This window comes from Pseudogulbenkiania sp. FW507-F1 (assembly GCF_058781125.1).
Genome location: NZ_JBYSWM010000024.1, coordinates 1 through 56,190, shown reverse-complemented (window position 1 = coordinate 56,190; position 56,190 = coordinate 1). Strand labels below are relative to the sequence as shown.

47 protein-coding genes and 1 riboswitch are annotated in these 56,190 nt (G+C 68.5%); of the genes, 28 read left to right on the top strand and 19 right to left on the bottom strand.

All coding sequences use genetic code 11. The annotated features are described in order from the left end of the window. The first annotated feature begins 31 nt into the window (after positions 1–31). The 8 genes from AC3WG5_RS14960 to alaC all read left to right on the top strand — a co-directional run bounded on the left by AC3WG5_RS14960 (position 32) and on the right by alaC (position 9,191). The gene (locus AC3WG5_RS14960) at positions 32–715 is read left to right on the top strand and encodes a response regulator transcription factor (RefSeq protein ID WP_492569305.1); all 684 of its coding nucleotides are present in this window, start codon (positions 32–34) and stop codon (positions 713–715) included. Between the two features lie 33 nt (positions 716–748). After that, complete coding sequence (locus AC3WG5_RS14955) at positions 749–2,185, top strand: sensor histidine kinase (protein WP_492569303.1); 1,437 nt, start codon at positions 749–751, stop codon at positions 2,183–2,185. A gap of 331 nt (positions 2,186–2,516) precedes the next feature. Then, positions 2,517–3,761 (top strand): ABC transporter substrate-binding protein, encoded by a 1,245-nt coding sequence (locus tag AC3WG5_RS14950; RefSeq protein ID WP_008954638.1) that lies wholly within the window; start codon positions 2,517–2,519, stop codon positions 3,759–3,761. A gap of 208 nt (positions 3,762–3,969) precedes the next feature. Beyond that, positions 3,970–4,911, top strand: a complete 942-nt coding sequence (locus tag AC3WG5_RS14945; protein WP_008954637.1) for a carbohydrate ABC transporter permease — start codon at positions 3,970–3,972, stop codon at positions 4,909–4,911. Then, complete coding sequence (locus tag AC3WG5_RS14940) at positions 4,904–5,761, top strand: carbohydrate ABC transporter permease (protein WP_492569302.1); 858 nt, start codon at positions 4,904–4,906, stop codon at positions 5,759–5,761. Before AC3WG5_RS14945 ends, AC3WG5_RS14940 begins: the two co-directional genes overlap by 8 nt. A 4-nt stretch (positions 5,762–5,765) precedes the next feature. Further along, positions 5,766–6,875 carry an ABC transporter ATP-binding protein gene (locus tag AC3WG5_RS14935; RefSeq protein WP_492569300.1) on the top strand — a complete coding sequence of 370 codons (1,110 nt, stop codon included), beginning with the start codon at positions 5,766–5,768 and terminating at the stop codon, positions 6,873–6,875. Continuing rightward, on the top strand, positions 6,872–7,771 hold the full coding sequence (locus tag AC3WG5_RS14930; RefSeq protein ID WP_492569299.1) for an aldo/keto reductase: 900 nt from the start codon (positions 6,872–6,874) through the stop codon (positions 7,769–7,771). Before AC3WG5_RS14935 ends, AC3WG5_RS14930 begins: the two co-directional genes overlap by 4 nt. A gap of 205 nt (positions 7,772–7,976) precedes the next feature. Then, positions 7,977–9,191: an alanine transaminase gene (alaC, locus tag AC3WG5_RS14925; protein WP_492569297.1), complete on the top strand. Its 1,215-nt coding sequence runs from the start codon at positions 7,977–7,979 to the stop codon at positions 9,189–9,191. 37 nt (positions 9,192–9,228) lie between these two features. Here alaC and AC3WG5_RS14920 read toward each other — a convergent pair whose 3' ends face one another. Further along, positions 9,229–9,804, bottom strand: coding sequence for a TetR/AcrR family transcriptional regulator (locus AC3WG5_RS14920; RefSeq protein WP_492569295.1), 576 nt, complete (start codon positions 9,802–9,804; stop codon positions 9,229–9,231). Positions 9,805–9,830: 26 nt separating this feature from the next. Here AC3WG5_RS14920 and AC3WG5_RS14915 point away from each other — a divergent pair, with 26 nt between their 5' ends. Genes AC3WG5_RS14915 through AC3WG5_RS14905 form a run of 3 tightly spaced genes read left to right on the top strand, consistent with a single transcriptional unit; the run spans position 9,831 to position 12,806 of the window. Beyond that, positions 9,831–10,061: a hypothetical protein gene (locus AC3WG5_RS14915; protein WP_482583567.1), complete on the top strand. Its 231-nt coding sequence runs from the start codon at positions 9,831–9,833 to the stop codon at positions 10,059–10,061. 47 nt (positions 10,062–10,108) lie between these two features. After that, on the top strand, positions 10,109–12,061 hold the full coding sequence (locus AC3WG5_RS14910) for a sensor domain-containing diguanylate cyclase (protein ID WP_492569293.1): 1,953 nt from the start codon (positions 10,109–10,111) through the stop codon (positions 12,059–12,061). A 34-nt stretch (positions 12,062–12,095) separates the two neighbouring features. Beyond that, entirely contained in the window at positions 12,096–12,806 is a 711-nt protein-coding gene (locus tag AC3WG5_RS14905; protein WP_008954630.1) for a pseudouridine synthase, read from the top strand. Positions 12,807–13,072: 266 nt separating this feature from the next. Here the strand turns inward: AC3WG5_RS14905 and AC3WG5_RS14900 are convergent, their stop codons facing one another. From AC3WG5_RS14900 to hemC, 4 genes are read right to left on the bottom strand one after another with little or no spacing between them, the layout of a single operon-like run. Beyond that, the gene (locus AC3WG5_RS14900; RefSeq protein ID WP_492569290.1) at positions 13,073–14,281 is read right to left on the bottom strand and encodes a heme biosynthesis HemY N-terminal domain-containing protein; all 1,209 of its coding nucleotides are present in this window, start codon (positions 14,279–14,281) and stop codon (positions 13,073–13,075) included. Further along, complete coding sequence (locus tag AC3WG5_RS14895; protein ID WP_008954628.1) at positions 14,278–15,318, bottom strand: uroporphyrinogen-III C-methyltransferase; 1,041 nt, start codon at positions 15,316–15,318, stop codon at positions 14,278–14,280. The genes AC3WG5_RS14900 and AC3WG5_RS14895 overlap by 4 nt, the downstream gene beginning before the upstream one ends. Continuing rightward, positions 15,315–16,052, bottom strand: a complete 738-nt coding sequence (locus AC3WG5_RS14890; protein WP_492569288.1) for a uroporphyrinogen-III synthase — start codon at positions 16,050–16,052, stop codon at positions 15,315–15,317. The genes AC3WG5_RS14895 and AC3WG5_RS14890 overlap by 4 nt, the downstream gene beginning before the upstream one ends. Then, the gene (gene hemC / locus AC3WG5_RS14885; RefSeq protein WP_492569286.1) at positions 16,049–16,984 is read right to left on the bottom strand and encodes a hydroxymethylbilane synthase; all 936 of its coding nucleotides are present in this window, start codon (positions 16,982–16,984) and stop codon (positions 16,049–16,051) included. Before hemC ends, AC3WG5_RS14890 begins: the two co-directional genes overlap by 4 nt. A gap of 247 nt (positions 16,985–17,231) precedes the next feature. On the opposite strand from hemC, the gene ppc reads away from it, so the two are divergent. The 3 genes from ppc (at position 17,232) to AC3WG5_RS14870 (ending at position 22,864) form a co-directional block, all read left to right on the top strand. After that, the gene (gene ppc, locus AC3WG5_RS14880; protein ID WP_492569284.1) at positions 17,232–19,937 is read left to right on the top strand and encodes a phosphoenolpyruvate carboxylase; all 2,706 of its coding nucleotides are present in this window, start codon (positions 17,232–17,234) and stop codon (positions 19,935–19,937) included. Between the two features lie 248 nt (positions 19,938–20,185). Then, complete coding sequence (gene argH, locus AC3WG5_RS14875; protein WP_492569282.1) at positions 20,186–21,568, top strand: argininosuccinate lyase; 1,383 nt, start codon at positions 20,186–20,188, stop codon at positions 21,566–21,568. A gap of 189 nt (positions 21,569–21,757) precedes the next feature. Further along, positions 21,758–22,864, top strand: coding sequence for a methyl-accepting chemotaxis protein (locus tag AC3WG5_RS14870; protein WP_294867965.1), 1,107 nt, complete (start codon positions 21,758–21,760; stop codon positions 22,862–22,864). A 232-nt stretch (positions 22,865–23,096) separates the two neighbouring features. Here AC3WG5_RS14870 and glpK read toward each other — a convergent pair whose 3' ends face one another. Then, positions 23,097–24,581 carry a glycerol kinase GlpK gene (glpK, locus tag AC3WG5_RS14865; protein WP_492569280.1) on the bottom strand — a complete coding sequence of 495 codons (1,485 nt, stop codon included), beginning with the start codon at positions 24,579–24,581 and terminating at the stop codon, positions 23,097–23,099. Positions 24,582–24,694: 113 nt separating this feature from the next. On the opposite strand from glpK, the gene AC3WG5_RS14860 reads away from it, so the two are divergent. Both AC3WG5_RS14860 and AC3WG5_RS14855 read left to right on the top strand, forming a co-directional pair. Then, on the top strand, positions 24,695–25,459 hold the full coding sequence (locus AC3WG5_RS14860; protein WP_008954616.1) for a DeoR/GlpR family DNA-binding transcription regulator: 765 nt from the start codon (positions 24,695–24,697) through the stop codon (positions 25,457–25,459). 120 nt (positions 25,460–25,579) lie between these two features. Next, complete coding sequence (locus AC3WG5_RS14855; RefSeq protein WP_492569278.1) at positions 25,580–27,466, top strand: ribonuclease catalytic domain-containing protein; 1,887 nt, start codon at positions 25,580–25,582, stop codon at positions 27,464–27,466. A gap of 85 nt (positions 27,467–27,551) precedes the next feature. Here the strand turns inward: AC3WG5_RS14855 and AC3WG5_RS14850 are convergent, their stop codons facing one another. From AC3WG5_RS14850 to AC3WG5_RS14830, 5 genes are all read right to left on the bottom strand, one after another. Further along, on the bottom strand, positions 27,552–28,283 hold the full coding sequence (locus AC3WG5_RS14850; RefSeq protein WP_492569276.1) for a CbtA family protein: 732 nt from the start codon (positions 28,281–28,283) through the stop codon (positions 27,552–27,554). 16 nt (positions 28,284–28,299) lie between these two features. Continuing rightward, the gene (locus AC3WG5_RS14845; protein WP_492569274.1) at positions 28,300–28,497 is read right to left on the bottom strand and encodes a CbtB domain-containing protein; all 198 of its coding nucleotides are present in this window, start codon (positions 28,495–28,497) and stop codon (positions 28,300–28,302) included. Between the two features lie 148 nt (positions 28,498–28,645). Then, positions 28,646–28,852, bottom strand: a riboswitch (cobalamin riboswitch). Positions 28,853–29,003: 151 nt separating this feature from the next. Further along, on the bottom strand, positions 29,004–30,692 hold the full coding sequence (locus AC3WG5_RS14840; protein ID WP_492569272.1) for a DEAD/DEAH box helicase: 1,689 nt from the start codon (positions 30,690–30,692) through the stop codon (positions 29,004–29,006). A 401-nt stretch (positions 30,693–31,093) separates the two neighbouring features. Then, a complete protein-coding gene (locus AC3WG5_RS14835) occupies positions 31,094–31,876 on the bottom strand; it encodes a DODA-type extradiol aromatic ring-opening family dioxygenase (protein WP_492569271.1) in 783 nt (260 codons plus the stop codon). A 38-nt stretch (positions 31,877–31,914) separates the two neighbouring features. Further along, entirely contained in the window at positions 31,915–32,322 is a 408-nt protein-coding gene (locus tag AC3WG5_RS14830; RefSeq protein WP_014085549.1) for a DoxX family protein, read from the bottom strand. 103 nt (positions 32,323–32,425) lie between these two features. On the opposite strand from AC3WG5_RS14830, the gene AC3WG5_RS14825 reads away from it, so the two are divergent. Both AC3WG5_RS14825 and AC3WG5_RS14820 read left to right on the top strand, forming a co-directional pair. Next, positions 32,426–33,337 carry a LysR family transcriptional regulator gene (locus AC3WG5_RS14825; protein WP_014085548.1) on the top strand — a complete coding sequence of 304 codons (912 nt, stop codon included), beginning with the start codon at positions 32,426–32,428 and terminating at the stop codon, positions 33,335–33,337. A 115-nt stretch (positions 33,338–33,452) separates the two neighbouring features. Next, a complete protein-coding gene (locus tag AC3WG5_RS14820; RefSeq protein ID WP_492569269.1) occupies positions 33,453–33,998 on the top strand; it encodes a YaeQ family protein in 546 nt (181 codons plus the stop codon). Positions 33,999–34,094: 96 nt separating this feature from the next. Here AC3WG5_RS14820 and AC3WG5_RS14815 read toward each other — a convergent pair whose 3' ends face one another. Then, a complete protein-coding gene (locus AC3WG5_RS14815) occupies positions 34,095–35,567 on the bottom strand; it encodes an NCS1 family nucleobase:cation symporter-1 (protein ID WP_008954607.1) in 1,473 nt (490 codons plus the stop codon). A 332-nt stretch (positions 35,568–35,899) separates the two neighbouring features. On the opposite strand from AC3WG5_RS14815, the gene AC3WG5_RS14810 reads away from it, so the two are divergent. Together AC3WG5_RS14810 and ccoG are read left to right on the top strand one after the other, a co-directional pair. After that, positions 35,900–36,619 (top strand): GntR family transcriptional regulator, encoded by a 720-nt coding sequence (locus tag AC3WG5_RS14810; RefSeq protein ID WP_008954606.1) that lies wholly within the window; start codon positions 35,900–35,902, stop codon positions 36,617–36,619. Between the two features lie 167 nt (positions 36,620–36,786). Then, a complete protein-coding gene (gene ccoG, locus AC3WG5_RS14805) occupies positions 36,787–38,148 on the top strand; it encodes a cytochrome c oxidase accessory protein CcoG (RefSeq protein ID WP_492569267.1) in 1,362 nt (453 codons plus the stop codon). Here the strand turns inward: ccoG and AC3WG5_RS14800 are convergent. Then, positions 38,135–39,469 (bottom strand): aminotransferase-like domain-containing protein, encoded by a 1,335-nt coding sequence (locus AC3WG5_RS14800; RefSeq protein ID WP_492569265.1) that lies wholly within the window; start codon positions 39,467–39,469, stop codon positions 38,135–38,137. The genes ccoG and AC3WG5_RS14800 overlap by 14 nt on opposite strands. A 145-nt stretch (positions 39,470–39,614) precedes the next feature. Here AC3WG5_RS14800 and AC3WG5_RS14795 point away from each other — a divergent pair, with 145 nt between their 5' ends. Further along, positions 39,615–40,598 (top strand): serine/threonine protein kinase, encoded by a 984-nt coding sequence (locus AC3WG5_RS14795; RefSeq protein WP_492569264.1) that lies wholly within the window; start codon positions 39,615–39,617, stop codon positions 40,596–40,598. Positions 40,599–40,690: 92 nt separating this feature from the next. Here the strand turns inward: AC3WG5_RS14795 and AC3WG5_RS14790 are convergent, their stop codons facing one another. Next, positions 40,691–41,947 (bottom strand): MFS transporter, encoded by a 1,257-nt coding sequence (locus AC3WG5_RS14790; protein ID WP_492569263.1) that lies wholly within the window; start codon positions 41,945–41,947, stop codon positions 40,691–40,693. A 336-nt stretch (positions 41,948–42,283) separates the two neighbouring features. Here AC3WG5_RS14790 and AC3WG5_RS14785 point away from each other — a divergent pair, with 336 nt between their 5' ends. Next, the gene (locus tag AC3WG5_RS14785; RefSeq protein ID WP_014085541.1) at positions 42,284–43,414 is read left to right on the top strand and encodes a porin; all 1,131 of its coding nucleotides are present in this window, start codon (positions 42,284–42,286) and stop codon (positions 43,412–43,414) included. A 109-nt stretch (positions 43,415–43,523) separates the two neighbouring features. Here AC3WG5_RS14785 and AC3WG5_RS14780 read toward each other — a convergent pair whose 3' ends face one another. Then, complete coding sequence (locus AC3WG5_RS14780; protein ID WP_008954600.1) at positions 43,524–44,573, bottom strand: sigma-54-dependent Fis family transcriptional regulator; 1,050 nt, start codon at positions 44,571–44,573, stop codon at positions 43,524–43,526. Here AC3WG5_RS14780 and AC3WG5_RS14775 point away from each other — a divergent pair. Next, positions 44,572–45,213 (top strand): M48 metallopeptidase family protein, encoded by a 642-nt coding sequence (locus tag AC3WG5_RS14775; RefSeq protein WP_492569260.1) that lies wholly within the window; start codon positions 44,572–44,574, stop codon positions 45,211–45,213. The genes AC3WG5_RS14780 and AC3WG5_RS14775 overlap by 2 nt on opposite strands. Positions 45,214–45,362: 149 nt before the next feature. On the opposite strand, the gene AC3WG5_RS14770 is transcribed toward AC3WG5_RS14775, so the two are convergent. Both AC3WG5_RS14770 and AC3WG5_RS14765 read right to left on the bottom strand, forming a co-directional pair. Next, positions 45,363–45,899 carry a glycine zipper 2TM domain-containing protein gene (locus tag AC3WG5_RS14770; protein WP_008954598.1) on the bottom strand — a complete coding sequence of 179 codons (537 nt, stop codon included), beginning with the start codon at positions 45,897–45,899 and terminating at the stop codon, positions 45,363–45,365. 102 nt (positions 45,900–46,001) lie between these two features. Beyond that, complete coding sequence (locus tag AC3WG5_RS14765; RefSeq protein WP_008954597.1) at positions 46,002–46,898, bottom strand: DMT family transporter; 897 nt, start codon at positions 46,896–46,898, stop codon at positions 46,002–46,004. Between the two features lie 101 nt (positions 46,899–46,999). On the opposite strand from AC3WG5_RS14765, the gene AC3WG5_RS14760 reads away from it, so the two are divergent. Next, positions 47,000–47,566: a helix-turn-helix domain-containing protein gene (locus tag AC3WG5_RS14760; protein WP_492569258.1), complete on the top strand. Its 567-nt coding sequence runs from the start codon at positions 47,000–47,002 to the stop codon at positions 47,564–47,566. Between the two features lie 191 nt (positions 47,567–47,757). Here AC3WG5_RS14760 and ggt read toward each other — a convergent pair whose 3' ends face one another. Further along, positions 47,758–49,518, bottom strand: coding sequence for a gamma-glutamyltransferase (ggt, locus tag AC3WG5_RS14755; protein ID WP_492569257.1), 1,761 nt, complete (start codon positions 49,516–49,518; stop codon positions 47,758–47,760). Between the two features lie 410 nt (positions 49,519–49,928). Between ggt and AC3WG5_RS14750 the strand changes: the two genes are divergently transcribed. Continuing rightward, complete coding sequence (locus AC3WG5_RS14750) at positions 49,929–51,545, top strand: NAD(P)/FAD-dependent oxidoreductase (RefSeq protein WP_492569256.1); 1,617 nt, start codon at positions 49,929–49,931, stop codon at positions 51,543–51,545. A 76-nt stretch (positions 51,546–51,621) separates the two neighbouring features. Here AC3WG5_RS14750 and AC3WG5_RS14745 read toward each other — a convergent pair whose 3' ends face one another. Continuing rightward, entirely contained in the window at positions 51,622–51,744 is a 123-nt protein-coding gene (locus tag AC3WG5_RS14745; RefSeq protein ID WP_008954593.1) for a hypothetical protein, read from the bottom strand. A 254-nt stretch (positions 51,745–51,998) separates the two neighbouring features. Here AC3WG5_RS14745 and AC3WG5_RS14740 point away from each other — a divergent pair, with 254 nt between their 5' ends. The 3 genes from AC3WG5_RS14740 (at position 51,999) to AC3WG5_RS14730 (ending at position 56,140) form a co-directional block, all read left to right on the top strand. Next, positions 51,999–52,190 carry a Lar family restriction alleviation protein gene (locus AC3WG5_RS14740; RefSeq protein WP_008954592.1) on the top strand — a complete coding sequence of 64 codons (192 nt, stop codon included), beginning with the start codon at positions 51,999–52,001 and terminating at the stop codon, positions 52,188–52,190. A gap of 241 nt (positions 52,191–52,431) precedes the next feature. Then, positions 52,432–54,288 carry an ABC transporter ATP-binding protein gene (locus tag AC3WG5_RS14735; protein ID WP_492569255.1) on the top strand — a complete coding sequence of 619 codons (1,857 nt, stop codon included), beginning with the start codon at positions 52,432–52,434 and terminating at the stop codon, positions 54,286–54,288. 523 nt (positions 54,289–54,811) lie between these two features. Beyond that, positions 54,812–56,140, top strand: a complete 1,329-nt coding sequence (locus AC3WG5_RS14730) for an MFS transporter (RefSeq protein WP_008954590.1) — start codon at positions 54,812–54,814, stop codon at positions 56,138–56,140. The last annotated feature ends 50 nt before the right edge of the window (positions 56,141–56,190 follow it).

Genomic DNA, 56,190 nt, shown 5'->3' with positions numbered 1-56,190 from the left:
CCGTAGCCAGCCCGCGAGGCTTTAACTCCCCATGAAACTGTTTCTGGCCGAAGACGACGCCGTCCTGGCGGACGCCCTGCTCACCCGCCTCACCCAGCTCGGCTTCGACACCACGCACGCCGCCGACGGCCTCGACGCGCAGCAGCGCCTGCTCGCCGAGGACTTCGACGCCGTGGTGCTCGACATCGGGCTGCCCGGGCAGGACGGCCTGGCCGTGCTGCGCAACGTGCGCGTGCACAAGCCGGCGCTGCCGATCCTGCTCTTGACCGCGCTCGACAGCATGGAAGACCGCGTCGCCGGGCTCGACGCTGGCGCCGACGACTACTTGGTCAAGCCGTTCGACTTCCCCGAGCTGGAAGCGCGCCTGCGCGCCCTGCTGCGCCGCCAGCGCGTCGCCGACAGCCCGCGCGACGAGCCGCGCTTCGGCCGCCTGCGCTTGGACCGCATCGGTCAACGCGCCTGGGCCGACAACGTGGCGCTGGAGCTGTCGGCGCGCGAGCTGCAGCTGCTCGACATCCTGATGAGCCACGCCGAGCGCGTCGTCACCAAGGAACAGATCGCCGCCGAGCTGTCCGGCACCGGGGAAGAAGTGGGCGCCAACGCGGTCGAAGTCTACGTGCACCGCCTGCGCAAGAAGCTCGACGGCAGCGGCGTCGGCGTGCGCGCGGTGCGCGGCCTGGGCTATCTGCTGGCCAGCACCGACGCGCCCCGCTAAAGGTTGGCCGAAGCCCGATTTCAAGGAGCCCCGATGTCCCCTCCCCGCCAGTTGTCGCTGCGCCGCCAGCTGCTGCTGTGGCTGCTGCTGCCGCAGCTGGTGCTGTGGCTCGCCGCCGCCTACCTCGCGTACGCCATGGCGCTGGGCTACAGCAACGAGGTGATCGACCGCAGCCTGGCCAAGTCCTCGCGCGCGCTGGCGCGGCAGGTCAAGCCGTTCGGCAACGGCTTCTACGTCGACTTCCCGCAGGCGGCGCGCGAAATCCTCGAGGAAGACCCCAACGACCGCGTCTACTACATGGTCAGTTCGCCACCGGAGGCCTTCCTGCTGGGCGACCCGGCGATGCCGCGCCCGCCCGCCGGGCTGCCGGTGCGGGCCGGCGCCAGCTACTTCTACAACGCCGCCATGGCGAAACAGGGCAACCAGCTCGGGGTGCGCGTGGCGGCGCTCTATCTCAACGCCGGCACCCCGGACCAGCCGCAGCTGATGCTGGTGCAGGTGGCCAAGAGCCGCGCGCTGAGCGCCGAGCTGGCGCACAAGATCCTGTTCGACATGGGGCTGCCGCTGTTGGGCCTGATGCTGCTCACCAGCGTGCTGGTCTGGGCCGGCATCAGCCGCGGCCTGTCGCCGCTCAGGAACCTGCGCCGCAGCGTGGAACACCGCTCGGCGCGCGACCTGGCGCCGATCGAGGCGGAAAACGCCCCGTCCGAGGTGCGCGCCCTGGCCACCGCCATCAACACCCTGCTGGCCGAGGTGCACGGCCAGGTGGCGCAGCAGCGCCGCTTCATCGCCGATGCCGCGCACCAGCTGCGCACCCCGCTGGCCGGGCTCAAGTCGCAAAGCGAGCTGGCGCAGGGCGAACTGCGTCAGGCGCAGCCCGACGTGGCGCGCGCCTGCCGCCAGCTGGAGCAGGTGCACACCAGCGTCGAGCGCTCCATCCGCCTGGTCAACCAGCTGCTGGCGCTGGCGCGCGCCGAGCCCGAGGCCGGGCTGCAGCTGGCGCCGCTCGACCTGGCGCAGCTGGTGCGCGAGGTGAGCGCCGAGGCGGTGCCGCGCGCGCTGGCGCGCGACATCGACCTCGGGGTGGAGGGCGGCGACGCGCCGCTGACCATCGCCGGCCACGCCGGCCTGCTGCGCGAACTCGTGGCCAACCTGCTCGACAACGCCATCCAGTACACCCCGATGGGCGGCGAAGTCACCGTGGCGCTGCAGCCCGCGCCGGGCGAGGTGTGGCTGCGCGTCAGCGACAACGGCCCGGGCATCCCGCCCGCGGAACGCGAGCGCGTGTTCGAGCGTTTCTACCGCGGCAGCGCCGAGGGCAAGGGCAAGGGCTGCGGTCTCGGGCTCGCCATCGTGCAGGAGATCGCGCGGCGCCACCGCACCACGGTCACGCTGTCCGAGCACCCGCCGCATGGCCTCACCGTGTCGTTGCGCTTTGCCCTTAGCGAGCCGCTCGGCACCGCCCGTTGACCCCCCTTTCCGCCCGTCCGGCACCGGGTGGGCGGCACGGCGATCGCCCGTGGCCGGGCCGCGGACAGCACTGCTCTGGCCGGTCGTCGTGTAGTTGGTACACTACGGCGCACCCCTCGTGCTGCATCGCATCATCCGTATCCCCCAGCATCGGCCGGCTTCGCCGTTTATTCATGCTGCATCGCACCCAAAGCCGTTCAAGTTCTTACGCCATCCAGACGCAAAACTTACGCAAAACTTACAGCAAGTCGCTATAGTTTTCGCAAGCCGTCACGGCAGGCCGCCCCACACGCCACGCGACGGACCGACAACAATACCGAGGAGATAGAGCATGAAACTGAAGCGCCTGAGCGCGGCCCTGCTGGCCGCCAGCCTGCTGCCCGCCACCGTGATGGCCGGCAACGTCGAAGTCCTGCACTGGTGGACCTCCGGCGGCGAAGCCAAGTCGGCTCTCGAACTGAAGAAGATGATGACCGCCAAGGGACACACCTGGCGCGACTTCGCCGTGGCCGGCGGCGGCGGCGACAACGCCATGACCGCGCTGAAGACGCGCGTGGTGTCGGGCAACCCGCCCACCGCGGCCCAGATCAAGGGCCCGGCGATCCAGGAATGGGGCGCCGAAGGCGTGCTCGCCAACATCGACCCGGTGGCCAAGGCCGGCAACTGGGACAAACTGCTGCCGCCGGTAGTGAGCCAGGTGATGAAGTACAAGGGCCAGTACGTCGCCGCCCCGGTCAACGTGCACCGCGTCAACTGGCTGTGGGTCAACCCGGAAGCGTTCAAGAAGGCCGGCGCCACCGTGCCCAAGACCTGGCCGGAATTCTTCGCCGCCGCCGACAAGCTGCAGAAGGCCGGCATCCAGCCGATCGCCCACGGCGGCCAGCCGTGGCAGGACGCCACCCTGTTCGAATCCGTCGCGCTCGGCGTCGGCGGCGCCGGTTACTACAAGAAGGCCTTCGTCCAGCTCGACCAGGCCACGCTGGCCGGCCCGACCACGGTCAAGGTGTTCGAGACCCTGCAGCGCGTGAAGGGCTACATCGACAAGGGTGCGGCCGGCCGCGACTGGAACCTGGCCACCAACATGGTCATCACCGGCAAGGCCGGCATGCAGTTCATGGGCGACTGGGCCAAGGGCGAGTTCACCGCCGCCAGCAAGCAGCCGGGCAAGGACTACCTGTGCGTCGACGCCCCGGGCACCGCCGGCATGTTCACCTTCAACATCGACAGCCTGGCGATGTTCCAGCAGAAGGACCCGGCCTCGGTCAAGGCGCAGGCCGACCTCGCCGCCACGGTGATGAGCCCGGCGTTCCAGGAAACCTTCAACCTCAACAAGGGCTCGATCCCGGCGCGTCTCGACACGCCGATGGACAAGTTCGACGACTGCGCCAAGAAATCCAAGGCCGACCTGACCACCGCCTCCAAGAGCGGCGCGCTGGTGCCGAGCTTCGCGCACAAGATGGCGATGCCGTCGGCCACCGAAGGGGCCATGGTGGACGTCATCTCGCAGTTCATGAACTCCAGCATGACGCCCAAGGCTGCCGCCGAACGACTGGCCAAGGCCGGCAAGGTCAAGTAAGAGCTGCATCAGGCGGCTGCGCCTTTGCATCTTGAGCGCCGGCGCTGCTCGGAATCCTCATGGACTCCATGTCCATTCCGGTTCCTGTGCGGCGGCGGCACTCAACCTGCTATGGCGCGCCCGCCTGCTGAAAGCCTCTCAGCCGATGACGGAAGCGGGGAGCCCCTCCCCGCCGTGTTCCCCGCTCTCGCTACGCTAAGGAATTCCCATGTCCCATTCTTCGTCTCCGGCCGGAGTCCGTGCCCTGGCCGACGCCGCGCCCGCGGCCGCCAGTCGTCAGCGCCTGGCCGACCGCTGGCTGCCCCGGCTGGTGCTGAGCCCGACGATCATCATGAGTCTGGTGTTCGTCTACGGCTTCATCGCCTGGACCGCCTGGCTCTCCTTCACCGAATCCCGTCTGTTGCCGCGCTACGACTGGGCCGGCCTGACCCAGTACCTGGCGCTGTTCGACAACGAACGCTGGTGGACCGCCGTCGCCAACCTCGGCGTGTTCGGCGGCCTGTTCATCCTGTGCACGCTGGTGGTGGGCCTGCTGCTGGCGGTGCTGCTCGACCAGAAAATCCGTGCCGAAGGCGCGCTGCGCGCCATCTACCTCTACCCGATGGCACTGTCCTTCATCGTCACCGGCACCGCCTGGAAGTGGATGCTCAACCCCGACATGGGGCTGCAGAAGGTGCTCAACGACTGGGGCTTCGCCAACTTCACCTTCGACTGGCTGGTCGACCCGGACCGCGCCATCTACACCGTGGTGATCGCCGGGGTGTGGCAGTCGTCCGGCTTCGTCATGGCGCTGTTCCTCGCCGGCCTGCGCGGCGTGGACGACTCCATCATCAAGGCGGCGCAGGTGGACGGCGCAAGCCTCCCCACCATCTACCGCCGCATCGTGATCCCGTCGCTGCGCCCGGTGTTCTTCAGCGTGCTGCTGATCCTGTCGCACATCGCCATCAAGAGCTTCGACCTGGTGATGGCACTCACCGGCGGCGGCCCGGGCACCTCGTCCGACGTGCCCGCCATCTTCATGTACCAGTTCGCCTTCACGCGCGGCCAGCTCGGCCTCGGCGCGGCCTCGGCGATGATGATGCTGATGACCATCGTGGCGGTGCTGGTGCCGCTGATGTACCTGGAAACGAGGAGTGCGAAACGTGGCTAACAAGCTCTCAATCGGCCGGCTGCTGGTCTACGCCGCGCTGGCGCTGGTGGCGCTCTACTACCTGCTGCCGCTCTACGTGATGCTCACCACCTCGTTCAAGACGCTGGACGACATCCGTCAGGGCAACCTCTTGTCGCTGCCGCACGCCTGGGACGGCGGCGCCTGGGCCAAGGCCTGGGCCTCCGCCTGCACCGGCATCGAATGCGGCGGCATGAAGGGCTTCTTCTGGAACTCGGTGAAGATGACCGTGCCGGCGGTGCTGATCTCGACCATGATCGGCGCGGTCAACGGCTACGTGGTCTCGATGTGGCGGTTCAAGGGCTCCGACGCGCTGTTCACGCTGTTGCTGGTGGGCTGCTTCATCCCGTTCCAGGTGGTGCTGCTGCCGATGGCGCAGCTGTTGGGCTGGCTCGGGCTCGCCAACACCACCGCCGGCCTGGTGCTGGTGCACGTGATCTACGGCACCGCCTTCACCACGCTGTTCTTCCGCAACTTCTACGTCACCGTGCCGGACGAGCTGGTGAAAGCGGGTCGCATCGACGGCGCCGGCTTCTGGACCATCTTCTTCCGCATTCTGCTGCCGGTGTCCGGGCCGATCTTCGTGGTGTGCATCATCTGGCAGTTCACCCAGATCTGGAACGACTTCCTGTTCGGCGTGGTGTTCGCCGCCGGCGAATCGCAGCCCATCACGGTGGCGCTGAACAATCTGGTGAATACATCCACCGGGGTGAAGGAATACAACGTCGACATGGCCTCCGCCATCATCGCCGCCCTGCCCACCCTGTTCGTTTACATGGTCGCCGGCCGCTACTTCGTGCGCGGACTGACGGCCGGCGCCGTGAAAGGTTAAGACAATGGCCTCGCTCTCCATCGACAACGTTTGCAAGACCTACAACAACGGCACCGACGTGCTCAAGGGCATCGACATCGCCATCGACGACGGCCAGTTCCTGATCCTGGTCGGCCCCTCCGGCTGCGGCAAGTCCACCCTGCTCAACATGATCGCCGGGCTGGACGACATCAGCTCGGGCGACATCCGCATCGGTGCGCGCCGCGTCAACGACCTCTCGCCCAAGGACCGCGACATCGCCATGGTGTTCCAGAGCTACGCGCTCTACCCCTCGATGAGCGTGCGCCAGAACATCTCGTTCGGACTGGAGATCCGCAAGCAGCCCAAGGCCGAGATCGACGCCACGGTGAACCGCGTGGCCGAGATGCTGCAGATCACCCACCTGCTCGACCGCAAGCCCTCGCAGCTCTCCGGCGGCCAGCGCCAGCGCGTGGCGATGGGCCGGGCGCTGGCGCGCAACCCGTCGATCTTCCTGTTCGACGAGCCGCTCTCCAACCTCGACGCCAAGCTGCGCGTCGAGATGCGCACCGAGATCAAGCTGATGCACCAGCGACTGAAGTCGACCATCGTCTACGTCACCCATGACCAGATCGAGGCGATGACGCTGGGCGACCGCATCGCGGTGATGAAGGACGGCATCGTGCAGCAGTTCGGCAGCCCGCAGGAGATCTACGACAACCCGGCCAACCTGTTCGTCGCCGGCTTCATCGGCTCGCCGTCGATGAACTTCATCCCGGCCACCGTGGTGGAAGCGCCCGGCGGACTCGGCGTCAAGGTGTGCGACGACCACGGCTGCGTGGTGCTGCCGCTGCCGCACGACAAGGCCAAGCTCTCGGCCTGGATCGGCAGGGAGGTGATCTTCGGCATCCGCCCGGAACAGATCACCGACGCCCGCACCGCGCACCGCGAGGGGCTGCCGCAGATGGATTGCCACGTCAAGGTGATCGAGCCCACCGGCCCGGACACGCTGATCTTCGTCACGCTCAACGACACCAAGGTATGCTGCCGCGCCCACCCCACCGAGGCCAAGCGCCCGGGCGACGCCATGCAACTGGTGTTCGACGTCTCCAAGGCGGTGCTGTTCGACCCGAAAACCGAGGTGCGCATCGCATGAGCGCGGCCGTCGGCACCACAACGTTGGCCGAATACGGCCCGCAGCTGTCGGCGCTGGCGGTCGGAGCGTGGCGGCTCGACGCCTGGGACTTCGACGACGCCGCGCTGGCGGCGTGGATCGAGCACGCCATCGCGCAGGGCCTCACCACCTTCGACCACGCCGACCTCTACGGCGGCTTCACCTGCGAGGCACTGTTCGGGCGCTGGCTCAAGGCCAACCCGGCGCGGCGCGGCGAGATCCAGCTGGTGAGTAAGTGCGGCATCAAGCCCGAGAACCAATCACGCGGCTGGACGGTGAAGCACTACGACACCGGCAGGGAGCACATCCTGGCCTCGGTCGAGCAGTCGCTGCAAAACCTCGGCACCGACTACCTCGACCTGCTGCTGCTCCACCGCCCCGACCCGCTGCTGGACCCGGACGAGGTGGCGGAGGCCTTCGCCACGCTGAAGGCCGCCGGCAAGGTGCGCCACTTTGGCGTCTCCAACTTCAGCCCGAGCCAGTTCGCACTGTTGGCCAGCCGCACGCCGCTCGTCACCAACCAGGTCGAGGCCTCGCTGCTGCACCTGGCGCCGCTGTTCGACGGCAGCTTCGACCAGTGCCTGGAGCGCCGCGTGCGGCCGATGATCTGGTCGCCGCTGGCCGGCGGCCGGCTGTTCGACGCTGCGGCCAACCCCGTGCTGCAGCGGACGCTCACCACCCTGGCCGAACAGCTCGGCGTCACGCCCGCCACGCTGGCGCTGGCCTGGCTGCTGCGCCACCCGGCGCGGCCGCTGCCCATCGTCGGCTCGCGCCGGCTGTCCTCGCTCGACGACGCCGCGCGCGCCGCCGCGTTGCCGCTCGAACGCCAGCACTGGTTCGCGCTGCTCGAAGCGGCGCAGGGCCACGCCATACCCTGACCCCGCTGTTTTGCTCCACCCGGGACGATCGACTCGATCGTCCCGTTTTTTTTGCCCGGTGGTCCACCCGCTGCTGCGGCAGCGGCGCCACAGCCCATACGTCCCCGCTGGACGCCGCCATGCCGGACGCTTAGTATCGATCCACCTCCTGTGTCGGGAGGACGTCGCTCGGACGGTTCCGGGCGCTTACGTTCAAGGAAAAATCATGTCTGCATCGGGCAAGCGCCGCTTTGCGCGCATCGACCGCCTCCCCCCCTACGTCTTCAACATCACCGCCGAACGCAAGATGGCCGCCCGCCGCCGTGGCGAGGACATCATCGACATGAGCATGGGCAACCCCGACGGCGCCACCCCGCCGCACATCGTCGCCAAGCTGGTCGAAGCCGCGCAGCGCCCCGACACCCACGGCTACTCCGCCTCCAAGGGCATCCCGCGCCTGCGTCGGGCCATCTCGCACTGGTACCAGGAGCGCTACCAGGTCGACATCGACCCGGACAGCGAGGCCATCGTCACCATCGGCTCCAAGGAAGGCCTGGCGCACCTGATGCTGGCCACGCTCGACCGTGGCGACACCGTGCTGGTGCCCGACCCCAGCTACCCGATCCACATCTACGGCGCGGTGATCGCCGGCGCCGACATCCGCTCGGTGCCGCTGATCCCCGGCGTCGACTTCTTCGCCGAGCTGGAACGCACCATCCGCGGCAGTTACCCCAAGCCCAAGATGATCGTGATCGGCTTCCCCTCCAACCCCACCGCGCAGTGCGTCGAGCTCGACTTCTTCGAGCGCGTCATCGCGCTGGCGAAGAAGCACGACATCTTCGTGGTGCACGACCTGGCCTACGCCGACATCGTGTTCGACGGCTGGAAGGCGCCGTCGATCATGCAGGTGCCGGGCGCCAAGGACATCGCGGTGGAGTTCTTCACGCTGTCGAAGAGCTACAACATGGCGGGCTGGCGCATCGGCTTCATGGTCGGTAACCCGGACCTGGTAGCGGCCTTGGCGCGCATCAAGAGCTACCACGACTACGGCACCTTCACCCCGCTGCAGATCGCCGCCATCGCCGCGCTGGAAGGCGACCAGCAGTGCGTCAAGGACATCGCCGCCACCTACCAGAAGCGCCGCGACGTGCTCTACAAGGGCCTGTGCGAGGCTGGCTGGGAGGTCGACCTGCCCAAGGCCTCGATGTACATCTGGGCGCGCATCCCCGAGCCCTACCGCGCGCTGGGATCGCTGGAGTTTTCCAAGCAACTGCTCGACAAGGCCAAGGTGTCGGTGTCGCCGGGCGTCGGCTTCGGCGATTACGGCGACGACTACGTGCGCTTTGCGCTGATCGAGAACGAGGCGCGCATCCGCCAGGCGGTGCGCGGTATCAAAACCATGTTCCGCGCCGACGGCCTGATCCCGCAAAAGGGTCATTGAGCCCGGCGGCCGGCGCGGCGCCACCCTGCCGCGTCGGCTATTCCTGCCTGGGCGGCGCCAGCGCCCGTGTCGCCTCCTCCAGAAAGCGCTGCGACAGCGCCGGATCGCTCACCGCGCGCGACAGCAGCAGCGCCCCCACCATCAGCGCCAGCGCCACGCAAGGCGTCGGCGTCCTTCCCTCGTCCGGCGGCGCACACTGCTCCAGCAAGGCTAGTTGCGCCTCGATGCCCGCGGTGAAGGCCTGCCTCGACGGCTGGTCGCGCCGCGCCATCTCGCCCCCCAGGGCCGCCGCCACGCAGCCGTCGTCGGGCCGGTCGCGGTGCGCCTGGCTCAGGTAATGCTGCACCAGCGCCGCCAGGCGCTGCTCCGCCGGCACCGCGTCCAGCACCTCAGCCAGCCGTTGCTGCAGCTCGTCGAAGCCGTGCCGGCAGGCTTCGGCGACCAGCGCCTCCTTGTCGCGGAAGTGGCTGTAGAAGCCGCCATGGGTCAGACCGAGGTCAGCCATCAGGTTGGCGATGCCGACCGCGTCCATGCCCTCGGAGCGGAAGCGGTAGGACGCCGTACGGATGATTCGCTGCCGCACGGCGGCCTTGTGGAGGGGGGAATAACGCATCGCCGTCCTTTCAAATGCCCCTTAGCATGATGGCCATCATGCTAAAAAGCTTGCGCTATATCAAACAGATATCGCAAGCGCTCACGGCATGCCTCGCACTGGACTACACGCCGCCGCCACGCCAGCACGAGGGACCGCTGCCGCCGCTGTGTTTTTTCCGCCACACCCCGGGCACCGTAGAAACCGCAGAGCCGCACTTTCTTCGCTGCCGAGTCTCGCTTTCTGTCCGCAACCCCAATATGCTCGGCGGATTATGACAACATGGTTGCCCCCGCCGCCACGGAGGAGCAACCGGGATAAGCGCATGCTCGCTTCGCCGCACACATCCAGACAGAAGGTCCGCTACGCCCTGGTACTGCTGTCCCTCGGACTGCTGTATGGCGCCTGCGGCTGGCTGATCGACCACTTCTTCACGCCCGACAATCCCTTTCCGTTCACCGTGTGGCTCCCCGCCGGCCTCGCCGTGGCCGCCGTGATCCGCTGGGGCCACCGCGTCTGGCCCGCCCTGCTGCTGGGGGCGCTGGCACTACAGACCCTGATCCTCGGCACCCCGCTGCCCGGCGCGCTGCTTGCCGCACTGGGCGCCGCCGTGGGGCCGCTGCTGGGCGGCATGCAGATCCGCCGTCACTGCTCGGGCCGCCTGCCGTTCTACCGCTTGGGCGACGTGTTCCGCTTCCTCTGGGCCGGCGTCGGCCTGTCCGCGCTGGTCTCCGCCAGCGGCAGCCTGCTGGCGCAGGCCTGGTGGCACTACCCCGGCACCAGCGCCGCCTTGCAGCAGCTGTGCGCCGGCTGGCTCGCCGACGCCGCCGGCACATTGTTCTTCGCCCCGCCGCTGTTGTTCCTGCGACGGCGCGGTGATATCGACCCGCTGCCGGCGCGCGCCTCGCCGCTGGAGCTGGCGTCGGGCAGCGCTGCCACCCTGCTGGCGGCGGCCCTGCTGTTCCTCGGCCTGAACGACCCCCACGGCCTCTACACCGCGCTGCCCTACCTGCTGATCATCCCGCTGATGTGGACCGCGGCACGGATCTCGCTGCGCTCGGCGCACTGGCTGGCGTTCGGCATCCTGCTGCTGGCGCTGGCCGGCGCGGCCAGCGGCCGTGGCGTGTTTTTCGGAGACACCCCCGGCCTCGCCTTGCTCAACGCCGGCATGATGGTGCTGAGCCAGTCGGTGACGCTGCTGATCATGGGCGCGCTGATCGCCGAGCGCGGCAGCGCCGAAGAGCGCCTGCGGCGCGCCAACCACGGCCTGGAGGAGAAAGTCGCGGAGCGCACCGCCCAGCTCGCGGAGAGCGAGGCGCGCCAGAAGCAGCTGGTCGACGCCGCACCGTTCCCGCTGGTGCTGAGCCGGCTCTCCGACGGCGTCATCACCTACGCCAACGAGCGCGCCGAGCGCATGTTCAAGGGGCGCCTGCACAGCACGCAGGGCCTCACCGTGGACGACTTCTACGTCAGCACCCAGACCCGTGACGAGGTCGCCGCGCTGATGCGCGACAAGGGTCAGTTGCGCGATCACGAGGTACGCCTGCAGGACACCGGCGGCCGGGTATTCTGGGCGCTGATTTCCTGCACCCTGGTGCGCTCCGCCGGCACGCTGCACGTCATCACCGGCATCAACGACATCAGCGAGCGCAAGCGCCTGGAGCACAGCCTGAAGACCGCCAACGAGGCGCTGCGCCAGCACCTCAACGAGATCGAGTCGCTGCAGTCGGGGCTCAAGGAACAGCTGGTGCGTGACCCGCTCACCGGGGTGTTCAACCGGCGTTACCTCGACGATGCCCTGCCGCGCGTGCTGGCGCACACCCTGGCGCTGGGCAAGCCGGTGGCGCTCCTGATGCTCGACGCCGACCACTTCAAGCGCATCAACGACACCTACGGCCACAAGGCCGGCGACTGCGTGCTGAGCACGCTGGGCGCGCGCCTGCGCGACAGCCTGCGCAGCAACGACATGGTGTGCCGCTACGGCGGCGAGGAGTTCCTGATCGTGCTGCCCGGCATGAGCCTGGAGCACGCCATCGCCAAGGCCGAGCAGTTGCGCAAGGTGGTGCAGCAATGGCCGATCGAGGCGCTCGACCACACCCTCAACGTCACCGTCTCGATCGGCGTGGCCTGCAGCCCGCTGCACGCCGAGGACGCCGAAAGCCTGGTGCACGCCGCCGACACCGCGCTCTACGTCGCCAAGAGCAGCGGCCGCGACCGCCTCTGCGTGGCCGAGCCGCCGGCAGGGGTGACCCCCCACCCCGCCAGCCTGTCGAGCTGAGCCGGCACCCTGCCGCCGTGCTACCATCGCGGCCATGGAACTTTACCGACTGATGCAACAACAAGGCTTCGGCAGCCGCAAGGAGTGCCGCAAGCTGGTAGAGCACGGCCTGGTCGAACTCGATGGCGCGGTGGTGGACGATTACCGCCTCGAGATCGATCCCGCGGCCATCGACGAACTGGTGATCGACGGCGAGCCGTGGGAAATCCTGATGCTGCCGCTCTACATCCTGCTCCACAAGCCGGCCGGCTACGAAACCTCGCACAAGCCGATGCACAACCCGAGCGTGTTCACGCTGCTGCCATGGCAGTTCTCGCAGCTCGGCATCGCCGCCGTGGGCCGGCTCGACGTCGACACCACCGGACTCTTGCTGCTGACCACCGACGGCCAGTTCGTCCACGCCCTGACCTCGCCCAAGAAGCACGTGCCGAAATGCTACGAGGTCACGCTCAAGCACCCGGTGAGCGAGGCGCTGGTCAAGCATCTCAAGGCCGGCGTGTTTCTGAAAGACGACAACGAGAAGGTGGTGGCGGACCAGGTCGAGGTGGTGGACGAGATCACCATCCGGATGACCATCACCCAGGGCAAGTACCACCAGGTCAAACGCATGATCGCCGCCGCCGGCAACCGCGTGCAGGAACTGCACCGCGTCGCGCTGGGCACGCTGCAATTGGGCGAACTGGACGAAGGCGAGTGGCGCCACCTCGATGCTGCCGAGCTGGCGGAGCTGGGTTTCACCCGCTGAGAACCTGTTTCCGATCTTGCGGCGCATCCCTGATCGGGGCTCATGGGCACCGCGTGCCAATCTATCACTGAGCCAATCGAAGATTGGCACGTAGTGATTGGCTCAGCGAGCAGGAATCCTCCGGTACTCCGGTACATTCCGGTTCCTGTGCGGCTCTTCACCCCGCGGAGGGCGGCTCGCGACAGATTGTGAACTGGCTCTGAGGCAGCACATGCCAGAGATGAAAAAAGGTCGCCGAGGCGACCTTTTTTGCTTCTGGACAGCGCTTAACAGCCCTGCTGCAACGCCAACTCCAGACTTTGCTGGTAATGCCGCTCGGCCAGCTCGGGCTTGTCGATGGCGGTGAACAGGCGCGACAGCTCGGCGTGCGCGCACAGCGTCGGCTCGATCGAGGCGCTGGCCTCCAGATAGCTCTGCGCCTTGCCCCACAACTGCTGCGCCAGGGCGAGACGGCCCAGCGCCAGCAGCAACAGGTGGTCGCGCGGTCGCAGCTTGAGCCAGCTCTCGGCGTCCTTCAAGAGCCCCAGGCGCTTCTCGGCGGTGAGGTGCTCGGCCAGTTGGCCCAGCTCGCGCGCGAGTTCCGGAGTAGCCTGATCGTCGTTGCCCAGGGCGCTGGCGATCAGCGTGGCGGCGTAATCCGCCTCGCCCAGCACGATCAGGCGCTCCACGATACGGCTGACCAGCGTCGGATTGTTGCGCTCCACTTCCGGCACGCGACGCAGCCAGTCGCGGATCTCCTGCCCCTGGACAAAACCGTCCAGCTGCTGGGTGTAGGCCGCCAGGCGGTAGCGCCGTGCACGATCGGGTTCCAGTGCCTCGGCCTTGAGCAGCCTCTCGGTCAGCGCCAGCACCGCTTCCGGCTGCTTCTGCAGCAGGCGCACCTTGAGTTCCAGCTTGAGGGCATTGGTCAGGTTAGGCGAGATGGCGCGCGCGCGCTCGATGGCGGATAGCGCGCCCAGCGTATCCTTGGCTTCCAGCTTGAGCTCGGCGTCGAGCATGTGGCGCGCCAGCTGCAGCCGCTCCGGCAGGGCGTCGAGCTGCGACAGGTAGCCGTCGCGCTTGTCCAGGTCCTGCATCGCGGCCGCCGAGCGTGCCGCCATCAACAGGGCCAGCGCCTTGTTTTCCGGTGCCGACTCGTCGGCCAGCGCCCGCACCGCCTCACGTTCGGCGCGCTGGAAACGCCCCTCGAAGAAGGCGATGCCGGCCTCGCGCAGAGCGTGGCGCGCCGCCTTCAGCTTCTTCTGGCGCTGGAATCGGCGCACTTCCTCGGGCAGGCCGGTGGCCAGGCCGATCAGGCGCAACACCAGGTGCGCCACCACGATCAGCAGGATCACCGCCACGATCAGCAGGTTGAACGACACCTCGAGCCGGTACGGCGGCAGGAACAGGATGGCGTAGCCGGTATTCAGCGTGGAGGCGAGCCCCACCAGCACGGCGAGCGCGAACAGGCCGGTAATCCACAGCACGAATTTCACGGCGTACCCCCTGCGCTGCCCTGCGCCTCGCGCACCACCTTGAGGCTGGCGGAGAGGTCCGGCAGCGCCACGTCCAGCGGCGCGCCCTTGAGTTCGGCGAGCAGCGACAGCCACGACTTGGTGACCGCGGCATCGCCGTCGTAATAGCGCTCGACGTAGCTCTTGGCGGCTTCGACATCGGAATTGAAGGTCTGGCCGTCACGCTGGGTCAGCGCCAGGCGGGCGTCCAGCAGGCGCAGCTTGAGGTTCTCGCGCAGGAAGAACGACTGTTCCGGCGACAGCAGCAGCGCCTCCGGCTTGTCCATGCGGCGGATGCGCACCAGCTCGCCCAGGCTGCCGGTGATGTCGGCCAGCAGGCGCTCCCAGAACGGCGCGTCGGCGGCCGGCCGGGCCGGCTGGATCAGGCCGTCCTTGGCGCTGCCGAGGCGATGGTGCCCCACCACCAGGGGCAGGGTGTCGGCGCCCAGCAGCAGGCGGTCGATTTTCACCGTCAGGCCGACGGTGTCGAGATACGGCAACGCCTTGAGTTTTTCCAGGTCGGTGGCCACGGCCTTCTTCACCGTGATCAGCTGCGGCTGGTCGAAGCGCGCCAGGCGGGCGTCGACCATTTCCAGCGCCTGCAGCGCCGCCGGCACGTTGCCGGCCAGCTGCAGCTGCTGGCTGGCGATGGCGAGCGTGTGCTCGACCTCGGACAAGAGCCAGTCGGAGCGGTTCTTGGTCAGCTCCTGGTACATGCCGTTGAGCGTGGCGTACTGGCCGGCGGACTCGTTGACGCGCGCCTCGAGCAGGGCCAGCTTGCCGTCGCTGGCGCGCACGGTGGCCAGGGCCTGATCGACCAGCACGCGGGTTTCCTTGGCGCTGCCGCCGGACTCGGCCAGACGGCGTGCCAGTTCCTGGCGCGTGGCGGCCAGCTCCTGCTGGGTGGAGTAAAGCTGCCAGCCGGACAGGCCCAGCGCCGCCAGCGCCACCAGCAGCGCCAGCGGGAAGGACTTCTTCACGGCCGGTTTGCCGATCTCGGCAGTCTGGATTTCGTTCATGGGTGACGGGTGAACCATTCGCTGAGGCCGGCGACCAGTGCGGCGTCGTCGGCCTGGGTTGTCACGATGCGTGTCACGCCGTGCGCCGCCAGCGTGGCGGCAATGCGCGGATGCGGAACGCAGTACAGCAGGCATTGTAACGTCAGGCTTCGGGAGCGGCCAGCCAGACGGAATAATCGTTCGGCGGTATCGCTGGAGGTCAGCACCAGGGCGTCCACCGGCTGCTCCAGCAAGGACCAGTCGGGCTCCCCGTCGACGCGGCGGTAAACCTCGGCCAGGGTGAGACGGGCACCCCGCGCGGCGAGGGTCTCCCCCAGTTCCGCCCGGCCGCCGACGCCACGCACAATGAGCACGCGTTGCCCGGCCAGGCGCTGCAGTTCCGGCAGCGCCAACAGCGCGGCGCTGTCGCTGCCGTCGCGCGGATGCAGCACGGCGCGGCCGGACAGTGCCGCCAGCTTGGCGGCACTGGCGGCGCCGACGCAGGCGAGCCGGGCCTTGAGCTTGCGCCGCGCCAGCACCGGCCAGGCGGCGTCGATGGCGCTGGGGCTGACGAAGATCAGCCAGTCGGCCGCCTCGGCCAGGGTGGGCAGCGCCGCCAGCGCGCGCTCGTCGGGCACGATGTCGAGCACCGGCAGCGGCAACGGCTCGGCGCCGGCGTCAGAGAGCAGCGCCATCAGGCGCGCGCTCTGCGCCGGCGGCCGGGTGACGAGGATGCGCCGCCCGGCCAGGCTCACCGGCCCTGGCCTTCGTCGATGACGGCCTGGATCAGCGGCGCGGCGCCGGCGTCGAGCAGCTTCTGCGCCACGGCGCGGCCGAGCGCGTCGGCGTACTCGCGCGGCGCGGAGGCCGAGGCGGTGAGCATCACCGAGCCGTCCGGATGCGCCACGAAGCCGCCCAGCGTGATGACGTCGTCGGTCAGCGTGGCGAAACCGCCCAGCGGGATCTGGCAGCTGCCGCCCAGCACGCGCGACAGCGCACGCTCGGCGCTGACGCAGGCGTGGGTGTCGGCGTGGTCGAGCGGCGCCAGCAGTTGCATCAGGTCGGTGCGGTCGGCGCGGATCTCGATGCCCAGCGCGCCCTGGCCGACCGCCGGCAGGCTTTCCGACGGCGCCAGCTCGCAGCGGATGCGCTCGCTCAGTTCCAGCCGCTTGAGGCCGGCCGCGGCGAGGATGATGGCGTCGAACTCGCCGTCGTCCAGCTTGCGCAGTCGGGTCTGCACGTTGCCGCGCAGCGGCTTGATGGTGAGGCGCGGGAAGCGCGCGCGCAGCTGCGACTCGCGGCGCAGGCTGGAGGTGCCAACCACGGCGCCGTCCGGCAGCTCGGACAGGCTCTGGTAGCGGTTGGACACGAAGGCGTCGCGCGGGTCCTCGCGCTCGCAGATGGCGGCCAGCGCGAAGCCTTCCGGCAGGTTCATCGGCACGTCCTTGATGGAGTGCACCGCGAGGTCGGCGCGGCCTTCCTGCAGGGCCAGCTCCAGCTCCTTGACGAACAGGCCCTTGCCGCCGATTTTCGACAGCGTCTTGTCGAGAATCTGGTCGCCCTGCGTGGTCATGCCGAGGATCTCGACGGCGAGCTGCGGATAGAGTTGCTCGAGCCGGGCCTTGATGTGCTCGGCCTGCCACATGGCGAGCTTGCTCTCGCGGCTGGCGATGACGATTTTGTCCATGGACGCGGTCCTGTAGAGGGAAACGATTGCCAATGATTCTAGCACGGCCGCCCGGCCGCCAACCCTAGCCCAAAAGGGTGAGCCGGCCACGCGGGCGACGCGGGAGTAGCAGGAGGGCGGGGGACATGGCACTATTCTTGACATAATTAGAGTGACGCCACACGACCGTCGGGGCGACGGCGCCCGGACAGCAAGCCGCAAGCGACAAAAATAACTTCACACTTCACACTACAGACGGAGTAAACGAATGACGGACCAGGACAAGGACCTCCCCCTACGAGCGAGCATCGCGCGGCTGGAGCGCTTGCTCGGCGAGGTCTTGCTCGAACAGGAAGGCGAGCAGGTATACGAAGAGGTGCGCGCCATTCCGGCCGACGCGCTGACTGGCGGCGAGCGTAGCCGCTCGGTGCTGGAGCGCCTGTCGCCCGGCGCCACCACCGCGCTGGTACGCGCTTGCGGCCTGTATTCCCAGCTCTTCAACATCGCCGAGGACCTGCACCACACGCGCCGCCGCCGCGCCCACCAGATCGCCGGCTCGGCGCCGCAACAAGGCAGCCTGGCCGGCGCCCTGGCGCGCCTCAAGCAGGACGGCGTCGGCTTCGGCCAACTGGCGGCGACCCTGGCCGACGCCTCGGTGGTGGCGGTGCTGACCGCGCACCCCACCGAAGTGCAGCGCCAGAGCGTGCTCGACGGCCACCGCGCGGTGCGCAAGTTCCTCTCCCAGCTCAACTCGCCGGAGCTGACCCCGGAAGAAGAAAGCGAGCTGGAAGCCAAGCTCAAGCGCGTCATGCTGACGCTGTGGCAGACCTCGGAGATCCGTCCGTTCAAGCTGTCGATCCGCGACGAAATCGAAAACGGCGTGGCCTACCATCCGCTGACCTTCTTCAGCGCCATGCCCAAGCTGTACGAGCGCCTCGGCCGTCTCATCGCCGATCACTGGGAGCAACAGGTCGAACTGCCCTCCTTCCTGCGCGTCGGCAGCTGGATCGGCGGCGACCGCGACGGCAACCCCAACGTCGACGCCGGCGTGATGCGCCACGCCATCACGCGCCAGGCCGAGGAAGCGTTCCGCCACTACTTCTACGAGCTGGCCGGGCTGTATCGCGAGCTGTCGCTGTCCGAGCGCCACGTCAGCGTCAGCGCCGCGGTGCAAGCACTGTCGGCCGCCTCGCCGGACCTGGCCGAGAGCCGCCGCGAGGAACCGTACCGCCGCGCGCTCGCCACCATCGAAGGCCGGCTCTCGGCCAGTGCGGCGCGCCTGGGCGTCGAGGCGCGCGGGCGCTGGACGCTGGGCGAGCCCTACGCCGACTGCGCCGCGCTGGTGGCCGACCTGCAGGCGCTGGTCGATTCGCTCAGGGAACACGGCAGCGGCCTGTTGGCCGAAGGCCGCCTGGGCCGCCTGCTGCGCAGCCTCGACGTGTTCGGCTTCTTCCTGATGCCGCTCGACATGCGCCAGCACGCCGCCATCCACGAGGCGGTGGTGGGTGAACTGTTCACGCGCGCCGGGCTGGAAGAGTACGTGGCGCTCGACGAGGCGGCGCGGGTGCGCGTGCTGCTGCGCGAGCTGGCCACGCCGCGCCTGCTCTACTCGCCCTACCTGACCTACAGCGCCGAGGCCGAGAAGGAACTGGCGATCTTCCGCGAGGCGGCGCGCATCCAGCGTGAATTCGGCGTGGATGCCATCGCCCAGAGCATCATCTCCAACTGCGCCACGGTGAGCGACATCCTGGCGCTGGCGCTGCTGTTGAAGGAAGCCGGGCTGATCCGCCTCGACAACGGCATCCCGCAGGCCAGCATCAACCTGGTGCCGCTGTTCGAGACCATCGCCGACCTGCAGAACGCCACCTTGGTGATGGACGCGCTGTTCGCGCTGCCGTGGTACCAGCAGCTCTTGAAGAGCCGCGGCATGATCCAGGAGGTGATGCTGGGCTACTCCGACAGCAACAAGGACGGCGGCTACCTCACCAGCCAGTGGGAGCTCTACCTGGCCGAGCAGCGCCTGGTGCAGAGCTTTGCCGCCGCCGGCGTCAAGCTCAAGCTGTTCCACGGCCGCGGCGGTTCGGTCGGGCGCGGCGGCGGCCCGTCCTACGAGGCCATCATGGCGCAGCCGGCCGGCAGCGTGGCCGGGCGCATCCGCATCACCGAACAGGGTGAGGTGATCGCCTCCAAGTACTCCGACCCGGACATCGGCGCGCGCAACCTCGAGGCGCTGGTGGCCGCCACGCTGGAGGCCAGCCTGTCGCCGCACGCCTGCCACGCGGTGGACGAGGAGGTGTTCAACGAACTCTCCGGCCACGCCTTCACCGCCTACCGCGAACTGGTCGAGACCCCGGGCTTCATGCAGTACTTCCTCGAGGCCACGCCGATCAGCGCCATCGCCAAGCTCAACATCGGCAGCCGCCCGGCCTCGCGCAAGAGCCTGAACTCGATCCGCGACCTGCGCGCGATCCCGTGGGTGTTCTCCTGGGCGCAGTCGCGCGTGATGCTCCCGGGCTGGTACGGCTTCGGCTCGGCGGTGTCGGCCTACCTCGGCCGCCACGGCGACGAAGGGCTGGCGCGCCTGCAGCAGGCCTATGCCTCCTCGCCGTTCTTCCAGGTGGTGTTGTCCAACATGGAGCAGGTGATGGCCAAGGGCGACCTCAACATCGCCAAGGGCTTCGCCGACCTGGTGTCGGACCGCCGTCTGGCCGACAACCTGTTCGGCCGCATCAGCGAGGAGTGGCACAAGACCCAGCAGGCGTTCTTCGCCATCAGCGGCCAGCAGAAGCTGCTGGAAAAGAACCCGACGCTGGGGCGCAGCCTGGATATCCGCCTGCCTTACCTCGACGCGCTCAACCTGCTGCAGACCGAGCTGTTGCGCCGCCTGCGCGAGCAGCCCGAGGACGCCGAGGCGCTGTATGCCATCCACCTCACCATCAACGGCATCTCGGCCGGGCTGAGGAACAGCGGCTGAGCTCTTCGGCCAACCTGCACACACGACGGCAGCCCGCGGGCTGCCGTTTTTTCTTGCCGGCACGTCGTGATCGACGACCGGGGCACGGACTCCTCGACGCAATACGCCAAGGCCACACGCCGCGCCGCCGCCGACGCCTCCGCCCGAATGGCCACGGTGCGCCAGCCCGCCGGCACGACTCCCCGTAGCAACGGGCTTTTGGCTTATAATCACCGCTTCCCTTTGCGAAACCCTGGGTATCCACCGCCATGCAAGACAGCCACGCCTGGTCCGGCCGCTTCTCCGAGCCGGTCTCCGAACTCGTCAAGAAATACACCGCCTCGGTCGACTTCGACAAACGTCTGGCCGAGTTCGACATCGAGGGCTCGCTGGCCCACGCCACCATGCTGAACAAGGCTGGCGTGCTGTCGGACGACGACGTGGCGGCGATCCGCCAGGGCATGGCCGAGATCCTGGACGACATCCGTGCCGGCCGCCTGGAATGGAGCGTGGACCTGGAAGACGTGCACATGAACGTGGAGCGTCGCCTGACCGACAAGATCGGCGACGCCGGCAAGCGCCTGCATACCGGCCGCTCGCGCAACGACCAGGTCGCCACCGACATCCGCCTGTGGCTGCGCGCCCAGATCGACGCCATCGTGGTGCTGATCGCCGAGCTGCAACAGAGCCTCTTGGACCTGGCCGAAGCCAACGCCGACACCGTGATGCCGGGCTTCACCCACCTGCAGGTGGCGCAGCCGGTGACCTTCGGCCACCACATGCTGGCCTACGTCGAGATGCTCTCCCGCGACGCCGAGCGCATGACCGACTGCCGCAAGCGCGTCAACCGCCTGCCGCTGGGCGCCGCCGCGCTGGCCGGCACCACCTTCCCGATCGACCGCCACTACACCGCCGAGCTGTTGGGCTTCGACGACGTCTGCCACAACTCGCTGGACGCCGTGTCCGACCGCGACTTCGCCATCGAATTCACCGCCGCCGCCTCGCTGGTGATGGTGCACCTGTCCCGCCTGTCGGAAGAGCTGATCCTTTGGATGAGCCCGCGCGTCGGCTTCATCGACATCGCCGACCGCTTCTGCACCGGTTCGTCGATCATGCCGCAGAAGAAGAACCCGGACGTGCCGGAACTGGTGCGCGGCAAATCCGGCCGCGTGGTGGGCCACCTGATCGCGCTGGTGACGCTGATGAAGGCGCAGCCCCTGGCCTACAACAAGGACAACCAGGAGGACAAGGAGCCGCTGTTCGACACCGCCGACACGCTGATCGACACGCTGCGCATCTACGCCGACATGATGCGCGGCATCACGGTGAAGAAAGAGGCGATGCGCGCCGCCGTGCTGCAGGGCTTCGCCACCGCCACCGACCTCGCCGATTACCTGGTGAAGAAGGGCCTGCCGTTCCGCGACAGCCACGAAGTGGTGGCGCTGGCGGTACGCTTTGCCGAAGGCCAAGGCGTCGATCTGGCCGACTTGAGCCTGGACAAGCTGCGCGAGTTCTCGCCGCTGATCGAGGCGGACGTGTTCACGGTACTGACGCCGGAAGGCTCGCTGGCGCAGCGCGACCACGTCGGCGGCACCGCGCCGAACCAGGTGCGCGCACAGATCGCCCGCCACCGCGCGCGCCTGGCCGGCTGAAGCGCTGCGATACGAGCAGGACAAGGACACAGGCCGGGAGTCGTCTCCCGGCCTTTTTCTTGCGCGCCGGTCGCGAAACCGCAACGGTCCGGGATTATTTTATCCGGGTCAATTTCTTCCGCCGCATAACTCGGTAAGATGAATGCCTATTCGACGCGTCACCACCGCGCCTTGCACCCGGGAGACACCGTGTTATTCAGCAAAACTCGCACCGCCCTGCAGCAATCCGAAACCACCAACGCCAGCCTGCAGCAGGAGAACGCCCTGCTGAAGCAGCGGCTGGCCCAGATGGAAAGCGCCCACGCCGAGCAGGCCGAGGAACTGGCCCGGCTGCAGCGCGAGCGCACCATGCTGCAAGGAGTGTTCACCAACGTCGGGCGCTTCGGCGACACCCTCGACGGCGTGCGCCAGTCCTTCCTCGAGCTGGCCGACTCGCTGAGCCAGGAAAAGCGCTCGGCGCGCGACGTGGCGGCGCAATCGGACGCCAACCGCCAGGGGTTCGAACGCATCGCCACCAACCTGAAAAGCATGTTCGAGCGCATCCAGCAGGCTTCGGCCAACGTCGAGGCGCTCTACCAGCAGGCCGAGGAGATCGGCGGCATCGTGCGCCTGATCAAGGACATCGCGGACCAGACCAACCTCTTGGCGCTGAACGCCGCGATCGAAGCCGCCCGCGCCGGTGAATCGGGCCGCGGCTTCGCCGTGGTGGCGGACGAGGTGCGCAAGCTGGCGGAACGCACCGCCAAGGCCACCACCGAGATCGCCGGGCTGGTCGGCACCATCCAGGGTGAAACGCAGAGCGCCAAGCAGACCATGCAGCTGGGCGCCGACGACGCCAGCCGCTTCTCGGCGGAGAGCCAGGAGGCGGTGGGCAGCATGCAGCGCCTGTTCGCGCTGTCGCAGCAGATGGAAAAGGCGATCGCCGCGGCGGCACAGCTGTCCGGCGTCGAACTCGCCAACCTCGACGAACTGACCGTGAAGCTCGAGGTGTACAAGGTGTTCATGGGCATCGCCAAGACGCGCCCGGAAGCGCTGCCGGACGAAACGCAGTGCCGCCTCGGCCAGTGGTACTACGGCGGCGAGGGCAAGGAAAGCTTCTCGCGCCTGCCGGGCTACGCCGCGCTGGAAGCGCCGCACCGCAACGTGCACGAGCACGCCCGCCGCGCCGTGGAGCTGTTCTACGCCGGGCGCTTCGAGCAGGCGCTGACCGAACTGGCGGCGATGGAGCAGGCCAACGCCGCGGTGATGAGCGGCCTCACCCGCATGCTGTCCGAGCAGGCGCCGGCCGGCCGCTGACCCTGCCCCGCGGGCCGACGTTCTGCCGGTCCGCCTGCTTGCCCTCCTGAGCCGAGGCCAGCGAGCGCGCGCCAAAGCCGGCCGGACCGGACGTCGCCAGAGAAGAGCAAGGCGAACCCCGTCGGACGATGGTCGATGAGGTTCGGCACTGACGTGGCGAGGAAAGCACCGCATCGTGTGGCGATGGTGCCATCGCCCGGATGCCAGCCTCACGAGACGCCGGCGCTACCGCCTAATGGGCCAGGCTTTCCGGCTGGCTCAGGGTGCGCGCCACCGCCACCCGCCAGCCCTGGTACAGCAGCGCGCGCCGCTCTTCGCTCATGCCCGGCTCGAAGCGCTGCTGGCGCTGCCACAGCGCCGCCAGCTCGTCGAGCGAGCCGTACACCCCCGCCCCCAGCCCCGCCAGGAACGCCGCCCCGAGCGCGGTGGTTTCGCTCACCGCCGCGCGTTCCACCGGCACCGCCAGCATGTCGGCCAGGAACTGCATCAGCCAATCGTTGCCGACCATGCCGCCGTCGACGCGCAGGCTGGCGGGGCGTGCCGCGCCGTCGGCCTGCATCGCCTCCATCAGGTCACGCGTCTGGTAGCACACCGACTCCAGCGCGGCGCGCACGATGTGGGCGATGCCGGAGTCGCGCGTCAGGCCGATGATGGCGCCCCGCGCCAGCGGGTCCCAGTACGGCGCGCCGAGCCCGGTGAACGCCGGCACCAGGTAGACGCCGCCGGTGTCGGCCAGCTGGCGTGCCAGCGTTTCGCTCTCGCCGGCCGAGTGGATCAGCCGTACCGCGTCGCGCAGCCATTGCAGCGCGGCGCCGGCGACGAAGATGCTGCCTTCCAGCGCGTAGGTGGTGTGTCCTTCCAGCCGGTAGCACACCGTCGACAGCAGGCGGTGGCGCGACGCCAGCACCTCGCTACCGGTGTTCTGCACCAGGAAGCAGCCGGTGCCGTAGGTGGACTTGATCATGCCCGGCTCGAAGCAGGCCTGGCCGACGGTGGCGGCCTGCTGGTCGCCGGCCAGCGCGGTGATCTTCAGGGGGTGGCCGAACAAGGTGGTGACGCCGTAGTCGGCGACGTTGTCGCGCACCTCCGGCAGCAGCGCGCGCGGGATGGCGAACAGCGCCAACAGCTCGTCATCCCACTCTTGGGTGTGGATGTTGAACAGCAAGGTGCGCGCGGCGTTGCTGGCGTCGGTGGCGTGCACCCGCCCTTCGGTCAGGCGCCACAGCAGGAAGCTATCGACGGTGCCGAACGCCAGCTCGCCGCGCTCGGCGCGTTCGCGCGCGCCGGGGACGTGGTCGAGCAGCCAGGCGAGCTTGCTGGCGGAGAAGTAGGGGTCGAGCACCAGGCCGGTTTTGGCGCTCACCAGCGCGGCGTTGTCCGGCGTGGCGAGCGCCGCGCAGTGCTCGGCGGTGCGCCGGTCCTGCCACACGATGGCGCGATGCAGCACCCGGCCGCTGGCGCGCTCCCACAACAGCGTGGTCTCGCGCTGGTTGGTGAGCCCCAGCGCCACCGGGGTGGCCCCGTGCGCCAGCACCTCGCGCGCCAGCGCCAGCGTGTCGCGCCAGATGTCCTCCGGCTCGTGCTCCACCCAGCCCGACTGCGGAAAGTGCTGCGGCAGCTCGCGCTGGGCGCGGGCCAGCACCCGGCCCCCGGCGTCGAACAGCATGGCGCGGGTGCTGGTGGTGCCCTGGTCGATTACCAGCAGTGTTGCCGTCATAGGCCGAACTCCTTGCGATTGGCGCGCGGCGCCGACAAAATCGCGCCCGGATTTGCCCGCGGGCGGCGAAATATGTTAATTAACAGACGACAGATTTTCGGAATCGAACCAACATGAGCCGCTCCCCCCGCCACGAAAAGATTCTGCAACTGGTCCGCGAAAACGGCTTCATGCCGATCGAGGAACTGGCCCGCCTGCTCGACGTCACGCCGCAGACCATCCGCCGCGACATCAACCAGCTGTGCGAGGAAAACCTGCTGCGCCGCTACCACGGCGGCGCCGCGCTCGGCAGCAGCGTCGAGAACGAGGACTACGTGGCGCGCAAGGGCAAGCTGCAGAGCGAGAAGGCGTACATCGCCGACATGATCGCCGAGAACATCCCGGACCACGCCTCGCTGTTCATGAGCATCGGCACCACCATCGAGGCCGTGGCCCAGGCGCTCACCGCCAGCCACAAGGGCTTGCGCGTGATCACCAATAATATTCACGTGGCATCGATCATGTCGACCAACCCGGACTTCAACGTGCTGATCACCTCCGGCGTGGTGCGCGCTTCGGACGGCGGCATTACCGGGGTCGCCACGCTCGACTTCATCAACCAGTTCAAGGTCGACTACGCCATCCTCGGCGTCTCCGGCATCGAGCCGGACGGCTCGCTGCTCGACTTCGACTACCGCGAAGTGCGCGTGGCGCAGGCGATGATGAACAACGCGCGCCACCGCTACCTCGCCGCCGACCACAGCAAGTTCGGCCGCAACGCGCTGGTGCGCATGGGCCACATCAGCGAATTCCACGCCGTGTTCACCGACGAAACCCCGCCCGAGCCGCTGGCCAAGATGATGTCCGAACACAACGTGCGCCTGTACCTTGCAGAATAGGCGGCAACCGGCTCCCGGCCAAAGCCCGCCGCGCGCGGGCTTTTTTACGCCGGCGCCGCGGCGCCCCGGCCCCTGCTGGTATACTGCAGCGTTTGCAAGCAACAACAAGCCTGACGCGCCATGAACGTTTTTTACGAAGAAAGCGGCAGCTTCAAGGTGGGCGCCGTGGTGTCCCGCAATGACGCCAGCCTGCAGGTCGACACCCTCCACGGCAAACGCGCCAAGATCAAGTCGGCCAACGTGATGCTGGAATTCAACTCGACGCTGGCCGAGTTCCTGCCGGCGGTCGAGAAGCTGGCCGCCGAGATCGACGTCGACTTCCTGTGGGAAGTGAGCGGCCAGGATGAATTCGGCTTCGAGGCGCTGGCCGCCGACTACTGGGGCCACACCCCGAGCGCGGCCGAGGCCGCCGCCATCATCCAGCGCCTGTTCGAGGCGCCGATGTACTTCTACAAGAAGGGCAAGGGGCGCTTCAAGGCGGCGCCGGAAGAGTCGCTGAAGGCGGCGCTGGCCGGCATCGAGAAGAAGAAGCGCGAGCAGGAGCAGATCGACGCCTGGGTGGCCGAGCTGAAATCCGGCCGCCTGCCGGACGCCATCCGCGCCCAGCTGATGACGCTGCTGTTCCGCCCGGACAAGAACACGCTGGAGTTCAAGGCCTTCGACCAGGCCTGCCGCGAGCGCAACCTGCCGCCGGTGCGGCTTGCGGCCGCGGTCGGCGGCATCCCCTCGGTGCCGGACTACCTGATGGCGGGCTTCCTGCTGGAGTACTTCCCCAAGGGCACCGGTTTCGGCCAGTACGCCGCGCCGACGCTGCCGGGCGACGACGAGCTGCCGCTCGCCGAGGTGGCCGCGTTCTCGATCGACGACGCCGCCACCACCGAGATCGACGATGCGCTGTCGCTGGTCGCACTGCCCAACGGCAACCAGCGCGTCGGCATCCACATCGCTGCGCCGACGCTGGGCGTGGCGCCCGGTTCGGACATCGAGAAACTGGTGTTCCAGCGCCTCTCCACGGTGTACTTCCCCGGCGACAAGATCACCATGCTGCCGGACGAGCTGGTCGAACAGTTCACGCTGAAGGAAGGCCAGGCCTGCCCGGCGGTGAGCCTGTACGTCGAGGTGACGCCGGAATTCGAGCCGGTCGGCTACGAGAGCCGCATCGAGCGCGTGACCATCGCCGCCAACCTGCGCCATGACCAGCTGGAACAGGTGTTCAACGAAGACACCCTGGCGCGCCCGGACGGCGGGCCGGACTACGCGTTCAAGCATGAGCTGACCTGGCTGTGGCAGTTCGCCAACGCGCTGGAGAAGCGCCGCGGCAAGTACGACCCGACGCGTCCGGTGCAGATGGATTACAACTTCAACGTGGTCGACGGCAAGGTGCTGATCACGCTGCGCAAGCGCGGCGCGCCGATGGACAAACTGGTGTCCGAGCTGATGATCCTCGCCAACAGCGAGTGGGGCCGCATGTTGGCCGAAGCCGACATCCCGGCGATGTACCGTGCCCAGAGCATGGGCAAGGTGCGCATGACCACCCGGCCGGAGCCGCACATCGGCCTGGGCGTGGCGCAGTACGCCTGGTCCACCTCGCCGTTGCGCCGCGCCACCGACTTCGTCAACCAGCGCCAGCTCACCGCGATGATCCGCGGCGACAAGCCCGAGTTCGAGCAGGGCAACGCCATGCTGTTCGCCATCCTGCGCGACTTCGACGCCACCTACAGCGCCTACCTCGCCTTCCAGGACCGCATGGAGCACTTCTGGTGCCTGCGCTGGTTCAGCCAGGAGGGCGTCACCGAGCCGACCGCGACGCTGATCAAGGAAGACCTGGTGCGCATCGACGGCCTGCCGCTGCGCCTGCGCGTGCCCGGCCTGCCGGAGCTGGCGAGCGGCGACAAGGTACGCCTGGCGGTGATCCGCATCGACGAGCTGACGCAGGAGATCGAGCTGCGCTACGCCGGCAAGGTCGGCCACGAGGACGTGCCGGTCGAGGAAGACAGCACGGTGTGACCACAGGTCGGCTTCGGCCAACCTTGAAAACAAAAAAGCCCCGGAATCGCTTCCGGGGCTTTTTCTTTGCGGGACAACCGGGCGGTTAGCGCGATTCCACCGGGAAGCGCTGCAACAGCCCGCCCAGCACGCCGCCCAGCGCCAGCCACAGCACCGCCGCGGAGGCCAGCGCCGCCAGCATGAAGTCGCTCATCAGGCGCGCGGGCACCAGCGTGTGCACCTCGGCCAGTACCGGCGCGCCGACCAGGTGCGGCAGCGCCGCCAGCGCCAGCGCGCCCACCGCCCACCGCAGGCGGCGCTGGCTCCAGGCGCGATGGAGCCCGAACAGCGCGCCGGCGGTGCAGGCGACGGTGAGCAGCCACCACAGCTGGCGCTGCTGCAGGTCGGCCGCGGGCACGCCCGGCGGCTCCGGCGGCAGGCCGAGCGCCGGCGCCAGCTGGAACACCACGAAGCCCAACGCGCCGAACAACAGGCCGCGCCGCCAGTCGATGTGGCCGAACTGCGACAGCACCGCACCCAGCAGCAGGGCGTAGCCCATCGCCGCCAGCGTGATCGAGACCGCGGTGGCGACGGCGCGGTGCGTCTTGTCGTCGGACGGCTCCTCGCTCGCCATCGCCTCGTGCGAGTGCCCCTCGGTGGCAACGGCGTCGTGCGCCTCGTGAACGTGTGCCATGGCGGGAGCGGCAGCCTCGAGCTGCTGCTCGTAGCCTTCGGCCTGCTCGATCAGCGGCTGGACCAGCGCCAGCTGGACCGGCGTCGTCACCGCGCCGGCCAGCAGCCCGGCCAGCAGCGACAGGGCAACAATACGTGCAAACATGACAACCCTTCGCCGGTCAGTGGCAGACGAAGCCCATGGTATGGCGCGTATCGTGGCTCTCGCCGTGGGCGATGCCCGGCGCGAAGCCGACGCCGTAGAGGATCACCGCGCCCAGCAGCGCGGCGCACAGCGCGGCGGAACGGGCTTTCCAGCGCGCGGCGCTGGCGGGGTCGAACTGGCTGATCGGTCGAGCGGCGGATTTGTGCAACTGCATGTCTATCTCCTGGGTCTTTCCATGGCCCCCCTGTCTCGCGGTGTCGGTTGGCGGCAAGCCGCCGCACAGCGATGGACCGACGATGGCGCGGCAGGGTAAGGGAGGGGCACACTGGAAGAAACGTTAAGCGCACCGCCCTCCGCGGTGCATAGCGTCGTCGCCTTCGGCCGGTCTCCGGGCTCCCGAGCCGGGAGCGCGCTCCCACGCCGGCGCCTTCCCGGGTGCGACCCCAGTGGCGTGTTGCCGACGCTGACTCGATTACCGTTGCGGGGGCAGCGACGGATTTGCCGATCGGCACACCGTCTTCCCGTTGAAGTTCCCCAGACGGCGGGAAACCTCAAGCCCCGGGCCGATCCGGACCGGGGCACACCGAAAGCTGCTTAAGGATAGCAGAAGCGCACCGGCGGCACGGTCAAAATGCATAGGAAGCGGGACCAGTTGGGCCGGGCGAAAAAAAACCGCCCCCGGCAAGCGGGTAGCGGTCTGGCGCGGACGCGGGCGGAGCGTCAGCGGTTGCTGTCGCGCTTGGGCGCGAACAGCGCGGCGGTCTGGCGACCGCCCGCCGGCTTGCTGCGGCGCGCCTCGCCCGGGCGGCTGCTGCCCGGACGCTGGTTGCCGTTGTTGGGCTTGCCGCGCGGCGGCATCACGTTGCCGTTCACCTCTTTCGGCGGCGGCGGCATCACGTTGCCGTTGGGCTCGCCACGCTGGCCGTTGGCCGGCGCGGTATGGCGCCCCTTGGGCTGCTGGGAACCGGTGTTGCTCTTGGGCGGACGAGCACCCGGCTGGCGCGCGCCGTCGGCATGCTCGTGGCGACGCCCATTCTGGCCGCCGCTGGCGCCGGCGCTACTACGTGCGTTGCCGGCCTGGCCGTCGCCGCCACGGCGCTGGCCTTGGCCTTGGCCCTGGCCCTGGCCTTGACCCTGACGCGGCTGGGACTGGCCCTGACGCGCGGCTCCCTGGCCTTGACGCGCTCCCTGGCCCTGACGCTGCCCCTGACCTTGGCCTTGGCCACGACGCTGGCCACCCATCAGGATCGGCTCCGGCGTCACCGTCAGATCGGCCTCGTAGCCGGGAACGGTGAACTGCGGGATGTCTTTCTTGATCAGCTTCTCGATGTCCTTGAGGAACTTGAACTCGTCCACGCACACCAGCGACACCGCCTCGCCCTCGTTACCGGCGCGGCCGGTGCGGCCGATGCGGTGCACGTAGTCTTCCGGCACGTTGGGCAGCTCGAAGTTGACCACGTGCGGCAGCTGGTCGATGTCCAGCCCGCGCGCGGCGATGTCGGTGGCCACCAGCACTTGCAGCGTGTTGGCCTTGAAGTCGGCCAGCGCCTTGGTACGCGCGTTCTGGCTCTTGTTGCCGTGAATCGCCGCAGCGGTGATGCCGCTCTTGTCGAGCTTCTCGGCCAGGCGGTTGGCGCCGTGCTTGGTGCGGGTGAACACCAGCACCTGGTGCCAGTCGCCCTGGCTGATCAGGTGGGTCAGCAGCTCGGTCTTCTTGTCGCGGTCGACCAGGTGCACCTTCTGCTCGACCAGCTCGTTGGCGGTGTTGCGGCGCGCCACTTCGACCAGCTGCGGGTTGTTCAGCAGGCGGTCGGCGAGCGCCTTGATCTCGTCGGAGAAGGTCGCCGAGAACAGCAGGTTCTGACGCTTGGCCGGCAGCAGCGCCAGCACCTTCTTGATGTCGTGGATGAACCCCATGTCGAGCATGCGGTCGGCTTCGTCCAGCACCAGGATCTCGACCCCGGACAGATCGACGGTCTTCTGACCGGCGTGGTCGAGCAGACGGCCCGGCGTGGCCACCAGGATGTCCAGCGGCTTCCTGAGCGCGGCGATCTGCGGATTGATCCCGACCCCGCCGAACATCACCATCGACTTGTGCGGCAGGTACTTGCCGTAGGTGCGCACCGATTCTTCCACCTGCGCCGCCAGTTCGCGCGTCGGCGTCAGCACCAGGGCGCGCGGGCGGCCCTTGAGGTGGGTCGGCGCCGGGCCGAGGCGGTGCAGCAGCGGCAGGGTGAAGCCTGCGGTCTTGCCGGTGCCGGTCTGGGCTGCGGCCAAGAGGTCGCCCCCCTTGATCACCTGCGGAATAGCCTGCGCCTGGATCGGGGTGGGCGTGGTATAGCCGGTTTCGGCCACGGCACGCAACAGGGGCTCGGACAGGCCGAGGTCGGTAAATTTGATTTCGGACATGAAAACTCCAGCGACGGCCCAATCGCAGGTTGTGCGACACCAATCCAGGCAGACGTCGATGATGGAAAATGCGGGGGCTTCGGCGTTGAAGCTAGACCGCGCGCCGATTGGCACGACGCGGGAAGGCGACAGTGTACAGGGGTTGGCGCGACAGTGGAACCCGCTGCCGACAGTAAACGCTCAGAACCTATCCCAGTAGGCGAGCGAACCAAAGCAGGTTGAGTGCCGCCAGCGCACAGAAACCGGAATGGTCACGGAGTACATGAGGATTCCCTATCGCTGAGCGAATCCCTGCGTGCCAATCTATCGCTGGGCAAATCAAAGATTTGCACGCAGAGATTGGCTCAGCGATGAATTCGCACGCAGTACTGCCGGCACTCAAGATGCGAAGGCGCAGTCGCTTAATGGGATAGGTTCTCACCAAACGCCAGCGCGTCCATGGCGATGCTGCCGTGCTCCATACCGCTATGCAGCACGCTGAGCGGCGTGCCGCCGGCGCCGAGCGCGAAGAACAGCGGCAACAGGTGCTCGGCGGTGGGATGGTTGCGCCGCGCCTGCGGCGCCTGCCGTTCCCAGTCGAGTACGGCGTCGACGTCGCCTTCGGCCAAGCGCTCGAGCATCCAGTGCTGGAACTCCAGCGCCCACGCTTCGGGGCCGGCGTTCCACGCCACTTCGTACAGGTTGTGGGTGAGGCTGCCCGAGCCCACCAGCAGCACGCCCTCCTCGCCCAGCCCCGCCAGCGCCTGGCCGAGCCGGTAATGGGTGGCGGCATCCGCCGCCGGCAGCACCGGCAGGGTCACCACCGGGATGTCGGCGTCGGGGTACATCGCCAGCAGCGGCACCCAGGCACCGTGGTCGAGACCGGGGCGCTCGTCCGGCTGCACCGCGAAGCCGGCGGCGGCGAGACGGCGGTCGATATCGTCGGCCAGGGCGCGTTCGCCCTGTGCCGGGTACTGCAGCCGGTAGAGCTGTTCCGGGAAGCCGCCGAAATCGTGCACGGTGCGCCAGTGCGCCGCGCTGCCGGCACCCGGCTGCCGTGCCGGGCGGTGCGCCGACAGGCTGACGATGGCGCGCGGGCGGTCGTGGGCGTCGGCCCAGCGCCGCCAGGCGGCCGGCGCGGGCGAGCCGTCGATCAGTACGGTCGGGGCGCCGTGCGAGATGAACAGGCTGGGCAGACGGGACATGGTGTTCTCCTTGGGTCGTTAGTCGATGATACGCCGCGTCAGGCGCGACGGCCGAGCGGCTTGAGCGCGAAGGCGCCGTCGCCGAGCAGGGCCACGCTCAGCGCCGCCGCGCTCAGGAAGGCGGTGTATTCCCAGCCGCCGCCCGGGTTGGTGAAGGCCCAGCCGTTGGCCAGATGCACCAGCAGGGTGGCGCCCAGCAGCACCGGGCTCAGCAGCAGCGCCACCTGGCGCCCGGCCACGCCAAGGATCAGCAACACGCCGCCGCCGATCTCGGCCACCATGGTGAGCGGGCCGACGAAGCCGGGCAGGCCGAGCGAGGCGAAGAATTGGGCGGTGCCGGCCGGGGTGAACACGAACAGCTTGGTCAGGCCGTGCGCCAGAAACATCAGGCCCAGGCTCAGGCGCAGCAGGAAGGCGGCGTAGGGGGCGGTGCGGGTGTCGATCATGGTGGTTCTCCGGTGGGTGGTTTATGGTCACCATTAAAACGCTTGCCATTCAACCGATAAACCCGCCATATTTCATAATATTGATTCTTTACAAGAAACAATCATGGACCTGATGACCGCCATGCGCGTGTTCCACGCCGTGGCCGACGGCGGCAGCTTCACCCTGGCCTCGGACAAGCTCGGCCTGTCGCGCGGCATGGCCAGCAAGTACGTGAGCTGGCTCGAAGAGCACCTGGGTACCCGCTTGCTCAACCGCACCACGCGCCGGCTGGCGCTGACCGAGAGCGGCGCGGACTATCTGGCGCGGGTGGCCAGCATCCTGGCCCAGGTCGACGAAGCCGAGGCGCAGGCCGCCGAAACCAGCCGCGAGCCGGTCGGCACGCTGCGCGTCAGCGCGCCGCTGGCGTTCGGTGTGCGCCGACTCGGGCCGATCCTGGCCGAGTTCAACGCCCATTACCCGCGCCTGACGGTGGACTTGCTGCTGGAAGACCGCCAGCGCGACATGCTGGAGGACGGTGTCGACCTGACGCTGCGCATCACCACCGACCTCGGCCAGAGCCAGCTGGTGGCGCGCGCGCTGGCGCCGGTACGGGTGGTGGTGTGCGCCGCGCCGGCCTACCTGGCGCGCCACGGCACCCCGGCCACGCCCGCCGAACTCGCCCGCCACCAGTGCCTGCGCTACACCCTGAGCGAGCCGGTGGACGAATGGCGTTTCGGCAGCGAACGGGTCAAGGTCTCCGGCCCACTCGCCGCCAACAACGGCGACCTGCTGGTGGACGCGGCGCGCCACGGCATGGGCATCATCTGCGAGCCGACCTTCCTGCTCGGCGACGACCTCAAGAGCGGCCGGCTGGTGCCGCTGCTGGAGGGCTACCCGCTGCCCGAATTCCGCCTCTACGCGCTCTACCCGCACCGCCAGTACCTGCCGCGCAAGGTGCGCGCGCTGGTCGATTTCCTGGCCGACCATTTCGCCGGGGAGCCCGACTGGGACGCCTACCGGGCACCGGCGCCATAAGGCGCCGCGCCGCCGTGGCGCTCTGGCCGGCTCAGCGATGGGGGTAGGTTGTCGGCCATCAGAACCGCTACACTAGCGCGCTTTCCCCCTCAACTGCCTGCAACCGGACCCGACCATGGCGCTCAAAGCCACCATCTACAAAGCCGAACTCAACATCACCGACCTGGACCGCAGCTACTACGCCAGCCACAACCTCACCCTCGCCCTGCACCCGTCGGAAACGGTGGAGCGCATGATGCTGCGGCTGGTGGCGTTCGCGCGGCACGCCAGCGACTCCCTCGCCTTCACCAAGGGCATCAGCGAGGACGACGAGCCGGACCTGTGGCAGAAGAACTATTCGGACGAGATCGAACTGTGGATCGAGCTGGGCGAGCCGGACGAGAAGCGCCTGCGCAAGGCCTGCGGCCGTGCCGATCAAGTGTGGATCTACAGCTACGGCGGCCGCGCCGCCGACATCTGGTGGCAGGGCATGGAAGGCAAGGCCAGCCGCTTCGAGCATCTGCACGTCGCCGGCGTCAGCCCGGACACGCTGGCGCAGCTGGCGGCGCTGGCCGAGCGCAGCATGCAGCTGCAGGTGACGATCCAGGACGGCCAGATCTGGCTGTCGGACAACGTGCACAACGTGCTGGTGGAGTTCGTCACGCTGAAGGAAGCGCACTGAGCGCCGCCCGGTGCGCCTCCGCCGACCGGTAAAAAAAAAGCGGCAGCCAGGGCTGCCGCGTAAACCACCGTTCGAGATAGGTACCAAGGAGAAGACTCAGGAACGGCTTAACACCATCTTGCTGATCGCCTCGGGACAACGTCCCAGCTTCCGGTAGAGCAGCGCCCCGGCAAAACCGCCGATGAACAGCGCGAAGTGGCCGAGGTACTCTCTCAGACCTGGGGTGTGCGAGCAGATCAGGGCGAGCACGGCCGCCGGTACCAGCGCCTTGATCGCGGCCTTGTTGTAGCCGTTCTCGTACCAGTAGGTATTGCCCGGCTTGTCGCTGTACAGCGCGTCGACGTCGATGCGGCGCTTCTGCACCAGGTAGTAGTCCACCAGCACGATGCCGTACAACGGGCCGATGAAGGCGGCGAGCGAGTCGAGCGTGTAGTGGATCACTTCCGGCGAGTTGAACAGGTTCCACGGCGTGATGAAGATCGAGCCGACCGCGGCGATCATGCCGCCCATGCGCCAGCTGATCTTCTGCGGGTTGACGTTGGCGAAGTCGAACGCCGGCGACACGAAGTTGGCCACGATGTTGATGCCGATGGTGGCGGTGATGAAGGTCAGCGCGCCCAGCACGGCGGCCGTGGTGTTGTCGATCAGGCCGACGGTCTCGATCGGGTCCTCGATCAGCTTGCCGAACACCGGCAGCGTGCCCGAGATCACCACCACGGTGACGATGGAGAACAGCAGGAAGTTGACCGGCAGCCCCCAGAAGTTGCCCCGCTTCACTTCGTCCATGCTCTTGGCGTAGCGCGTGAAGTCGCCGAAGTTCAGCGTCGGCCCGGAGAAGTAGGACACCACCAGCACCACCGCGAGCACCATCTGCCAGGCGGCGTCGAGCCCGGTCAGGCGCTTGGTGCTGAGGTCGAAGTTGATGTTGTGCCAGCCGGCCTTGTACACGATGTACGCCATCAGCAGGAGCATCACGGCGTAAACCGCCGGGCCGGCCCAGTCGATGAACTTCTTGATCGCCTCCATGCCGTGCCAGAACACCAGCGCCTGCAGCGCCCACATCGTCATGAACCCCATCCAGCCCAGCGCCGACAGCCCGGCGAACTTGATATGGCCGAGGTACGCCAGTTCCGGGAAGAAGCGCAGCACCACGATCACCAGCGCCGAGGAGGCGAGGTAGGTCTGGATGCCGTACCAGGCCACCGCGATCAGTCCCCGGATCACCGCCGGAATGTTGGCGCCGAACACGCCGAACGACATGCGGCACACCACCGGGTAGGGGATGCCGCCCTGCTGGCTCGGCCGCCCGATCTTGTTGGCCACGTACTGCACGATGCCGATGCCGATGAGCAGGCACACCAGCACCTGCCAGCTCGCCAGGCCCAGCGCGAACAGGCTGCCGGCGAAGACGTAGCCGCCGACGCTGTGCACATCCGACATCCAGAAGGCGAAGATGTTGTACCAGTTCCAATGCTGGTCCTTGAGCGGACCGAGGTCTTCGTTGTAGAGCCGCTCGCTGTAGCCTTGCGGACACTGGCCGGCGTGGCCGGGGGAATGCGGTTGGTGCATCGAAATTCTCCTTTGCAGTTTTGCTAGTCTTAGAGGCTCTTGCTGGCCTTGTTGCTCTTCATTGTTAGCAGATTTCGTACACGCAACAATAACATTTTCGTATACGCAGTAATAACCAAGCTAGCGCACTGTTTTTACTGAGGTTTTTCTGACACACCTCAGGGCGACTCGGGCATGGCAGCGACATTCCGCACCGCCATCGTCGAAATATTTGTATACCATTCAATATAATTTGGTACACAAACAAATTTGCCGGCGCCATGGGTTCGGCGCCGTTTGCGGGTTAAGATAGTGGCCAGGGTCCTATAGACGACATCAAGGAGTGAGCAACCATGCTTCGGGGACTATCACCCGCTCATCCCCAACGGGGTGAGGAAGGCACCAAGGACGAACTGGTATACGCGCGGCTGTTCACCGCGATCATCGAGCACCGCCTGCAGCCGGGCATGAAACTGCCGGAAGACGCGCTGACCGAGAGCTTCGAGGTCAGCCGCACCGTCATCCGCAAGGCACTGCAGCGCCTGGCGCTGGAGCGCCTGGTGACGATCCTGCCCAAGCGCGGCGCGACGGTGGCCAAACCCACCATCGCCGAGGCGAAGAACATTTTTGCGGCGCGCCAGCTGATCGAAGTGGGCACGCTCGACCAGGTGATCGCGAACATCCGCCCCAGCGATATCGCCGAGCTCAGGGAGATCGCCCGCCAGGAACACGAGGCGCAGCGCGTACGCGACCACCGCCAGGCCATCAAGCTGTCCGGCCAGTTCCACGTGCGCCTGCTGAGCATCGCCGGCAACGACGACCTGACCGACTTCCTGGTGCGCTTGGTGTCGCGCTCGTCGCTGATCATCGCGGTGTACGGTTCGTCGTGGAGCGCCGACTGCAAATGCGACAGCCACGACGCCCTGATCGCCCTGCTCGAGGCCGGCGACGCGGCCCAGGCCAAGGCGTGGATGTCGCAGCATCTGAAGGAAGTGGAGTCGGCGCTCGACATGTCGCCGGAGGAAGACAGCGAGCCCGATTTCAAGAAGATCTTCAGCGAGATGGACGGCTAGCGGCCGCCTGGCACGCCACGGGGGGCCTGGCGCCGCCCCCAACCCCGGCAAAATCCTGCCGCAGCCCCCACTCGGCCCTGTGTCCGTCATTTTCCCGCGCGCTGTGCCTTATGCGCCGGCACCGCCCCGCCTACCCTGACGCCATCCCGTTTCATGATGGTGTTGCCATGTCCACAGTCCCAGCCCTACCGATCAAGCTCTACCCGCGCCTGACGCGGGGGCGCTTCAACACCTGGCGCGTCGCCTTCGTCGTCATCACCCAGCTGCTCTACTTCGGCCTGCCCTGGCTGCCATGGCACGGTCGCCAGGCGGTCTGGCTCGACCTGGCGGGCGGACGCTTCCACCTGTTCGGCCTGACGCTGCTGCCGCAGGACATGGTCTACCTCGCCGCGCTGTTGATGGCGAGCGCCTTCGGGCTGTTCCTGTGGACCACGCTGTCGGGCCGGCTGTGGTGCGGTTTTTCCTGTCCGCAGACGGTGTACACCGAGATCATGCTGTGGATCGAGCGCTGGACCGAGGGCAAGCCGGCGGCGCGCCGCGCCCTCGACGCCGCGCCGTGGCGTCTGAACAAGGTGATGCGCAAGGGCGGCAAGCACGTGCTGATGGCGGCGTTCTCGCTGTGGACCGGGCTCACCCTGGTCGGCTACTTCAGCCCGATGCGCGAACTGGCGGCCGGCCTGCCCACGCTCGCCATCGGACCGTGGGAGGCGTTCTGGGCACTGCTCTACGGCGGCTTCACCTACCTGCTGGCCGGCGTGCTGCGCGAGAAGGTGTGCCTGCACATGTGTCCGTACGCACGCTTCCAGGGCGCCATGTTCGACCCGGACACCAAGCTCGTGGCCTACGACGTGCCGCGCGGCGAACCGCGTGGCGCCTTGCGCAAGGACGCCCAGCCCGGCGTGGCGCGCGGCGACTGCGTCGACTGCGGGCTGTGCGTGCAGGTCTGCCCCACCGGCATCGATATCCGCGCCGGCCTGCAGTACGAGTGCATCGGCTGCGCCGCCTGCGTCGACGCCTGCGACGCGGTGATGGACAAGATCGGCGCGCCGCGCGGGCTGATCCGCTTCACCACCCAGCGCGCCGAGGACGGCGGCGATGGGCGGCCGCGCCGCCTCTGGCAGCGCCCGCGCGTGCTGGTCTACGGCGGGCTGCTGGCGATGCTGCTGGTGCTGACGGCGACCGGCCTGCTGAACCACACGCCGTACAAGCTCGACGTGCTGCGCGACCGCGCCTCGCTGGTGCGGGAGGGCGACGACGGCTGGCTGGAAAACAGCTACAGCCTCAGGGTGATGAACGGCGACGAGCAGGCGCACCGCTTCCGCGTCGAGGTGGCGGGGCTGCACGGCGCCCGCCTGCGCGACGACGCCCCGGTGCTGGTGCCGGCGCTGACCGTCGCCACGGTCGGGGTGCGGGTGGCGGTCGATCCCGGCACGGTACAGCGCGGCAGCCAGCCGCTGCGCTTCGTGCTGCGCGCCGTCGACGCGCCGCACCGCTACGTCAGCGCCGACAGCAGCTTCATCGGCGAGTGAGCGCCGCCGCCAGCCAGTCCAGCGCGGCGAGCTGCCAGCCGGGCTCGACGTAGCTCAGGTTGAGGCGCAGGGCGTGGCGGCCGGTGCCATCGGGGTGGAACAACGCGCCGGGCGCGAAGTGCAGGCCGTGCGCCTGCGCCTCGGCCAGCAGCGTCTGGCTGTCCGGCCCCGCGTCCTGCTCCAGCCACAGGAAGTAGCCGCCTTGCGGGCATGACAGCCGCACCGTCGGCGGCAGCCGCTCCGCCAGCGCCTGGCGCAGCGCGGCGGCGCGGTCGGCCAGTTGCTGGCACAGCCGGCGCAGGCCGGGCGGGTCGCCGCCGTCGGCCAGCAGTTCGGCGATCGCCATCTGGTTGGGCAGCGGCGAGGCCAGCGTGGTGCTGACCTTGAGCCGGCACACCGCGTCGAGGTAGCGCCCCGGCGCGATCCAGCCGACGCGGTAGCCGGGTGCCAACGACTTGGAGAAGGTGGCGCAGTACAGCACCCGACCGGCGGTGTCGCGCGCCTTGAACGGCGCCGGGGCCGGCGCCGCGAACGCCAGCTGGCGGTAGGCGTCGTCCTCGATGAGCGGCACGTCGTGGCGCTCGGCGAGCTGCCACAAGGCGTCACGCGCGGCGTCGCTCAGGCACTGCCCGGTGGGATGCTGGAAGTTGGCCATCACCGCGATGCCGTGCACCCGGCCTTCGGCCAACCCTTGCGCCAAGGGCGCCAGGTCGAGCGCGCCGTCGAGCCCGACCGGCAGCGCCAGGGTGGCGATGCCGTGCTGCGCCAGCACCCCCAACAGGCCGGGGAAGGCCGGCGTGGTCACCGCCAGGCACGGCGCCGCCAGCGCGTGCGTCACCACCTGCACCGCCAGCGCCAGCGCTTCCATGCCGCCGCAGGTGATCACGAGCTGGTCCCAGTCGAGCGCCATGCCCTCGGCGTGGCAGCGGCGCGCCAGTTGGCGCCGCAGCGCGTCCAGCCCGAGCAGTTCGTGCCGCGCCAGCAGTTCGGGGTAGCGCCGCTGCACGCGCACGAAGGCCTGCGCCAGCGCGCGGCCGTCGAACAAGGCCGGATTGATGAACGGCGACCCCCACGGCAACAGCGGGGCCAGGTTGGCCGAAGCCGGTGCCGCGCCGCCCGGCGCCACGCGGAACCCGGCACGCGGCAGCGCCTCGACGTAGCCCTGCCGCTCCAGCTCGTAGTAGGCGCGCTTGGCGGTGTTCATGCCGACGCCGTGGGTCTCGCACAGGCGGCGCAGCGACGGCAGCGCGTCGCCGGCGCGGTAGCTGCCGTGCTCGATGGCGGCAACGAAAAAATCGACCAGCGTGGCGTACTTGGACATCGGCCCACTTCAAGACAACGGGAAAGACCCGCAGTGTAGCGGAGAATCCCCCGTCCCGGCTGGAAGGGGCGTGCCCCGGCCAGGCCCGCCCGGCCACCACGCGACGCGTCCGCGCCCGGCGTGGCGGAGGTCGTATAATGCAGCCATGACCACATCCCCTCCCTTTGCCGGGCTCACCCCGGACTGCCTGCTGAACGCGCTGGAAGGCCTCGGCCTGCCGGTGAACGGCCAGCTCCTGGCGCTCAACAGCTACGAAAACCGCGTCTACCAGGTCGGCCTGGACGACGCGCCGCCGCTGGTGGCCAAGTTCTACCGCCCCGAGCGCTGGAGCGATGCGCAGATCCTGGAAGAGCACGCCTTCGTGGCGGAACTGGCCGGCCACGAGATTCCGGTGGTCGGCGCGCTCGGCATCGCCGGCCGCACACTGCATCAGCACGCCGGCTTCCGCTTCGCGCTGTTCCCGCGCCGCGGCGGACGCGCCCCGGAGCTCGACCGCCCGGACACGCTGCAATGGCTGGGACGCTTTCTCGGTCGCATCCACGCCGTCGGCGCGGTGACGCCGTTCGCGCTACGGCCGACGCTGGACGCGGCGAGCTTCGGCGCGGAGCCGCTGACCTTCCTGGCGGACTGCCCGTTCATCCCGGACGAGTTGCGCGCGGTGTACCTGGGCGTGGCGCGCCAGGCGCTGGACGGCGTGGCGCGCGGCTACGACCGCGCCGGCGCCATCACGCTGCGCCGCCTGCATGGCGATTGCCACGCCGGCAACGTGCTGTGGACCGAGGCCGGGCCGCACTTCGTCGATTTCGACGACTGCCGCATGGGGCCGGCGGTACAGGATCTGTGGATGCTGCTGTCGGGAGAGCGCAGCGAGCAGAGCGCCCAGCTGGCCGACCTGCTAGCGGGGTACGAGGATTTTTGCGAGTTCGACACGCGCGAACTGTACCTGGTCGAGGCGCTGCGCACGCTGCGGCTGATCCACTACAGCGCCTGGCTGGCGCGACGCTGGCACGACCCCGCGTTTCCGGCGGCCTTCCCGTGGTTCGACAGCCCGCGCTACTGGCAGGACCAGATCCTGGCGCTGCGCGAGCAGATCGCGCTGATGGACGAAGCGCCGCTGTGGCCGGTGTGAGCGCATTGCACTGAGCCGCCGCGGCGCTGCGCGCCGCCCTCCCGCAACGCACCCTGCCACGCCCGCCACGCGGCGCGAAGCAAGACGGGGCCTCAGCCGGCGGCGTCGGCGGCAGGCCCCTGCACCAGGCGGTGACGCTGCGCCAGCGTCGGAAACAGCCGCATCCACAGCGCCGCCACCAACAGCGTCCCCACCCCGCCCGCCACCACCGCCGGCACCGTGCCCAGCAGCGCCGCGGTGGCGCCGGACTCGAACTCGCCCAGCTGGTTGGAGGCGCCGATGAACAGCGAATTGACCGCGCTGACCCGGCCGCGCATCTCGTCCGGGGTCTCCAGCTGCACGAAGGTGGTGCGGATCACCACGCTGATCATGTCCGACGCCCCCAATACCGCCAGCGCCGCCAGCGACAGCCCGAACGAGGTCGACAGGCCGAAGGCGATGGTGGCGAGCCCGAACACCGCCACCGCCGCGAACATCACCCGCCCCACCCGCTGTGCGATCGGGAAGCGCATCAGCCAGGCCGACATCAGCAGCGCGCCCACCGCCGGCGCCGAGCGCAGCAGCCCCAGCCCCCACGGCCCGGTGTGCAGGATGTCGCGCGCGTAGATCGGCAGCAGCGCGGTGGCCCCGCCCAGCAGCACCGCGAACAGGTCGAGCGAGATGGCGCCGAGGATGTCGGGCCGGCTCTTGATGAAGCGCACCCCCACCAGCAGCGAATCGAGCGTCATGCGCTGCTGCGAGGGCTCCGACGGACGCGCCGCCAGCCACGACAGCAGCAGCGCGCCGCCGAGGTAGAGCGTCAGGTCGAGGCCGTAGGTGAACTCGGCGCCCAGCGCGTAGAGGAAGCCGCCCAGCGCCGGCGCCAGGATGGTGGCCGCCTCGTTGGCCGAAGCGGCCGCCGCCACCGCCGGCGGCAGCAGCGCGGGCGGCACCACGTTGGGCAGCAGCGCCTGCATCGCCGGCATGTCGAAGGAGCGGCAGGTGCCGATCAGCACCGACAGCGCGAAGATCAGCTCGCGGCTCACCGCGAAGCCCACGTGCGCGCTGCCCAGCGCCAAGAGCGCCGCCACCGCGGCCTGCACCAGCAGGCTCACGGTGACGATGCGCTGGCGGTCGAAGCGGTCCACCACCGAGCCCACCACCAGCACCAACAGCACCCGCGGCAGGAACTGCAGCAAGCCCACCAGACCCAGGTCGAGCGCGCTGCCGGTGAGCGAGTACACCTGCCAGCCGATGGCGACGGTGAGGATCTGGAAACCGCTGGTGAGGCAGACGCGGGTCAGCCAGTACAGCCAGAACGGACGGAAACGACGCAGCGAAACCGGCACGGCCGGCGAGGCAGGGTTCATGGGCGGGCAAGGAAATGACGGGGGAGGCGACAGCGTACCCTTGCCCCGCCGCGAGCGCCAGCCCGGGACGGCGTTGCAGACTGGCGCAACGGCCGGCATGGAACACTGTACCAGGCTGACACAGTGTTGCACTTCGCCACAGCGGCCGCGCCCCGCCAGGCCCGGCGCGACCGGGCGCGGAACGCCCCCGGCGCCGTCGGACCGCCACAAACCCCATTGGTTTCAACGAGATAGCGCATCACATACCAAAGTCGTAGACGGTTTTTCCCGGTGTGGGAATGGCGCTTGCAGCTGGCGCCCGGCAGTCGCCTCGTTTGCCACCGGAATGGAGAAACCATGAAAACCAGAACTCAAACCACCCTGCTCGCCAGCCTCGTCGCCGCCCTGTTCGCCAGCCAGGCCATGGCCCTGGAGATCTACAACGACAAGGGCTGGACGCTCGACATCAGCGGCTCGGTCAACGCCTTCTACACCACCAGCAAGGCCGACAACGCCGAACGCAGCAGCCAGATCGAGAACGGCCTGTTGCCGGGCTACTTCAACATCACCGCCGCCACCAAGCAGAAGGGCCTCGACATCAAGGGCGTGATCGGCATGTGGCCGGGCATCGATTCCGACTCGCCGGCCTTCGCCGGCACCACCTCCGGCGTCGGCAAGTCCACCGTGGACGCGCGCACCAACTACCTGAGCTTCGGCAACGACAAGATCGGCACCTTCAAGTTCGGCCGCGATATCGGCCTGTTCCAGTCCAACGCCATCCTCAACGACATGACGCTGATCGGCGTCGGCGGCGGCGCCGGGCTGGCGCGCAACATCAACACCACGCTGGGCGGCATCGGCGCCGGCTACATCTACGCCGAGTTCCAGCCGCAGATCACCTACACCACGCCGGACTACAACGGCTTCCACGCCAGCTTCGGCGTGTTCGACAACAAGGATGTGGACAGCACCGGCACCACCGGCAGCCATCCCGGCTACCAGGGGCTGGCCGAGTACGGCTTCAAGAGCAACGCCGCCTCGGGCAAGGCCTGGCTCGGCTTCGTCAACCAGCAGTTCACCCGCATCCGCGACAACAACGCCACCGGCTTCGAACTGGGCGCCAAGGCCGACATCGGCAACGTCGGGCTGATGGCGCAGGGCTTCAGCGGCAAGGGCATCGGCGACACCATCCTGTTCTCCGGCGGCACCGACGCCGACGGCAACAACCGCCGCTCCAACGGCTACCTGGCGCAGGCCACCTACAAGATCGACGACCTGAAACTGGGCGTGAGCTACGGCGAGAGCCGCACCAAGGCCACCAGCGAAGAAGGCAGCGGCTACATCAACCGCGTCGCCGGCACCACGCTCGGCGCCTACTACAGCCTGACGCCGAACCTGACCCTGGTGGGCGAGCTGAACCGCCGCCGCAACAAGGTCACCGACATCGACACCGACAGCGTATCGCTCGGCGCCATCCTGTTCTTCTGAGGCGGATTGCCCCGCCCGCCCCGCGGCGGGCGGGGCGCCAACGCCGCAAGCCCGACGTTCCTCTCCGGAGCGTCGGGCTTGTGCCGTGTTGGGGGGGCGAAGCGCGCCGTCAGCGCGGCGCCGGCTTGAGGCGGCGGTACAGGGTGTTGCGGCTGACCCCGAGGCGGCGCGCCGCAGCGCTGACGTTGCCGTTGCAATCGGCCAGCACGCGGCGCATCAGCTGCAGCTCGACCTCGGCCAGGCGCTCGCCGTGGGGGGCGCTGGCACGGGGCGGCGCGGCGGACGGCGCCTCGGCCTCTTCGACCCCGGCCGCCGGCACGGCCTCCAGCAACTCCTCGGGCAGGTGGCTCGGCAGCAGGGTCTCGCCCGGTTCCAGCAGCGCGCACAGGGTGCGCAGCACGCCGTGCAGCTGGCGCAGGTTGCCGGGCCAGGGGTAGCGGGCGAACGCCTGCCACACCGCCGGCGCCACCGCCACCGGCCGCCCCCCGCACTCGTCCGCCAGCAGCTGCGCCACCAGCGGCACCAGGTCGCTGCGCTCGCGCAGCGGCGGCAGCGCCAGACGCACGCCGTTGATGCGGTAGTAGAGGTCGGCGCGGAAGCGGCCCGCCGCCACCGCCTCGGGCAGGGCGCGGTGGGTGGCGCACAGCAGCGAGAAGTCGACCGGCAGGACACGACTGGAGCCGAGCGGCGTCACCTCGCGTTCCTGCAGCACGCGCAGCAGGCGCGCCTGCAGGGCGAGCGGCATGTCGCCGATCTCGTCGAGAAACAGCGTGCCGCCGTTGGCCTGCAGCAGCTTGCCGACGTGGCCGCGCCGGCGCGCGCCGCTGAAGGCGCCCTCCTCGTAGCCGAACAGCTCCGATTCGATCAGCCCTTCCGGGATCGCGGCGCAGTTGACTGCCACGAAGGGCCGGTCGAAGCGCGACCCGCTGCGGTGGAAGGCGCGCGCGAACAGCTCCTTGCCGGTGCCGGTCTCGCCTTCGATCAGCAGCGGAATGTCCTTGCCGACCAGGCGCAGCGCGCGGCGCGCCACCGCCGCGAGCCCGGGGTCGCCGGCGAGGAAGTCGTCCAGCGTGCGCGGCCGGCCGCCGCCGAAGGCCGAGCGTCCGGTCTCCGCCGCGGGCGGCGCCGCGACCGGCGCGTGATGTTGCAGATAAGCCATGCAGTCTCTCCCTGTCGCCGGGCTCGCCGTCTTCCGCGAAAGACGCCCGGTCTCTCCTGCTTTGTACAAGGGAGCGCGCCGCCTCACCATTCATCTTTGGTCGGGGATGGGCGGCGCCGCGCTACAATGGCGCATGTCCGATTTTCCCTACCTCGCCGGCTACCCGCCGGCGCTGCTCGAGCGCGTGCGCGCGCTGGTCGCCGACCGGCGCCTGGGCACCTGGCTGGCCGAGCGCTACCCGGAGCGCCACACGGTGCAGACCGACCGCGCGCTGTACCAGTACCTGGCCGAGCTGCGCCAGCGCTACCTGAAGAACGCCACGCCGCTGGCCAAGGTGCTGTACGACAACCGCCAGCACCCGGTGCACGGCACCCTCGGCACCAATACCTTCGTGGCGCGGGTGCAGGGCGGCAAATTGAAGAGCAAGAACGAGATCCGCATCGCCACGCTGTTCCGCGAGGCGCCGCCGCAGTTCCTGAAGATGATCGCGGTGCACGAGCTGGCGCACCTGAAGGAGAAGGAGCACAACAAGGCGTTCTACCAGTTGTGCTGCCACATGGAGCCGGACTACCACCAACTGGAATTCGACCTGCGGCTGTGGCTCACCGCCCGTGAGCTGAACCTGATGCAACCGGGCTGAGCGCCCGGCGCGATGGCGAAAAGGTTGGCCGAAGACCCGGGCCTTCGGCCAACCCTGGTCAGAACCGGCTCACGATTCTTTGACGAGCGGCCCGGGGCCGGTCGTACTCGGCCGCTGCCGCCCTAAGCGCATGAACTGGTTCTGACGACTCAGTAGTTGGTGGTGTTCGCCGCCGGCGCACTGGCCGCCGGCTGGGCGTTGACCGTCATCTTCAGGCGCCGGCCCGGATCGCTGGGCAGCGTCACGGTGTTGCGCTGGCCGTGGTATTCGTAGGTCACCTCGTAACCGGTCAGTTCCTCGCGCTGCGACGGGTGGCACACGGTGCGCGACGCCGTGGTCGGACGCGCGCCCTGGGTGTTGCGCGCGATCTGCTGCCCGGCCATGGCGCCGCCGATGGCGCCGACGATGGTGGCCGCGGTCTTGCCCTTGCCGCCGCCAACCTGGTGGCCCAGCACCCCGCCGACCAGGCCGCCCAAGAGCGCCCCGCCGTTCTCCGCCGTCACCATGCCTTCCAGGCCGCCGCTCGGGGCCGGCGCCGCGACGGGTTCGTTGACCTGCTCGCAGTTATCGTCCTTGACGGTCTGGTAACGCGGCTCGCTCTTCAGCACCGTGGCGTAGTCGGTAAAGGTCATCGCTTGGGCGCTGCCGGCGGCGACGAGCAGCGTGGCGATCAGCATTCTTTTCATTATCGGGATTCTCCAGAGTCGGCAATCCGCCTTCAGATGGCGGCGGTGACGGCCAGTATAGGGAGACGATATGTATGCCTTGTAAATAGTTGTTAACGGATGTTAAGCCCGCCGCTTGCCCAGCTCGGCCACCAGCACGCTGGCCACGATCAGCGCCGCGCCGCACAGCGCCGGCACGGTGAGCGGCTCGCCGGCGAGCCAGCCCACCAGCCCGCCCCACACCGGTTCCATGGCGTAGATCAGCGTGGCGCGCGTGGCCGGCACCGTCTGCTGCGCCCAGTTCATCGCCACCTGGATCAGCGTGGTGGCCAGCCCCAGCCCAAGCACGCAGCCGATCAGCCCCGGCGTCGGCTGCGGCGCGGCCTCGCCGGTCGCCAGCATCAACAACGTCGCCAGCAGCGCCACCGTCAGCAGCTGCACCACGGCCATGCGGCGCGGCTCGCAGCCTCCGGCGTAGCGGCCGAGCAGGCAGATTTCCAGCGCGATCATCGCCGCTCCGGCCAGGGTCAGCGCCTCGCCGAGGCCGAACGACCACTCCAGGCCGCGCGGGTCGGACAGCAGCACCAGCCCGCCGAACGCCACCGCGATGCCGAGCCAGGCCGCCAGCGGCGGCGGACGGCGGAACAGCAGCAGCATGATGAGCGGCACCAGCGGCACGTAAAGCGCAGTGAGGAAGGCCGACTTGCTGCTGGCGATCAGGCCGAGCCCCATGGTCTGCAAGCCGTAGCTGCCGCACAGCACCGCCCCCATCAGCACCCCGGCGCGCAGCTCGGCGCGGGTCAGGCCGCGCAGCTGGCGCCACGACAGCAGCAAGGCCAGCGCCCCGGCCACGCCGAAGCGCAGCGCGACGAAGCCGAACGGCCCGGCCCATTGCAGCGCGGTCTGCACCGCGAGGAAGGTGCCGCCCCAGACCACCGTGATCAGCAGCAAGACCAAGTCCGGCAGGCGCGAGGGACGCGCCCCGGAAGGCAAGGGCAAGGTGGCGCTGGATGAGGTCATGACGGAACTCCACGGGAAGGAAAGCGAGGGTCGATTGCGGCGAAACGGCTCAGTGCACTATACTGCACATATCGCTCAATGTGCAATATAGTGCTCAGACTATGCCCGACACTCCCCCGCAAGTGCTGCTCGATGTTTCGGCCAACCTGCGCCAGGCGCGCCAAGCGCTGGGCTGGAGCCAGGACAAGCTGGCCACCGCCGCCGGCGTCAGCCGCCGCATGCTGGTCAACATCGAGGCCGGCGACAGCAACGTCAGCCTGGCCACGCTCGACCGCCTCGCCGCCGCGCTCGGCCTGTCGTTCGCCGAACTGGTGCGCCCGCCCGCGGCCAACCCGCGCCAGCCGGCGGCCCCGGTGACGGTGTGGCAGGGCCGGCACCCCGACAGCCACGCCAGCCTGCTGCAAAGCCTGGGCAGTGCCGGCCGCACCGTCGAGCTGTGGCTCTGGCAGCTCGCCGCCGGCGAACGCTACGACGCCGAAGCCGACCCCGCCGGCAGCCACGAGATGCTGTACGTCATCGCCGGCGAGCTGGAGCTGGAACGCGCCGGCACGCGCCAGCGCCTCGGCCCCGGCGACTCGCTGACCTTCGCCTCCGACGAGCGCTACGCCTACCTCAACCCCGGCGCCGTGCCGGTGCGCTTCACCAAGAACGTGCTGCTGGCGCGCTGAGGCGCGGGCATGCAAAAAGCCGCGTCCCGAGGGAGCGCGGCTTGGCGTGCAAACGGCAAGACGGCGGATTCCGTCACTGACCCGGAGCGGCCCGGCTGTGCCGGGTCCGGCAGCGTCGGAACAGGGCACCTTGTCAGCCGCCGGAAAGCCGCGTCCCGCAGGAACGCGGCTGGCCGCCAACAGGTCCCGGCTCAGTAGCCGAGCGTGGCGCCGTCCGGGTTGCGCGGGTCGGAATAGCCGTACAGGCCGTCGTCGCGCAGCTGGATGGTCTGGGTGCGGCCCATGGTCGGCTGCACCGACACCTTGTAGCCCTGCTTCTGCAGGATCGCCATGGTGTCCGGGCTCAGGCCCTTCTCGACGCGCAGCACGTCCGGCAGCCACTGGTGGTGCACGCGCGGCGTCGACGCCGCCTCGGCCGGGTTCATGCCGAAGTCGATGGCGTTGACGATGGTCTGCAGCGTGGTGGTGATGATGCGCGCGCCGCCCGGGCTGCCGGTCACCAGCCACGGCTTGCCGTTCTTCAGCACCAGCGTCGGCGACATCGACGACAGCGGACGCTTGCCCGGCTGGATGGCGTTGGCGTCGCCGCCGATCAGGCCGTAGGCGTTGGGCACGCCCGGCTTGGCGGAGAAGTCGTCCATCTCGTCGTTGAGCAGGATGCCGGTGCCACGGGCGACGATACCGCTGCCGAAGTTCAGGTTCAGCGTGTAGGTCACCGCCACCGCGTTGCCCTTGGCGTCGACGATCGAGTAATGCGTGGTCTGGTCGCTTTCATACGGCTGCGGCTTGCCCGGCTTGATGGCGGAGGCCGGCAGCACCTTGACCGGGTCGATCTTCTGCGCCAGCTCGTCGGCGTACTTCTTCGAGGTCAGCCCCTTCACCGGCACCTTGACGAAGCCCGGGTCGCCCAGGTATTCGGCGCGGTCGGCGTAGGCCAGTTTCATGGCCTCCGCCATATGGTGGATGGTCTGCGCGCTGTTCACGCCGTACTGCGCCAGCGGGTAGCGCTCCAGCATGTTGAGGATCTGGATGATGTGGGTGCCGCCCGAGCTCGGCGGCGGCATCGACACCACCTGGTAGCCGCGGTACTCGCCGCGCACCGGCGCGCGCTCTTCCACCTTGTAGTTCTTGAGGTCGTCCTTGCCGATCAGGCCGCCGTGCTGCGCCATCTCGGCCACGATCTTGTCGCCGATCTCGCCGTTATAAAAGACCTTGCTGCCGTGCTTGGCGATCAGCCTGAGCGACTTGGCCAGGTCCTTCTGCACCAGCTTGTCGCCCAGCTGCAGCGGGCGGCCGTTCTTGAAGAAGATGGCGCGCGTGCTGTCCCACTTGCCGAGGTTGTCCTTCTCCACTTCCAGCATCTTGGCCATGGTCGGGCTCACCACGATGCCGCCTTCGGCCAACTTGATCGACGGCGCGATCAGGTCCGCCAGCTTCATCGTGCCCCAGCGCTTGAGCGCGTGCTCCATGCCGGCCACCGTGCCCGGCACGCCGACGGCGAGGTGGGTGTAGGTCGAGCGGCCCTCGGCGACGTTGCCCTTCTCGTCCAGGTACATGTCGCGGCTGGCCTTGGCCGGGGCGATCTCGCGGAAGTCGAGCGCCACGTCCTGGCCGCTCTTGGTGTCGTGCAGCACCATGAAGCCGCCGCCGCCGAGGTTGCCGGCGTTGGGCAGCACCACCGCCAGCGCGAAGCCCACCGCCACCGCGGCGTCGACGGCGTTGCCGCCGCGCTTCAACACGTCCAGGCCGATGCGGCTGGCCAGCTCCTGCTCGGCGGCGACCATGCCGTGCCTGGCGTAGACGGGGTGGAAGATGTCCTGATCGTAGTCGTACTTGACCACCGGGGCGGCAACCGGGGCTTCGGCTTGCGAGGCGACCGGGGCAAAGGCCAGCGCCAGGCCCAGGGCCATGGCGCCGAGCGCGAAGGGACGACGGATACGGGAAGACAGCATGAATGACTCTCCTTTGTTGACGGCATCGGCCAGGGCGTCGGTGCGCCCTGGTCAGGGGTGGCGGGCGCGTCGTACCGCTGCTAGCGACGGCGCGGACGTGCCCGGTGAAGCGGCAGGCTCTGCGGCCTGCTGGTATTTCAACCCCGCCGACGCTGCATGATTCATGCCCGCCATGACATCACCATCGGCGGTGCTAACTTCTTCATTCTATGACGTCAGATTTTGAATGAAACCGGCACGCGTTCGGATAACCGTCATTTGGCGACGCATGGCGCACGGAAAACCGAACGCGTCGTCCCGCTGCACGGTGAATAAGCTACCTCGCCAGGCCCGGCTCTCTATACAATAGCCACCTTGTTGATTGGTAAAGGCTTCTGCCGCGCGCCGAAGCCAAGGATCTGGATTACCCAATGTTGCGATTGTCTGAAATCAAACTGCCGCTCGACCACCCGGAAGCGGCGCTGCGCCAAGCCATCGTGGCTTACCTGGGCGTGCCCGAGGCCGAGGTGGGCAGCTTCACCGTGTTCAAGCGCAGCTACGACGCGCGCAAATCGACGATGCAGCTGATTTACATCGTCGACGTCGAGGTCGCCAACGAGGCCGCCTTGCTGAAGAAATTCGCCAAAGACATCCACGTCGTGCCGACCCCGGACATGAGCTACCACTTCGTCGGCCAGGCGCCCAGCACCCTGGCCAGCCGGCCGGTGGTGGTGGGCTTCGGCCCGTGCGGCCTGTTTGCCGGGCTGATCCTGGCGCAGATGGGCTTCCGGCCGATCGTCCTGGAACGCGGCAAGAAAGTGCGCGAGCGCACCAAGGACACCTGGGGGCTGTGGCGCAAGAACGTGCTCAACCCGGAATCCAACGTGCAGTTCGGCGAAGGCGGCGCCGGCACCTTCTCCGACGGCAAGCTGTACAGCCAGATCAAGGACCCGCGCTACCTCGGCCGCAAGGTGCTGGAAGAGTTCGTCAAGGCCGGCGCGCCCGAGGAAATCATCTACGTCAACAAGCCGCACATCGGCACCTTCCGCCTGGTCAGCATGGTGGAAAAAATGCGCGCCAACATCGAGGCGCTGGGCGGCGAGATCCGTTTCGAGCACAAGGTGACCGACGTGCTGATCGAAGACGGCCCCACCGGCAAGCAGATGCGCGGCCTGGTGCTGGCCAACGGCGAACAGATCCTGTCCGACCACGTGGTCATCGCGCTCGGCCATAGCGCGCGCGACACCTTCGAGATGCTGCACGCGCGCGAGGTGTTCATGGAGGCCAAGCCGTTCTCGGTGGGCTTCCGCATCGAGCACCCGCAAACGCTGATCGACAAGGCGCGCCTCGGCAAGTACGCCGGCCACCCCCTTCTGGGTGCGGCCGACTACAAGCTGGTGCACCACGCCAGCAACGGCCGTTCGGTGTACAGCTTCTGCATGTGCCCGGGCGGCCAGGTGGTGGCCGCCACGTCGGAACCCAACCGCGTCGTCACCAACGGCATGAGCCAGTACTCGCGCGCCGAGCGCAACGCCAACGCCGGCATCGTGGTCGGCATCACCCCGGCCGACTTCCCCGGCAGCGGCCCGCTGGCCGGCATCGTGCTGCAGCGCGAGCTGGAATCGCGCGCCTTCGTGCTGGGCGGCGGCACCTACGAGGCGCCGGGCCAGCTGGTGGGCGACTTCCTCGCCGGCCGGCCGTCCAGCCGTCTCGGCTCGGTCACGCCGTCCTACCAGCCGGGCGTCAAGCTGGGCGACTTGTCCAGCGCGCTGCCCGACTACGCCATCGCCGCCATGCGCGAGGCGATCCCGGCCTTCGACAAGAAGATCCGCGGCTTCGCCATGAACGACGCGGTGCTGACCGGCGTGGAAACCCGCACCTCGTCGCCGCTGCGCATCACCCGCGGCGAGGACTGCCAGAGCCTGAACGTGCGCGGCCTGTTCCCCGCCGGCGAAGGCGCCGGCTACGCCGGCGGCATCCTGTCGGCCGGGGTCGACGGCATCAAGGTGGCCGAGGCGGTGGCGCGCAGCATCCTGAAACTGGCCTGAGCCCGCCGCCACCAGGCGCCGTGAGCCGCAACAAAAAACCCCGTCAGCATGACGGGGTTTTGTTTTGACCGGCGGCTTACTTCTTGGCCGGTTCGCGGCCTCGGCCCGGCGGAATGATCGAGCCCGGCTCCACCACCTTCTGCTTGGCCTGCTTCGGCTTCTTGACTTCCTTGTTGCTGCGCACTTGACCCTTAGCCATCGGATATCTCCTGGCGGTGCCGGCATCGTGCCATGCCCCGGCACCACGGTAAGGCGGTTGCAGGTATCTCCCTGCAGCGGCGCCGACGGCGGCGCCGCATAAACAGATGATAGGCTGTTCGCGCGCGGCGGGTGGCATTATCTTGCGCGGCCGCCCTGTGCCGGCCAGCGCCCGCCGTGCCACGGCCGGCTTTGCGGTATCATCGGCCATTATCGGGCGGCCGCGCCGCCCCATCGCACCATCACGAGACCGCCATGAACCAGACCGTCCCCGAAACCCTCAAACCCTGCAACAAGTGCGGTTCGCGCGCCGAGCTGATCAAGAGCGGCTCGCGTCGCTACTGGGTGCAATGCACGCGCTACGCCGGCAACGGCAACTGCAACGCCATCGGCGCCCAGGCCGACAACAAGAAGGAAGCGATACATAACTGGAACAGCACGCGCTGATACCCTAGTTCATGATCCTGCTGCGCGTCCCTGATTGGGGCCCATGCGCACTGCGTGCGAATCTATCACTGAGCAAATCGAAGATTTGCACGTAGTGATTCGCTCAGCGCTCAGAAATCCTCATGTACTCCAGTACATTCCGGTTTCTGTGCGGCTCTTCGCCCCGCTGAGGGCCGCTCGCGACAGACCCTGAACAGGTTCTGAGTTGTTCCTGACTACACAGGACTTAGGACACTCCCCCATGTTCGCCTGGTTCGAAAAACGGCTGCACCCCTACCCCGACACGCCACCGGCCCAGCCCCCCCAGGGCTTCTTCCCCTTCGTCTGGTCCTGCACCCGCGGCCTGCGGCCCTTGATCGCGGCGATGACCTCGCTCACCGCGCTGATCGGCGCCTTCGAGGCGCTGCTGTTCTCGATGCTGGGGTCGGTGGTGGACTGGCTGAGCAAGGTGCCGCCGGCGCAGCTGTGGCAGACGCAGCAGCACAACCTGCTGCTGTTGGCCGGCATCCTGCTGGCGAGCCCGCTGCTGATCGCGCTGCAGTCGCTGTGCAAGTACCAGGGCCTGGCCGGCAATTTCCCGATGCTGCTGCGCTGGAACTTCCACCGCCACCTGCTCGGCCAGAGCATGAGCTTCTACCAGGACGAATTCGCCGGCCGGGTCTCGGCCAAGGTGATGCAGACCGCGCTGGCGGTGCGCGAAACGGTGGTCATCGTCACCGACATCCTGGTGTTCGTGGTGATCTACTTCGTCACCATGGTGGCGGTGGTGGGCCGTTTCGACCTGGTGCTGATGCTGCCCTTCCTCGGCTGGCTGGCGCTCTACGTCGCCACGTTGGCCTTCTTCGTGCCGCGCCTGGGGCGTGCCGCCAGCGCCCAGGCCGACGCGCGCAGCCTGATGACCGGGCGCATCACCGACGCCTACACCAACATCGCCACCGTCAAGCTGTTCTCGTACGGCCAGCGCGAGGCCGGCTTCGCCAGGAGCGCGATGCAGGAGTTCATGCTTACCGCCTACCGCCAGATGCGGCTGGTGAGCGGTTTCGAAGTCACCAACCACGCCCTCAGCATGGTGCTCATCGCCAGCACCGCCGGCGCCACGCTGTGGCTGTGGAGCCAGGGCCAGGTCGGGGTCGGCGCGGTGGCCGCCGCCACCGCGATGGCGCTGCGCCTCAACGGCATCTCGCACTGGATCATGTGGGAGATGTCGAGCCTGTTCGAACACATCGGCACGGTGCAGGACGGCATCGCCACGCTGTCGCGCAGCATCGCCGTCACCGACCGCCCGGACGCCAAGCCGCTCGCGGTGACGCGCGGCGAGGTCCGCTTCGAGGCGGTCGATTTCGGCTACGGCGGCGAGCGCAAGGTGATCGACCAGCTCACGCTGACGGTGCGGCCGGGCGAGAAGATCGGCCTGGTGGGGCGCAGCGGCGCCGGCAAGTCGACCATCGTCAACCTGCTGTTGCGCTTCTACGACGTGGAGGGCGGGCGCATCCTGATCGACGGCCAGGACATCGCCCACGTCACGCAGGACAGCCTGCGCGCCCAGGTCGGCATGGTGACGCAGGACACCTCGCTGCTGCACCGCTCGGTGCGCGACAACCTGCTGTACGGCCGCCCCGACGCCAGCGACGAGCAGATGGTCGCCGCCGCGCGCCGCGCCGAGGCGCACGAGTTCATCCAGACCCTGACCGACCCCAAGGGCCGCCACGGCTACGAGGCCCACGTCGGCGAGCGCGGCGTCAAGCTCTCCGGCGGCCAGCGCCAGCGCATCGCCATCGCCCGCGTGATGCTGAAGGACGCGCCGATCCTGCTCTTGGACGAAGCCACCAGCGCGCTCGATTCGGAAGTGGAAGCGGCGATCCAGGGCAGCCTGTACCGCCTGATGCAAGGAAAGACCGTGGTGGCGATCGCGCACCGCCTCTCCACCATCGCCGCGATGGACCGGCTGGTCGTGCTCGACCGCGGCCAGATCGTCGAGGAAGGCACGCACGCCGCGCTGTTGGCGCAGGGTGGGCTGTACGCGCGGCTGTGGGCGCACCAGAGCGGCGGCTTCCTCGGCGAGGAGGCCGAGGACGACGAGACCGTGGCGGCCGGCTAGCCGAGCCCGGCACCACCGTGCCAGCCTGAGGCCAAGGTTGGTCGAAGCCGGGCCGACACCGGGTTTTTCCGCCAGGCGCGCCGGCTCGGCCGCCGGGCCTCACAGCGGGCACCGGCCATACCGACACACGTGCTGCATGGCAACAAACCAACAGAACCACCCCCTGAATGCCGCTGTAACGGCGTCCCCTTCTGCAACGACCGATTAACGAACATATTTTCGATAATCGGAATTGTCGTCCCCTAGCCCTGTTGCTACATTTTGAGCGCCCCCCGTCCTCACACCCGCAGGACGACGCGCCGCCCTCCACCCGGGGGCAGAGCAAGACCCGACGGTCGCGCCGCGACATCACCGCCCCGCACGCCGTCCCTGACCAGACCCTCGGCCGCGCGCACCGCGGCACCGGGACGCCAGGCCAGCGCACCGCTTCACGCCCAATAAAAACAACACCTTGTAACAACGCGATAAAACAGCGACGACGGGATTCAGACGCCGTCGCCATAAACGAATGGAGAACAACAGGATGTCGACTACCCCCACCCCCCTGACGGCGGCCGCCCCCTCCGGCAGCGTCGGCGACAAGATCCGCAGCGCCTTCGCCATCGGCAAGATGCGCTGGGGCATGCTGGCGCTGGTCTTCTTCGCCACCACCATCAACTACATCGACCGCGCCGCGCTGGGCGTGATGCAGCCGGTGCTGGCCAAGGCCATGGCCTGGACCGCGCAGGACTACGCCAACATCAACTTCTGGTTCCAGGTCGGCTACGCCGCCGGCTTCGCCGCGCAGGGCCGCTTCATCGACAAGGTCGGCGTCAAACGCGCCTTCGCCATCGCCGTGGTGCTGTGGAGCATCGCCGCCGCCGCGCACGGCTTCGCCGCCAGCGCCGCCGGCTTCATGGTGTGCCGCTTCTTCCTCGGGCTGGCCGAAGCCGCCAACTACCCGTCCTGCGTCAAGACCACGCGGCTGTGGTTCCCGGCCGGCGAGCGCGCCATGGCCACCGGCATCTTCAACGCCGGCACCAACGTCGGCGCCATGCTGACCCCGCTGATGCTGCCGTTCATCCTGCAGGTCTGGGGCTGGCAGGCGGCGTTCTTCACCATCGGCGCACTGGGCTTCGTGTGGCTCGTGTTCTGGCTGCGCAACTACTACAACCCGGAAGAGCACCCGCGCGTCAGCCAGCAGGAACTGGCCTACGTGCAGCAGGGCGTCGAGCCGGCGCCGGCCAAGGTGCCCTACTCGCGCATCCTGAAGATGCGCGGCACCTGGGCCTTCACCGTGGCCTACGCCATCACCTCGCCGGTGTTCTGGTTCTACCTGTACTGGCTGCCGCCGTTCCTCAACCAGCAGTACCACCTCGGCATCAGCGTGACCCAGATGGGCCTGCCCTTGATGGTGATCTACCTGATGGCGGACTTCGGCAGCGTGTTCGGCGGCGCCGTGTCCTCCTACCTGATCTCGCGCGGCATGGCGCCGGTACGCTCGCGCCTGGTGTCGATGCTGGCCTTCGCGCTGTGCATCTCGTCGATCGTGTTCGCCGCCGGCGCCAGCAGCCTGTGGATGGCGGTGCTGTTCATCTCGCTGGCGGTGGGCGCGCACCAGGCCTGGACCGCCAATATCTGGAGCGTGGTGATGGACACCTCGCCCAAGCACGTGGTGAGTTCGGTGTTCGGCTTCGGCGGCATGATCAGCGCCATCGGCGGCATGTTCATGACCCAGTTGGTGGGCTATGTGCTGACCGTCACCCACAACAACTACGCCGTGCTGTTCACCATGATCCCGGTGGTCTACTTCATCGCGCTGGCCTGGCTCTACTTCATGGCGCCGCGGCAGGTGGAAGACGCCGCCGCATAAGCGCGGCCTTCCCCGGTGGCGGCAGGGCGGTCGCGTCGACCCGCCTGCCG

What these genes read in the sequence shown, in the direction of transcription:
- AC3WG5_RS14960 (WP_492569305.1), top strand. Translation starts at nt 32, where the DNA reads ATGAAACTGTTTCTGGCCGAAGACGACGCCGTCCTGGCGGACGCCCTG.
- AC3WG5_RS14955 (WP_492569303.1), top strand. Translation starts at nt 749, where the DNA reads ATGTCCCCTCCCCGCCAGTTGTCGCTGCGCCGCCAGCTGCTGCTGTGG.
- AC3WG5_RS14950 (WP_008954638.1), top strand. Translation starts at nt 2,517, where the DNA reads ATGAAACTGAAGCGCCTGAGCGCGGCCCTGCTGGCCGCCAGCCTGCTG.
- AC3WG5_RS14945 (WP_008954637.1), top strand. Translation starts at nt 3,970, where the DNA reads ATGTCCCATTCTTCGTCTCCGGCCGGAGTCCGTGCCCTGGCCGACGCC.
- AC3WG5_RS14935 (WP_492569300.1), top strand. Translation starts at nt 5,766, where the DNA reads ATGGCCTCGCTCTCCATCGACAACGTTTGCAAGACCTACAACAACGGC.
- AC3WG5_RS14930 (WP_492569299.1), top strand. Translation starts at nt 6,872, where the DNA reads ATGAGCGCGGCCGTCGGCACCACAACGTTGGCCGAATACGGCCCGCAG.
- alaC (WP_492569297.1), top strand. Translation starts at nt 7,977, where the DNA reads ATGTCTGCATCGGGCAAGCGCCGCTTTGCGCGCATCGACCGCCTCCCC.
- AC3WG5_RS14920 (WP_492569295.1), bottom strand. Translation starts at nt 9,804, where the DNA reads ATGCGTTATTCCCCCCTCCACAAGGCCGCCGTGCGGCAGCGAATCATC.
- AC3WG5_RS14915 (WP_482583567.1), top strand. Translation starts at nt 9,831, where the DNA reads ATGATGGCCATCATGCTAAAAAGCTTGCGCTATATCAAACAGATATCG.
- AC3WG5_RS14910 (WP_492569293.1), top strand. Translation starts at nt 10,109, where the DNA reads ATGCTCGCTTCGCCGCACACATCCAGACAGAAGGTCCGCTACGCCCTG.
- AC3WG5_RS14905 (WP_008954630.1), top strand. Translation starts at nt 12,096, where the DNA reads ATGGAACTTTACCGACTGATGCAACAACAAGGCTTCGGCAGCCGCAAG.
- AC3WG5_RS14895 (WP_008954628.1), bottom strand. Translation starts at nt 15,318, where the DNA reads ATGAACGAAATCCAGACTGCCGAGATCGGCAAACCGGCCGTGAAGAAG.
- hemC (WP_492569286.1), bottom strand. Translation starts at nt 16,984, where the DNA reads ATGGACAAAATCGTCATCGCCAGCCGCGAGAGCAAGCTCGCCATGTGG.
- ppc (WP_492569284.1), top strand. Translation starts at nt 17,232, where the DNA reads ATGACGGACCAGGACAAGGACCTCCCCCTACGAGCGAGCATCGCGCGG.
- argH (WP_492569282.1), top strand. Translation starts at nt 20,186, where the DNA reads ATGCAAGACAGCCACGCCTGGTCCGGCCGCTTCTCCGAGCCGGTCTCC.
- glpK (WP_492569280.1), bottom strand. Translation starts at nt 24,581, where the DNA reads ATGACGGCAACACTGCTGGTAATCGACCAGGGCACCACCAGCACCCGC.
- AC3WG5_RS14860 (WP_008954616.1), top strand. Translation starts at nt 24,695, where the DNA reads ATGAGCCGCTCCCCCCGCCACGAAAAGATTCTGCAACTGGTCCGCGAA.
- AC3WG5_RS14855 (WP_492569278.1), top strand. Translation starts at nt 25,580, where the DNA reads ATGAACGTTTTTTACGAAGAAAGCGGCAGCTTCAAGGTGGGCGCCGTG.
- AC3WG5_RS14850 (WP_492569276.1), bottom strand. Translation starts at nt 28,283, where the DNA reads ATGTTTGCACGTATTGTTGCCCTGTCGCTGCTGGCCGGGCTGCTGGCC.
- AC3WG5_RS14845 (WP_492569274.1), bottom strand. Translation starts at nt 28,497, where the DNA reads ATGCAGTTGCACAAATCCGCCGCTCGACCGATCAGCCAGTTCGACCCC.
- AC3WG5_RS14840 (WP_492569272.1), bottom strand. Translation starts at nt 30,692, where the DNA reads ATGTCCGAAATCAAATTTACCGACCTCGGCCTGTCCGAGCCCCTGTTG.
- AC3WG5_RS14835 (WP_492569271.1), bottom strand. Translation starts at nt 31,876, where the DNA reads ATGTCCCGTCTGCCCAGCCTGTTCATCTCGCACGGCGCCCCGACCGTA.
- AC3WG5_RS14830 (WP_014085549.1), bottom strand. Translation starts at nt 32,322, where the DNA reads ATGATCGACACCCGCACCGCCCCCTACGCCGCCTTCCTGCTGCGCCTG.
- AC3WG5_RS14825 (WP_014085548.1), top strand. Translation starts at nt 32,426, where the DNA reads ATGGACCTGATGACCGCCATGCGCGTGTTCCACGCCGTGGCCGACGGC.
- AC3WG5_RS14820 (WP_492569269.1), top strand. Translation starts at nt 33,453, where the DNA reads ATGGCGCTCAAAGCCACCATCTACAAAGCCGAACTCAACATCACCGAC.
- AC3WG5_RS14815 (WP_008954607.1), bottom strand. Translation starts at nt 35,567, where the DNA reads ATGCACCAACCGCATTCCCCCGGCCACGCCGGCCAGTGTCCGCAAGGC.
- AC3WG5_RS14810 (WP_008954606.1), top strand. Translation starts at nt 35,900, where the DNA reads ATGCTTCGGGGACTATCACCCGCTCATCCCCAACGGGGTGAGGAAGGC.
- ccoG (WP_492569267.1), top strand. Translation starts at nt 36,787, where the DNA reads ATGTCCACAGTCCCAGCCCTACCGATCAAGCTCTACCCGCGCCTGACG.
- AC3WG5_RS14800 (WP_492569265.1), bottom strand. Translation starts at nt 39,469, where the DNA reads ATGTCCAAGTACGCCACGCTGGTCGATTTTTTCGTTGCCGCCATCGAG.
- AC3WG5_RS14795 (WP_492569264.1), top strand. Translation starts at nt 39,615, where the DNA reads ATGACCACATCCCCTCCCTTTGCCGGGCTCACCCCGGACTGCCTGCTG.
- AC3WG5_RS14790 (WP_492569263.1), bottom strand. Translation starts at nt 41,947, where the DNA reads ATGAACCCTGCCTCGCCGGCCGTGCCGGTTTCGCTGCGTCGTTTCCGT.
- AC3WG5_RS14785 (WP_014085541.1), top strand. Translation starts at nt 42,284, where the DNA reads ATGAAAACCAGAACTCAAACCACCCTGCTCGCCAGCCTCGTCGCCGCC.
- AC3WG5_RS14775 (WP_492569260.1), top strand. Translation starts at nt 44,572, where the DNA reads ATGCAGTCTCTCCCTGTCGCCGGGCTCGCCGTCTTCCGCGAAAGACGC.
- AC3WG5_RS14780 (WP_008954600.1), bottom strand. Translation starts at nt 44,573, where the DNA reads ATGGCTTATCTGCAACATCACGCGCCGGTCGCGGCGCCGCCCGCGGCG.
- AC3WG5_RS14770 (WP_008954598.1), bottom strand. Translation starts at nt 45,899, where the DNA reads ATGAAAAGAATGCTGATCGCCACGCTGCTCGTCGCCGCCGGCAGCGCC.
- AC3WG5_RS14765 (WP_008954597.1), bottom strand. Translation starts at nt 46,898, where the DNA reads ATGACCTCATCCAGCGCCACCTTGCCCTTGCCTTCCGGGGCGCGTCCC.
- AC3WG5_RS14760 (WP_492569258.1), top strand. Translation starts at nt 47,000, where the DNA reads ATGCCCGACACTCCCCCGCAAGTGCTGCTCGATGTTTCGGCCAACCTG.
- ggt (WP_492569257.1), bottom strand. Translation starts at nt 49,518, where the DNA reads ATGCTGTCTTCCCGTATCCGTCGTCCCTTCGCGCTCGGCGCCATGGCC.
- AC3WG5_RS14750 (WP_492569256.1), top strand. Translation starts at nt 49,929, where the DNA reads ATGTTGCGATTGTCTGAAATCAAACTGCCGCTCGACCACCCGGAAGCG.
- AC3WG5_RS14745 (WP_008954593.1), bottom strand. Translation starts at nt 51,744, where the DNA reads ATGGCTAAGGGTCAAGTGCGCAGCAACAAGGAAGTCAAGAAGCCGAAG.
- AC3WG5_RS14740 (WP_008954592.1), top strand. Translation starts at nt 51,999, where the DNA reads ATGAACCAGACCGTCCCCGAAACCCTCAAACCCTGCAACAAGTGCGGT.
- AC3WG5_RS14735 (WP_492569255.1), top strand. Translation starts at nt 52,432, where the DNA reads ATGTTCGCCTGGTTCGAAAAACGGCTGCACCCCTACCCCGACACGCCA.
- AC3WG5_RS14730 (WP_008954590.1), top strand. Translation starts at nt 54,812, where the DNA reads ATGTCGACTACCCCCACCCCCCTGACGGCGGCCGCCCCCTCCGGCAGC.